52 protein-coding genes and 2 pseudogenes are annotated in these 50,929 nt (G+C 41.2%); 21 read left to right on the forward strand and 33 right to left on the reverse strand.

The features are described from left to right. Positions 1-230: 230 nt before the first annotated feature. From BA1_RS08475 to BA1_RS19645, 11 genes and pseudogenes are all read left to right on the forward strand, one after another. Complete coding sequence (locus BA1_RS08475) at positions 231-1,271, forward strand: LacI family DNA-binding transcriptional regulator (protein ID WP_008357791.1); 1,041 nt, start codon at positions 231-233, stop codon at positions 1,269-1,271. Between the two features lie 219 nt (positions 1,272-1,490). Next, the gene (locus BA1_RS08480; protein ID WP_008357794.1) at positions 1,491-2,747 is read left to right on the forward strand and encodes an ABC transporter substrate-binding protein; all 1,257 of its coding nucleotides are present in this window, start codon (positions 1,491-1,493) and stop codon (positions 2,745-2,747) included. Between the two features lie 30 nt (positions 2,748-2,777). Beyond that, on the forward strand, positions 2,778-3,710 hold the full coding sequence (locus BA1_RS08485; protein ID WP_008357795.1) for a carbohydrate ABC transporter permease: 933 nt from the start codon (positions 2,778-2,780) through the stop codon (positions 3,708-3,710). After that, on the forward strand, positions 3,710-4,540 hold the full coding sequence (locus BA1_RS08490; protein WP_008357798.1) for a carbohydrate ABC transporter permease: 831 nt from the start codon (positions 3,710-3,712) through the stop codon (positions 4,538-4,540). Before BA1_RS08485 ends, BA1_RS08490 begins: the two co-directional genes overlap by 1 nt. Positions 4,541-4,571: 31 nt before the next feature. Then, complete coding sequence (gene melA, locus BA1_RS08495) at positions 4,572-5,903, forward strand: alpha-glucosidase/alpha-galactosidase (protein ID WP_008357800.1); 1,332 nt, start codon at positions 4,572-4,574, stop codon at positions 5,901-5,903. Between the two features lie 387 nt (positions 5,904-6,290). Further along, positions 6,291-7,751, forward strand: a complete 1,461-nt coding sequence (locus BA1_RS08500; protein ID WP_008357802.1) for a CoA-acylating methylmalonate-semialdehyde dehydrogenase — start codon at positions 6,291-6,293, stop codon at positions 7,749-7,751. A 330-nt stretch (positions 7,752-8,081) separates the two neighbouring features. Then, positions 8,082-8,357, forward strand: a pseudogene (locus tag BA1_RS08505) (carbohydrate-binding protein); the annotation flags it as partial. A 41-nt stretch (positions 8,358-8,398) separates the two neighbouring features. Continuing rightward, a complete protein-coding gene (gene xynC, locus BA1_RS08510; protein ID WP_034738872.1) occupies positions 8,399-9,667 on the forward strand; it encodes a glucuronoarabinoxylan endo-1,4-beta-xylanase XynC in 1,269 nt (422 codons plus the stop codon). 591 nt (positions 9,668-10,258) lie between these two features. Then, complete coding sequence (locus BA1_RS18665) at positions 10,259-10,471, forward strand: hypothetical protein (protein ID WP_232532039.1); 213 nt, start codon at positions 10,259-10,261, stop codon at positions 10,469-10,471. Positions 10,472-10,666: 195 nt separating this feature from the next. After that, the gene (locus tag BA1_RS08515) at positions 10,667-11,002 is read left to right on the forward strand and encodes a hypothetical protein (protein WP_008357812.1); all 336 of its coding nucleotides are present in this window, start codon (positions 10,667-10,669) and stop codon (positions 11,000-11,002) included. A 42-nt stretch (positions 11,003-11,044) separates the two neighbouring features. Beyond that, positions 11,045-11,170: a hypothetical protein gene (locus BA1_RS19645; protein WP_008357813.1), complete on the forward strand. Its 126-nt coding sequence runs from the start codon at positions 11,045-11,047 to the stop codon at positions 11,168-11,170. A gap of 53 nt (positions 11,171-11,223) precedes the next feature. Here BA1_RS19645 and parC read toward each other — a convergent pair whose 3' ends face one another. The 3 genes from parC to BA1_RS08530 form a co-directional block, all read right to left on the reverse strand. Next, a complete protein-coding gene (parC, locus tag BA1_RS08520) occupies positions 11,224-13,665 on the reverse strand; it encodes a DNA topoisomerase IV subunit A (RefSeq protein WP_008357815.1) in 2,442 nt (813 codons plus the stop codon). Between the two features lie 2 nt (positions 13,666-13,667). Further along, positions 13,668-15,635 (reverse strand): DNA topoisomerase IV subunit B, encoded by a 1,968-nt coding sequence (parE, locus tag BA1_RS08525; protein WP_008357817.1) that lies wholly within the window; start codon positions 15,633-15,635, stop codon positions 13,668-13,670. A 414-nt stretch (positions 15,636-16,049) separates the two neighbouring features. Next, positions 16,050-16,463, reverse strand: a complete 414-nt coding sequence (locus BA1_RS08530) for a CoA-binding protein (RefSeq protein WP_008357819.1) — start codon at positions 16,461-16,463, stop codon at positions 16,050-16,052. A gap of 154 nt (positions 16,464-16,617) precedes the next feature. Between BA1_RS08530 and plsY the strand changes: the two genes are divergently transcribed. Continuing rightward, positions 16,618-17,199, forward strand: coding sequence for a glycerol-3-phosphate 1-O-acyltransferase PlsY (plsY, locus tag BA1_RS08535; RefSeq protein ID WP_008357820.1), 582 nt, complete (start codon positions 16,618-16,620; stop codon positions 17,197-17,199). Between the two features lie 111 nt (positions 17,200-17,310). Then, complete coding sequence (locus tag BA1_RS08540) at positions 17,311-17,586, forward strand: HesB/YadR/YfhF family protein (RefSeq protein WP_406566813.1); 276 nt, start codon at positions 17,311-17,313, stop codon at positions 17,584-17,586. Positions 17,587-17,625: 39 nt separating this feature from the next. Here BA1_RS08540 and BA1_RS08545 read toward each other — a convergent pair whose 3' ends face one another. The 7 genes from BA1_RS08545 to acnA form a co-directional block, all read right to left on the reverse strand. Further along, positions 17,626-17,937 carry a hypothetical protein gene (locus tag BA1_RS08545; RefSeq protein WP_008357825.1) on the reverse strand — a complete coding sequence of 104 codons (312 nt, stop codon included), beginning with the start codon at positions 17,935-17,937 and terminating at the stop codon, positions 17,626-17,628. A 3-nt stretch (positions 17,938-17,940) separates the two neighbouring features. After that, positions 17,941-18,363 (reverse strand): acyl-CoA thioesterase, encoded by a 423-nt coding sequence (locus tag BA1_RS08550; RefSeq protein ID WP_008357827.1) that lies wholly within the window; start codon positions 18,361-18,363, stop codon positions 17,941-17,943. 103 nt (positions 18,364-18,466) lie between these two features. Beyond that, positions 18,467-18,709: a small acid-soluble spore protein Tlp gene (gene tlp, locus BA1_RS08555; protein WP_008357829.1), complete on the reverse strand. Its 243-nt coding sequence runs from the start codon at positions 18,707-18,709 to the stop codon at positions 18,467-18,469. A 15-nt stretch (positions 18,710-18,724) separates the two neighbouring features. Continuing rightward, positions 18,725-18,868, reverse strand: a complete 144-nt coding sequence (locus BA1_RS08560; protein ID WP_008357830.1) for an acid-soluble spore protein N — start codon at positions 18,866-18,868, stop codon at positions 18,725-18,727. A gap of 51 nt (positions 18,869-18,919) precedes the next feature. Continuing rightward, a complete protein-coding gene (locus tag BA1_RS18670) occupies positions 18,920-19,045 on the reverse strand; it encodes an FbpB family small basic protein (protein ID WP_003211002.1) in 126 nt (41 codons plus the stop codon). A 72-nt stretch (positions 19,046-19,117) separates the two neighbouring features. Next, on the reverse strand, positions 19,118-19,621 hold the full coding sequence (locus tag BA1_RS08565) for a TlpA family protein disulfide reductase (protein ID WP_008357832.1): 504 nt from the start codon (positions 19,619-19,621) through the stop codon (positions 19,118-19,120). Positions 19,622-19,686: 65 nt separating this feature from the next. Next, positions 19,687-22,416 (reverse strand): aconitate hydratase AcnA, encoded by a 2,730-nt coding sequence (gene acnA / locus BA1_RS08570; RefSeq protein ID WP_008357834.1) that lies wholly within the window; start codon positions 22,414-22,416, stop codon positions 19,687-19,689. A 220-nt stretch (positions 22,417-22,636) separates the two neighbouring features. Here acnA and sspO point away from each other — a divergent pair, with 220 nt between their 5' ends. The 4 genes from sspO to BA1_RS08590 all read left to right on the forward strand — a co-directional run bounded on the left by sspO (position 22,637) and on the right by BA1_RS08590 (position 24,127). Further along, the gene (gene sspO / locus BA1_RS08575) at positions 22,637-22,783 is read left to right on the forward strand and encodes a small acid-soluble spore protein O (RefSeq protein ID WP_008357836.1); all 147 of its coding nucleotides are present in this window, start codon (positions 22,637-22,639) and stop codon (positions 22,781-22,783) included. Between the two features lie 17 nt (positions 22,784-22,800). Next, entirely contained in the window at positions 22,801-22,947 is a 147-nt protein-coding gene (locus BA1_RS08580; protein ID WP_003211331.1) for a small acid-soluble spore protein P, read from the forward strand. A 102-nt stretch (positions 22,948-23,049) separates the two neighbouring features. Further along, complete coding sequence (locus BA1_RS08585; protein ID WP_008357838.1) at positions 23,050-23,439, forward strand: Hsp20/alpha crystallin family protein; 390 nt, start codon at positions 23,050-23,052, stop codon at positions 23,437-23,439. Between the two features lie 259 nt (positions 23,440-23,698). Continuing rightward, positions 23,699-24,127 (forward strand): DUF2621 domain-containing protein, encoded by a 429-nt coding sequence (locus BA1_RS08590; RefSeq protein ID WP_008357840.1) that lies wholly within the window; start codon positions 23,699-23,701, stop codon positions 24,125-24,127. A gap of 336 nt (positions 24,128-24,463) precedes the next feature. Here BA1_RS08590 and BA1_RS08595 read toward each other — a convergent pair whose 3' ends face one another. Together BA1_RS08595 and BA1_RS08600 are read right to left on the reverse strand one after the other, a co-directional pair. Continuing rightward, positions 24,464-24,946 carry a CcdC family protein gene (locus tag BA1_RS08595; RefSeq protein WP_008357842.1) on the reverse strand — a complete coding sequence of 161 codons (483 nt, stop codon included), beginning with the start codon at positions 24,944-24,946 and terminating at the stop codon, positions 24,464-24,466. 94 nt (positions 24,947-25,040) lie between these two features. Beyond that, positions 25,041-25,748 carry a cytochrome c biogenesis CcdA family protein gene (locus BA1_RS08600; RefSeq protein WP_008357844.1) on the reverse strand — a complete coding sequence of 236 codons (708 nt, stop codon included), beginning with the start codon at positions 25,746-25,748 and terminating at the stop codon, positions 25,041-25,043. Between the two features lie 208 nt (positions 25,749-25,956). Between BA1_RS08600 and BA1_RS08605 the strand changes: the two genes are divergently transcribed. Beyond that, positions 25,957-26,130, forward strand: coding sequence for an aspartyl-phosphate phosphatase Spo0E family protein (locus tag BA1_RS08605; protein ID WP_369810454.1), 174 nt, complete (start codon positions 25,957-25,959; stop codon positions 26,128-26,130). Between the two features lie 263 nt (positions 26,131-26,393). Here the strand turns inward: BA1_RS08605 and BA1_RS08610 are convergent, their stop codons facing one another. The 6 genes from BA1_RS08610 to yneA all read right to left on the reverse strand — a co-directional run bounded on the left by BA1_RS08610 (position 26,394) and on the right by yneA (position 30,809). Continuing rightward, positions 26,394-26,612, reverse strand: coding sequence for a YneF family protein (locus BA1_RS08610; protein WP_003212379.1), 219 nt, complete (start codon positions 26,610-26,612; stop codon positions 26,394-26,396). An 84-nt stretch (positions 26,613-26,696) separates the two neighbouring features. Beyond that, a complete protein-coding gene (gene sirA, locus BA1_RS08615; protein ID WP_007499339.1) occupies positions 26,697-27,143 on the reverse strand; it encodes a sporulation inhibitor of replication protein SirA in 447 nt (148 codons plus the stop codon). A 198-nt stretch (positions 27,144-27,341) separates the two neighbouring features. Continuing rightward, the gene (tkt, locus tag BA1_RS08620; RefSeq protein WP_008357846.1) at positions 27,342-29,345 is read right to left on the reverse strand and encodes a transketolase; all 2,004 of its coding nucleotides are present in this window, start codon (positions 29,343-29,345) and stop codon (positions 27,342-27,344) included. A gap of 187 nt (positions 29,346-29,532) precedes the next feature. Continuing rightward, positions 29,533-29,763: a DUF896 domain-containing protein gene (locus tag BA1_RS08625; RefSeq protein WP_008357847.1), complete on the reverse strand. Its 231-nt coding sequence runs from the start codon at positions 29,761-29,763 to the stop codon at positions 29,533-29,535. 69 nt (positions 29,764-29,832) lie between these two features. After that, positions 29,833-30,480 (reverse strand): YneB family resolvase-like protein, encoded by a 648-nt coding sequence (locus BA1_RS08630; RefSeq protein ID WP_008357850.1) that lies wholly within the window; start codon positions 30,478-30,480, stop codon positions 29,833-29,835. 17 nt (positions 30,481-30,497) lie between these two features. Beyond that, a complete protein-coding gene (gene yneA, locus BA1_RS08635) occupies positions 30,498-30,809 on the reverse strand; it encodes a cell division suppressor protein YneA (protein WP_008357852.1) in 312 nt (103 codons plus the stop codon). A gap of 159 nt (positions 30,810-30,968) precedes the next feature. On the opposite strand from yneA, the gene lexA reads away from it, so the two are divergent. Further along, positions 30,969-31,589, forward strand: coding sequence for a transcriptional repressor LexA (gene lexA, locus BA1_RS08640; protein WP_003212311.1), 621 nt, complete (start codon positions 30,969-30,971; stop codon positions 31,587-31,589). Between the two features lie 46 nt (positions 31,590-31,635). On the opposite strand, the gene BA1_RS08645 is transcribed toward lexA, so the two are convergent. After that, positions 31,636-32,085, reverse strand: a complete 450-nt coding sequence (locus BA1_RS08645; protein WP_008357854.1) for a hypothetical protein — start codon at positions 32,083-32,085, stop codon at positions 31,636-31,638. A 296-nt stretch (positions 32,086-32,381) separates the two neighbouring features. On the opposite strand from BA1_RS08645, the gene BA1_RS08650 reads away from it, so the two are divergent. Then, the gene (locus BA1_RS08650) at positions 32,382-32,924 is read left to right on the forward strand and encodes an IseA DL-endopeptidase inhibitor family protein (RefSeq protein WP_008357856.1); all 543 of its coding nucleotides are present in this window, start codon (positions 32,382-32,384) and stop codon (positions 32,922-32,924) included. Between the two features lie 32 nt (positions 32,925-32,956). Here BA1_RS08650 and BA1_RS08655 read toward each other — a convergent pair whose 3' ends face one another. The 14 genes from BA1_RS08655 to BA1_RS08720 all read right to left on the reverse strand — a co-directional run bounded on the left by BA1_RS08655 (position 32,957) and on the right by BA1_RS08720 (position 50,163). Next, the gene (locus BA1_RS08655) at positions 32,957-33,805 is read right to left on the reverse strand and encodes an STAS domain-containing protein (protein WP_008357857.1); all 849 of its coding nucleotides are present in this window, start codon (positions 33,803-33,805) and stop codon (positions 32,957-32,959) included. A gap of 143 nt (positions 33,806-33,948) precedes the next feature. After that, positions 33,949-34,383 carry a NucA/NucB deoxyribonuclease domain-containing protein gene (locus BA1_RS08660; RefSeq protein WP_008357859.1) on the reverse strand — a complete coding sequence of 145 codons (435 nt, stop codon included), beginning with the start codon at positions 34,381-34,383 and terminating at the stop codon, positions 33,949-33,951. A gap of 186 nt (positions 34,384-34,569) precedes the next feature. Beyond that, on the reverse strand, positions 34,570-36,591 hold the full coding sequence (locus BA1_RS08665) for a glycosyltransferase family 39 protein (RefSeq protein ID WP_008357861.1): 2,022 nt from the start codon (positions 36,589-36,591) through the stop codon (positions 34,570-34,572). 253 nt (positions 36,592-36,844) lie between these two features. Continuing rightward, entirely contained in the window at positions 36,845-39,988 is a 3,144-nt protein-coding gene (locus BA1_RS08670) for a bifunctional cytochrome P450/NADPH--P450 reductase (RefSeq protein WP_008357863.1), read from the reverse strand. Positions 39,989-40,009: 21 nt separating this feature from the next. Next, entirely contained in the window at positions 40,010-40,588 is a 579-nt protein-coding gene (locus BA1_RS08675) for a TetR/AcrR family transcriptional regulator (protein ID WP_008357865.1), read from the reverse strand. Between the two features lie 230 nt (positions 40,589-40,818). Then, positions 40,819-41,529 (reverse strand): DUF421 domain-containing protein, encoded by a 711-nt coding sequence (locus BA1_RS08680; RefSeq protein ID WP_008357868.1) that lies wholly within the window; start codon positions 41,527-41,529, stop codon positions 40,819-40,821. A gap of 64 nt (positions 41,530-41,593) precedes the next feature. Continuing rightward, positions 41,594-43,810, reverse strand: coding sequence for an RNA ligase (locus BA1_RS08685; protein WP_008357870.1), 2,217 nt, complete (start codon positions 43,808-43,810; stop codon positions 41,594-41,596). Between the two features lie 314 nt (positions 43,811-44,124). Continuing rightward, a complete protein-coding gene (locus tag BA1_RS08690) occupies positions 44,125-45,033 on the reverse strand; it encodes a DMT family transporter (protein WP_008357871.1) in 909 nt (302 codons plus the stop codon). A 136-nt stretch (positions 45,034-45,169) separates the two neighbouring features. After that, positions 45,170-45,892 (reverse strand): LutC/YkgG family protein, encoded by a 723-nt coding sequence (locus tag BA1_RS08695; RefSeq protein WP_008357873.1) that lies wholly within the window; start codon positions 45,890-45,892, stop codon positions 45,170-45,172. Beyond that, complete coding sequence (locus BA1_RS08700; protein WP_008357875.1) at positions 45,889-47,313, reverse strand: LutB/LldF family L-lactate oxidation iron-sulfur protein; 1,425 nt, start codon at positions 47,311-47,313, stop codon at positions 45,889-45,891. The genes BA1_RS08695 and BA1_RS08700 overlap by 4 nt, the downstream gene beginning before the upstream one ends. A 21-nt stretch (positions 47,314-47,334) precedes the next feature. Next, on the reverse strand, positions 47,335-48,051 hold the full coding sequence (locus tag BA1_RS08705) for a (Fe-S)-binding protein (protein WP_008357879.1): 717 nt from the start codon (positions 48,049-48,051) through the stop codon (positions 47,335-47,337). 189 nt (positions 48,052-48,240) lie between these two features. Further along, complete coding sequence (locus BA1_RS08710; RefSeq protein WP_008357881.1) at positions 48,241-49,092, reverse strand: SDR family oxidoreductase; 852 nt, start codon at positions 49,090-49,092, stop codon at positions 48,241-48,243. 135 nt (positions 49,093-49,227) lie between these two features. Then, complete coding sequence (locus BA1_RS08715) at positions 49,228-49,641, reverse strand: Rrf2 family transcriptional regulator (protein ID WP_008357882.1); 414 nt, start codon at positions 49,639-49,641, stop codon at positions 49,228-49,230. Between the two features lie 48 nt (positions 49,642-49,689). After that, positions 49,690-50,163: a VOC family protein gene (locus tag BA1_RS08720; RefSeq protein ID WP_008357884.1), complete on the reverse strand. Its 474-nt coding sequence runs from the start codon at positions 50,161-50,163 to the stop codon at positions 49,690-49,692. A 160-nt stretch (positions 50,164-50,323) separates the two neighbouring features. Between BA1_RS08720 and BA1_RS18675 the strand changes: the two are divergent. Then, positions 50,324-50,765: pseudogene (locus BA1_RS18675) on the forward strand (DUF2188 domain-containing protein). Positions 50,766-50,929: the final 164 nt, after the last annotated feature.

Consider the following 50,929-nt stretch of genomic DNA (forward strand, 5'->3'; position numbering starts at 1 on the left):
ATGGAAACTTTAAGGAAAAAATTAAAGCTGTCGAGATTTTCTCGACAGCCTGAGGATGAAATCATCCTCTTTTTTACGCAATTTTACTAAACATACTGCACTCTCATCAAAACATACTCAAAAACTTTACAAAAAAACGCAAATTTTTAATTGAAAGCGCTTTATTTATGTGTTATTCTTCAAATATCTTTAGTAAACATTTAGTCAAATAAGCCATGAGGAGTTTACCTATGACCACACTCAAAGATATTGCTCATGATGCAAAAGTGTCTGTTTCTACTGTATCCCGTGTGTTAAATGGCGACCAAACGCTTGCCGTTTCACACGCAACAAGACAAAACATCCTCGACATAGCCAAGAAATTAAACTATACCCCAGTAAGAGCAAGAAAAGCCGATCCAGCAGAAGGAAAAAGCCCAACTGAATCCCCGGTCATCGGTGTCGTTGTCGCACAATCCATTGACGAAGAATTAAATGATCCTTTTTTTTCATCCATTCGAAAAGGAATTGAAAAAGAATATGCCAAACGAGGCCTGTCCACGCTTCATACATTTCGTCTGAGGAGCATGGACAAAGGGGAGATGCTAAAGGATATAGACGGTTTGATTGTCATTGGACGAATCAGCCCTGATACAGTTGAAAAAATGACAAATCGCATGGAACACATTGTCTTTATCAATCACTATGCAGATGAAGATTTGTATGATTGTGTATATGTGGACTTTGTCAGAGCGGCAGATCGTGCGATTCGCCACCTTCAAGATCTTGGATATACACATCTAGGCTATATCGGCGGGAAAGAGCGAGAGCATTATTTCGAAGGAAATGCGGTCATTGAGGACGAGAGACAAACCACTTTTATCAAAAGAATGCAAGAGGCGGGAAGTCTTCATATGAATGACATCCACATTGGTGAATATTCCATGCAAGAAGGCTATACGCTTATGCAGCAAGCCATCCAGAAAGGAAATCTTCCAGAAGCCTTTTTTATTGGAAGTGACTCGATGGCAATTGGTGCTATGCGCGCTTTACATGAAGCCGGTCTCCGTGTACCTCTAGATGTCTCAATTGTTGGGTTTAATGACATTGAAGCCGCTTCATTTTCAAGCCCGCCGCTCACAACGGTCAAAGTGTATACAGAAGAAATGGGGGAAGTGGGTCTAAAGCTTCTACTTGAGCGGATACACGGAAGAAAAATCCCTCTAAAAGTCGTCGTGCCCACCAAACTGATTGAAAGAGACAGCGCATGCCCAATCCATGAAAGGAGGTGAACCAAAATTTCAGTAAAATAAAAAAAGAGACAAAAAAGCAAAAAGGAATCTGCTAAGCATGATGGCCAGATCATGCTGAAAACAAAGCAGCTTACCGATATGCTTTCTCATCTCTTTGAAAAGAATAGAATTCCAGTATAATGGACTTCTTTTGTTTCCGCAACTGCATGAATTCTACTAACAATCGTCTGAATTTTCAGTGATCAAAAGGAGGAAGCCATGAATAAAAAAATCATGATGCTGTGTACAGCCTTTGTTTTGAGCATTATTTTGTCTGCTTGCGGCAATAACGGCGCGTCTGAAACAAACGGAAAGGTCACCTTGACTCTATTTTCCACGATGAGTAACAGCGGGGAAAGAAAGGCGTTTGAAGAAGTGATTCGTGATTTTGAAAAAGAACATACAAACATCCGAATCGATGCCAATTTCCCTGGCAACAGCTATGAAGATATGATACGCGTCAAAATGGGGGCAAACGATATGCCTGACCTTTTTGATACACATGGATGGGCCAAACTGCGATATAGCGAATATGTGGCAGATTTAAAGGATATGGACTGGGTGAAACAACTTGATCCTTCACTTGATCAGATCTTAAAGGACGAAGATGGCAAAGTCTATGCCTATCCGCTGAATCAAGCAAAGGACGGGCTCAGTTTTAATGCCAATCTATTAAAGAAATACGGCATTGAAGTCCCTAAAACACTGGATGAACTGAGAAGTGCTTTACAAACGGTTAAAGAGAAAAGCAAAGGAGAAGTTGTGCCGCTCTGGATACCAGGAGGAGATAATTCAAATATCGCCCAAGTCTTTGATGAGCTAGCCACTCCTTTATTAATCACCGATGAAAAACATCAATACGGAAAAGACCTTGAGAATGGATCTTTTGATTGGTCTCATTATACGCCGCTCGCACAGTTCATGAAGGAGCTGAAAGATCAAGACCTTTTAAATAAAGATGTTCTCACCGCAAAACTGTCTCAAGCGCCTGAGCTGATGGCGCAAAACAAAATTGCTTTCACCTTTGTAGGAGGATCTTTAGGACCTGAGGCGACAGAACTTAATCAATCGATCAAAGTAGGCACCATGCCCGTACCAGCTATTCATAAAGGAGACAAGCAAAGCTGGATTGGCGGAGAACGATTTACTGTCGCTGCTTGGAAAGACTCAAAACATTTAAAAGAAGCAAAAGAATTCATCGACTTTTTAGCAAAGCCGGAAAACGCGAAGAAAATCGCAGAAGGAACCTCGTCTGAAACAGCCTTAAAGAAAGTGAAAGCCGAAAACTATTACTCTACATTTTATGAGCAGTACAAGCATATCAAGATTGAGCCCTATTTTGACCGGAAATACTTACCAAGCGGAATGTGGGCAGTCATGGCAACAACCGGGCAAGAATTATTAGCAGGCTCCATCACACCAGAACAACTATCGAAGAAAATGGAAGAGGAATATAAGCGCCTGAAAAAACAATAGCAGGCTCATGCTGAAACAGGAGTGAGGCCAATGAGTGACATCACAAAAGAAAAACAGGCGGCGACATTCACCTCTTTTCCAAAACAGAAGATGAAAACAAGCCAGAATTCATCACTTTGGTGGATGTACATGCCAGCTGTTCTCGTTGTCAGTACCTTTATCATTTATCCCTTCTTAAATGGGATTCAGCTCTCTTTTACAAATTGGAACGGTTTCTCACAACATTATGAGTGGATTGGCCTTGATCAATACAAACGGCTGCTTCAAGATCCAACCACATGGCTCGTTGTCAAAAACACGCTTCTTTACGGGATCGGGAGCACCATTTTACAAAATGTCATTGGACTCGGATATGCGCTCTTATTAAATCAAAGTTTAAAAATGAGAGCCATCACAAGGACCGTCATCTATTTACCCGTCATGATCAGCCCGATTGCGATGGGCTATATCTGGTACTTTGTCTTTTCATACCAAGGCGGTGCATTAAACGACATTGTCACACTGTTTGGATTTGAGCCAATAAACGCACTGGGCAATCCGCAATTGAATACTTGGATCATTGTATTTGTGAATACGTATCAATTCGTCGGGATTGCCATGATCATTTATTTAGCAGGACTCCAAAGCATTCCAAAGGATTATTATGAAGCGGCACAACTAGACGGCGCATCAGGCCTCCAGCAATTCAGGCGCATCACATTACCGCTTTTAATGCCATCCATCACCATCAATGTGGTCCTGAATGTGATCGGTGGACTTAAGCTGTTTGATGTCATTGTCGCCCTCACTGGCGGCGGCCCTGGAGATTCCTCTCAATCGATGTCGAGCTTTATGTATGATCTGTATTTCAAACGGCAGGATGCAGGCTATGCAGCGACGCAAGGTGTCTTCATGGCAGTCATCATCCTTGTCATTAGTGTTGCAGCGCTCATTTATTTCAAACGAAAGGAGACCGAGGTGTGATGGATAACGCCTATAAACGGAAGAAAAGGTGGTACTCCTTACTCGCCCTTTTGATTACACTGCTTCACCTTATTCCATTTTATATCTTAGTGACGACATCACTAAAAGGCATAGGAGATTTCAGCTCAAAGTGGCTGTTCCCATCAACGCTCCATTTTGAAAATTTTCGCATGGCATGGACAGAAGCTCAGCTTGGTCAGTCCTTTTTGAATACAGTGATCATTACGTTCAGTTCTGCTGTGTTACTCATCATTCTTGGATCACTTGCAGCGTATCCGCTCGCAAGAAGGGTGACAAAGCTGAATCAAGCGGTTTATCTTTTATTCATTGCCATTATGGTCATTCCACCGCTCACAGCCCTTGTCCCGTTATATAAAATGGTTGTACAAATTGGGATGATGAATACCTATCAAATCGCTATTTTAAACAATGTCGCTGCTTTTTTGCCTTTAACGATTTTTCTATATGCCGGTTTTATCCGGTCGACCATTCCAAAAGAGCTGGAAGAAGCGGCGCGTATTGATGGCGCGGGGACACTCAGAGTCTTTTTTACCGTTGTTTTTCCGCTGCTAAAGCCGATTACCGCTTCTGTTTTAATCATTGCCTGTGTGTATATTTGGAACGACTATCAATTTGCCATCTTCTTTCTACAAGATAAAGAGATGCATACACTCACAGTCGCCTTATCTAATTTTTTCGGTCAAAACCAGAATCAGCTTCAGCTCGTTGGCGCAGCTGCGCTCATTGCGATGCTGCCAATGGTCACGATGTTTTTACTTTTACAAAAATACTTTATCGCAGGGCTGTCCCAAGGCTCTATCAAAGGGTAAACCAACCTTGATGTAAAAAGGAGTGTCATCTATGTCTAAAATTACATTTATCGGTGCAGGGAGTACCGTGTTTGCTAAAAATATATTAGGAGATTGTCTGTTCGTTCCCGCACTTGCCGGCTTTGAATTTGCGTTATATGATATCGACCACAACCGGCTGAAAGAATCAGAAACGATGCTGCGGCACTTAAAAGAGAACTACGGTGCACATGTGACCATTCAGTCGTATCACAACCGGAAAGAAGCTTTAAAAAATGCAAAATATGTCATCAATGCGATCCAGGTGGGAGGCTATCAGCCAAGCACTGTCATTGATTTTGAGATTCCAAAAAAATATGGATTAAGACAAACGATTGCTGATACGGTTGGCATTGGCGGTATCTTCCGTTCACTTCGAACCATTCCTGTGATGCTAGACTTTGCAAAGGATATGGAAGAGGTTTGTCCAAATGCCTTATTATTAAATTACACGAATCCAATGGCCACACTGACAGGCGCTATGCTGCGCTATACACAGGTTCAAACGGTTGGTCTTTGCCATAGTGTGCAGGTGTGTACGAAGGATTTGTTTGAATCTCTTCACATGGACCATGAAGGCATTGAAGAAAAAATCGCCGGCATTAACCACATGGCATGGTTATTAGAAGTGAAACGGGACGGTCAAGACTTATATCCAGAAATCAAAAGAAGAGCAAAAGAAAAGCAAAAAACGCGGCATGAGGATATGGTTCGTTTTGAGCTAATGGATAAATTCGGCTATTATGTCACAGAATCCTCAGAGCATAATGCCGAATACCACCCTTATTTCATTAAATCACGCTATCCAGAACTGATTGAACAGTTGAACATTCCGCTTGATGAATACCCGAGACGCTGTGAGGAACAAATCAACAATTGGAATACAATGAAGCATGATCTTGTGGGGAACACACAAATCACCCATACACGCTCTAAAGAATATGGCTCACGTATCATTGAAGCGATCGAAACAAACGTTCCATTTAAATTTGGCGGAAATGTACTGAACACAGGAGGACTCATTCGCAATCTGCCTGAGAAAGCCTGCGTGGAAGTGCCGTGTGTTGCCGACCGAAGCGGCATCATGCCGTGTTATGTTGGAGAGATACCTGAACAATTGGCTGGACTCAACCGGACCAATATCAGCTCACAGCTCATGACAATCGAAGCTGCGATCACTGGCAAAAAAGAGCATATTTATCAAGCAGCTTTACTAGACCCGCATACAAGTGCTGAATTATCCATTGATGACACCATCAAACTATGTGACGAATTAATTGAAGCACATGGAGAGATGCTGCCAAAGTATACAGAACCGAATCAATATGCCGCCGCTTCCAAATAACGGACATAAACAGCCTTTACCTGATGCACCCAGCATCAGGTTTTTTATGTGAACGGCAAGAAAAACAAACAAAAAGATCATTGACTGAAAACGTTTTTAATATTATGATTTTTCTAAAGTTAACCAACAGTTAACCAATAATATATCAAAAATTAGTTGCACCGTAATGCCATATAACACAGAGACAAAACGACCTAAAAGGGGGCGGTTCTGCGAAAAACAAGAGCTGACAACGATTGACCTTTATCATGTTTTATCAGAACGTAAAGCATCACAATGGTTTGATTTGACAAAGCGTGTATACAGATGAATGCCCGTTAGATGAGACAATGACGATAAACAAGCACACGATTGCATGACAATCTAAACAAAGAGGAGAGAGGGAACATGACCAAAACAGAGGGACAAACGTTGAAAAATTATATTGGCGGACAATGGGTGGAGGCCGAAACGAACCAAACGGAAGCTGTTTATAATCCAGCTACTGGCGAAGTCATTGCAGAAGTACCGCTTTCAACGAAAACAGATGTAGAACGTGCGGTACAAGCAGCACAAGAGGCGTTCACCACTTGGTCTAAAACAGCTGTTCCTAGACGTGCACGTATTTTATTTAAATACCAACAGTTACTCGTTGAGAAATGGGATGAATTAGCTGAACTCGTCACCCTGGAAAACGGAAAAAGTGTAACAGAAGCAAAAGGAGAAGTGCAGCGCGGGATTGAATGTGTGGAATTTGCCGCTGGTGCACCAACCTTAATGATGGGAAAACAACTGCCAGATATCGCGACTGGTTTAGAGTCTGGTATGTACCGCTATCCAATTGGCGTGATCGGCGGCATTACCCCTTTTAACTTTCCGATGATGGTCCCATGCTGGATGTTCCCGCTTGCCATTGCCTGCGGAAATACATTTGTCTTAAAACCGTCAGAGCGCACGCCCATTCTCGCAGCACGGTTAGCAGAACTATTTGAAGAAGCGGGACTTCCAAAAGGTGTGCTCAACATTGTCAATGGAGCTCACGATGTCGTAAACGGTCTGCTTGAACATCAAAAGGTCAAAGCCATTTCATTTGTCGGCTCTCAGCCAGTCGCAGAATATGTCTATAAAAAAGGAACAGAGCATGGCAAGCGTGTCCAAGCACTTGCCGGCGCAAAAAATCACTCCATTGTCTTGAAAGACGCTGATTTAGAAGCGGCAACAAAACAAATCATTGGCGCTGCTTTTGGATCAGCAGGTGAGCGCTGCATGGCAGCAGCCGTTGTCGCAGTGGAGGAAGAAGTGGCTGACGAATTGATTCAACAATTAGTGGATGAATCCAACCAGCTTGTCATAGGAAACGGAATACATGAAGATGTCTTTCTCGGACCAGTCATTCGAAAGGAGCATAAAGAACGGACGCTCCAATATATCCAGTCAGGCATTGAAGAAGGCGCCAGCCTCATTCGTGATGGCCGAAAAGACATTGAAACAAAGGGGAAAGGGTATTTTGTTGGACCAACCATCTTTGATCATGTCACCAATCAAATGAAAATTTGGCAGGACGAGATTTTCGCCCCAGTTTTATCCATTGTACGTGTCTCATCACTAGCAGAAGCGATTGAGCTGTCCAATCAATCCAAATTTGCTAACGGTGCTTGTCTATATACAGACAGCGCATCAAGCATAAGAGAATTTCGTGAAAACATTGAAGCGGGCATGCTAGGCATTAACATCGGAGTTCCTGCTCCAATGGCATTCTTCCCATTTTCCGGCTGGAAAGACTCTTTCTACGGGGACCTGCACGCCAATGGTACAGACGGAGTAGAGTTTTACACAAGAAAGAAAATGGTGACCGCACGATATATATAATCTACATTTATTGAATAACGAGGAAAAATGCAGCTCCATCATGGACAGCTGCATTTTTTGTTGTCTTCTAGTCAAAAAGTAAGGGTTCTCATCATGATTTTTTAAATGAAGTGCGCTAGAAATCATTCTTTGTATTCAGTCTTCATCACGAAGCATCAACATAATTTGAAATTGGGCCTAAAACCCAAAATCAGGAAGGGGCACACAGGAGGAAATGACACGATGAGGACGAGGATGAAGTGCAGCGTTTGTTTATTGACTTTTGCTTTAGTACTGAGTTGTTTACCGGTCTATGATGTGAGTGCGGCAAACACCCCCATTGCCAAACAAGTAGGGAATGTAGACTTTGGATTAAATGGGGCTAGAACCTTTAAAGCCAATGTCGCATCCGCAGTAGGCGGGAAAATAGAAATACGTCTTGGCAGTGCAAACGGCAGGCTAGCCGGAACGCTAAATGTTCCTTCCACAGGCGGAACGCAAAACTGGAGAGAAATAGAAACGGAAGTAAACGAAGCAACTGGCGTGCACAACGTATTTTTTGTCTTTACTGGAACAGGTGCTGGAAACCTATTTCAGTTTGATTCTTGGCAGTTTACTCAAAGGTAGCGAAGGGAGAGGTCTAAATGTTTGATAAAGAAGTGAGAAATTTGAGGTCACGTGTAAAAAAACCAATGCTTGCATTATTGGTCTGCTTCACCATGCTGTCTGTCATGTTCATAGGACCTGGAGTAGCTGAGGTTTCAGCAGCCAGTGACGCAAATATCAATATCAATGCGGAAAGACAACTAATTCGCGGCTTTGGCGGAATGAATCACCCTGCTTGGATTGGTGATTTGACAGCGCCGCAAAGGGAAACCGCATTTGGCAATGGTCAAAATCAGTTAGGGTTTTCTATTCTTAGAATTTATGTAGACGAAAACAGAAACAATTGGAGCAGAGAAGTCGCCACCGCCAAAAGAGCGATCGAGCATGGCGCTTTGGTGATTGCTTCACCTTGGAATCCTCCAAGCAGTATGGTAGAGACCTTCATCCGGAACGGATCACCTGCCAAACGGCTTAAATACGATCAATACGCAGCATACGCTCAGCATCTGAATGATTTTGTCACTTACATGAAAAATAACGGGGTCAATCTTTATGGCATTTCTGTACAAAATGAGCCCGACTATGCTCACGATTGGACATGGTGGACACCGCAGGAAATCCTGCGTTTCATGAGAGAAAACGCCGGTTCCATCAATGCCCGCGTCATTGCGCCAGAATCATTTCAGTACCTTAAAAATATATCCGATCCCATTTTAAACGATCCGCAGGCGCTTAGAAACATGGACATTCTTGGTGCACATCTATATGGAACTCAAATCAGCCAGCTTCCGTATCCTCTTTTCAAACAAAAAGGAGCAGGGAAAGAGCTGTGGATGACTGAAGTATACTACCCGAATAGTAACAGCAATTCTGCGGACCGCTGGCCAGAAGCATTAGGCGTTTCCGAGCATATTCACCATTCGATGGTAGAAGGAGATTTCCAGGCGTATGTGTGGTGGTACATCCGGAGATCATACGGTCCTATGAAAGAAGATGGAATGATTAGCAAGCGTGGATACAACATGGCGCATTTCTCCAAGTTTGTGCGTCCAGGGTACGTCAGAATTGATGCAACGAAAAGCCCTGAATCAAATGTTTTCGTCTCAGCCTATAAAGGAAACAATCAGGTCGTCATTGTGGCGATTAATAAAAACAATGCAGGGGTCAATCAACACTTCGTCGTGCAAAATGGATCTGTTTCTCAGGCGTCTAGATGGGTGACGAGCGCCAGTAGCAACCTTCAGCCAGGAACAGATATCACGATTTCAGGCAATCAATTTTGGGCACATCTACCGGCTCAAAGTGTGACAACATTTGTGATCACACGCTAAAAACCTCATCATCGCTAAAAGCCAATTTTCTTACCCCAGAAAAGAAAGTTGGCTTTTTTCTATATGGGAAACAGATAAAATTGCGATAAGGTTAGTAGCTAATAAAATTTGAACACGCCGCAATTGTCTCTAGAAAAAAGGCTAAGACTGTAGAAGCCTGTCATAAAGCTTGGAGTCTTATTAAACAGCATGGAGTCAGAAGATATAATAATAACTGGGGTACTAGAAAGAAGGTTTAACGTGGGTTATGAGGACAATGGCTTGGTAGGCTAGCTAGTCTACTGGAAAAATGAATTAATCGGCATTAATTTTCTAGTTTACATAATATATATTCTAGGAAGTTGACAAGTGAGCAATTTTCTTTTGTCTCAAAATTAAGTATACTTATCTTATTGAGATATAAGAAGAAAAATACAACGTTTATTCATCAGATTTTAATTCCTCTAGATGTTTTAAAATTTTCGCAGGATTTCACAGCATCAACATTTACAAAAAAATGCTCGCCAACCTCGATATTGTATTCGTAATCACATTGCAGTCTTTCCTTCAAAAACCACATCATCTCCGCAAGCGCCTAACAGTTCCTTTAAAATGGCCTTTCTCTGTGATGGCTCAGCTGTCAAACGCGTTAGCATCGTGACCTTATCTGGTTACACAGCCTCCCTATCCGGTCCACCTGTTTTAGGACTGCTCGCCAATGAAGTCGGACTGCTTCATGCTTTTCTCTTTGTTCTTCTCGCTATTTGTATAGCCGGAATCTTTACAAAAGCTGTAGCAAAACCAGCTCTATTCACTTCTCATTAAAAGGACCAGATCTTTGATCTTGGTTCTTTTTTTTACATTTAAAAAATAAAATTGAAACCTTTCACAAAGTGAAACAGTCTTATAGATGCCTTGACGTTTACTGCTTTTTTAAAGAGGGAAAGCAAAAAAATAAGACTTTTCAAATAACTGAAAACGTGGTAAGATCATGAAAATAAACAGGAAGGGGTGAGAAAAATGAAAAAAAATATGCTGTTAAAATTAGCAGTCTTATTCATAGCACTTGCCAGTTTTCATTTGTTCTCAATGCCTCATTCCGTTCAGGTATACCATCATGCAAAGGTGGTTGCCGATCAAGAATCACATGAAATGAAAATCGTTCAGACAACTGGCGATGAAAAGAAACAAAAACATGTGAGCGCAGTATTTGCCGCATTTACAGCACTGCTGATCATTGGCAGTATGACAGCTGGATATGCTCGCATCACTCATACTGATCGATTTGACCGGAAAAAGAAGCATTTACTTGCAGTGTTCTATCAATCTTCTTATTTCCGATTAGCTCGTGTTTAACCCAACCACTTAAATCAAACAAAAATTGGGAGGTTTTACACGATGTTATTTTTCTTAAGATTATTCATTCTAGGTCTATTCTCTGTCACTTCACTTTCTCTTTTCGTTTACCAAGGAATTGAAGTAGTGCACGCCATCACAAGCATGTTTGGCAATCACGAGAGCTAAAAGGTCTGATATTTTAAACCCCCCCTGCTTTTTGCAGGGGGGGTTCGTTTTGCTTATTTATTGTCATCTTGAGCAGGTGCAGCAGGTGATAGAAGAACTCGGGTCACTTGTCCCTGCTCCTCCTCATCTAAAATAAATGATCCATTGCTATAACGATCATTTGCTCTTAGTGTAGAGATATCAAGCCGGACCACTGTCCCCTTTTCCGTATCAATTTCAAGTGTATCGTGCAGTGACGCAGCGATGACAGCAACAATTCGGTGCGGGCTTTTCTTTAATTCTCTGAGCATGAGCACTCCGCGTTTCGCTCTTGATGTCTTATCGAATTCAGAGAGGTTCATTCGCTTCACAGCACCTCTTTGAGTCGTGAGAACAAGCACATTGTTTTTCGGATCAATCATTTGTCCAGAGACGACCTCGTCCCCATCCTTCAAATTGATGCCTTTCACACCAGCCGCTCTCGGGCCGACCACACTCACTTCTTCTTCATCAAACCATAATCCATAGCCATTTTTCGTCGCAATAAACAGTTCTTGCTCACCAGTTGTGACATGAACATCTACAAGTTCATCATCACCTTTTAAATTTAAGGCGACGAGCGGTTTAGAATAACGCTGCGCTTTATATTGGAGAAGCTCTGTTTTCTTCACCATACCGCCTTTTGTAAAGAACACGAGATACGACGATTCATCAAATTCTTTAATTGGGATCGCTTTTTGAATGGATTCATCGCGATCAATCGAAATAATATTCGTGATATGCTGCCCCATGTCTTTCCAGCGTATATCTGGCAGCTGATGAACTGGACAATACATGTAGCTTCCTTTATTCGTAAAGAGCAGAAGAACATCTGTTGTATTCATTTCAAACTGATGAATCAGTCGGTCAGTATCCTTCATACCGAAGTCCTTACCGTTCGATGCCGCATAGGAGCGCTGGCTTGTCCGTTTGATGTATCCATCCTTTGTGACCGTGACGTATACGTCCTCTGAAGCGATCATCACTTCAAGGTTAATCTTAATTTCTTCGATTTTTTCTTCAATCACAGATCGTCTTTCATCAGCATACGTCTTCTTCAACTTCTTCAAGTTGTTCGTAATGACTTTAAAGAGCTTCTTCTCATTCGCTAAAATGTCTTCAAGCTCTGCAATTCGCACGTCAAGCTCTCTTGCCTCGTCTCTTAGTTGGGTGATATCTGTATTTGTTAAACGATATAACTGGAGAGACACAATCGCTTCTGATTGTGCTTCTGTAAAATCATATTTTTCCATCAAGTTGTTTTTCGCATCACGCTTATCATTAGACGAGCGGATGGTTGCAATGACTTCATCTAAGATGGAAAGTGCTTTAATTAAACCATCTACAATATGATGACGTTCCTTCGCCTTTCGAAGCTCATATGCCGATCGGTTCGTCACCACTTCTTTTTGATGGGCAATATAAGCATCAAGTATGGTTGTGAGCGTCATTAAGGTTGGTCTGCGATTATGTATCGCTACCATATTAAAGTTATATGGGATTTGCAGATCAGAATTTTTATATAAGAAATTCAAGACACCATTTGCATCTGCTTCTTTTTTCAGCTCTACAACAATACGAAGGCCGGTACGGTCCGTCTCATCCCGAACCTCTGAAATCCCCTCTACTTTTCTTTCAATTCGGAACTCATCCATCTTTTTCACAAGGTTGGCCTTATTGACTTCATAAGGAATTTCTGTGATCACGATTTGCTGACGTCCACCGCGGATGGTTTCAATCTCCGCTTTCCCGCGAATCATAATCTTTCCTTTTCCTGTTTCATATGCCTTCTTAATGCCGTCCACACCTTGAATAATACCGCCTGTTGGGAAATCTGGCCCTTTGATGACCGTCATTAAATCCTCAACCGTACAATGCGGCTGTTCGATTCGTTTAATAACGCCATCAATCACTTCTCCAAGGTGATGCGGCGGAATATCAGTCGCATAACCAGCTGAAATCCCAGTTGATCCATTCACTAGAAGGTTTGGGAACATCGCTGGTAATACAACCGGCTCTTTGCTTGTGTCATCAAAGTTTGCAACAAATTCGACTGTTTCCTTATCTAAGTCCTTTAAAAGCTCTGAAGCAATCGCAGAAAGCCTTGCTTCTGTATAACGCATGGCAGCAGGCGGATCTCCGTCGATACTCCCGTTATTTCCATGCATCTCAATTAGCACATTTCGTACTTTCCATACCTGGCTCATTCTCACCATGGCTTCATAAACAGAAGAATCACCGTGCGGATGGTAGTTACCAATGACGTTACCGACTGTTTTGGCAGCTTTACGGAAGTTTTTATCCTGTGTGTTCCCTTCCGCATACATCGCATATAAAATTCTTCGTTGTACAGGCTTTAAACCATCACGTGCATCTGGAAGGGCACGATCTTGGATAATATATTTACTATAGCGGCCAAACCGGTCTCCAATCACTTCTTCTAACGGTAAATCATGAAATCGTTCTTGTTGTGGCATGTTTAAACCTCCTCAGCTAGCGACAAGTTTTCATTTTCAAGAATGTTGCTTTCCTCATCAAGTCCAAAGGCGACATTCTTTTCAATCCATTTACGGCGTGGTTCTACTTTGTCACCCATCAGTGTCGTAACGCGGCGTTCCACTCTTGCAGCGTCATCGATTTTTACTCTGACAAGTGTTCTCGACTCTGGATTCATTGTCGTTTCCCATAGCTGGTCGGCATTCATTTCACCTAAACCTTTATAGCGCTGAATCGTATACCCTTTTCCAACTTTCTTTAGTACGTCATCCATTTCTTCATCGGACCAAGCATATTCAATGACTTCTTTCTTGCCTGAACCTTTGCTGACTTTATATAAAGGCGGAAGGGCAATAAACACTTTTCCATGCTCAATCAGTGGCTTCATATAGCGATAGAAAAACGTAAGAAGCAGCACTTGAATATGCGCGCCATCGGTATCAGCATCTGTCATGATGACAATTTTGTCATAATTGATGTCTTCTACATTAAAATCGACACCGACTCCTCCACCAATTGCATGGATTATGGTGTTGATTTCTTCGTTTTTAAAAATATCAGCAAGCTTTGCTTTTTCTGTATTGATGACTTTTCCTCGAAGCGGGAGCACTGCTTGGAATTTTCGGTCTCGTCCTTGCTTGGCTGATCCACCCGCTGAGTCACCCTCTACTAGATACAGTTCATTTCTTGCCGGGTTTCTAGATTGAGCAGGTGTTAATTTTCCGCTCAGCGTCGCTTCAGATTTCTTTCGTTTCTTGCCGCTCCTCGCTTCTTCTCTTGCTTTTCTAGCAGCTTCTCTTGCCTGCTGCGCTTTAATGGCCTTTTTCACAAGAAGTGTCGCCGTTTCCCGGTTTTCTTCAAGGAAATATGCCAGTTTTTCAGAAATAACGGCATCAACAGCAGACCTAGCCTCACTCGTTCCAAGCTTTCCTTTTGTTTGTCCTTCAAATTGAAGCAGCTCTTCAGGAATTCTGACAGAAATAACAGCTGACAGGCCTTCACGAATATCAGTGCCTTCTAAGTTTTTGTCTTTTTCTTTTAAAAGGGTCACTTTGCGTGCATATTCATTAAAAGCTCTCGTCATGGCTGTTTTTGCACCAGACTCATGCGTACCGCCATCTTTGGTTCTGACGTTATTGACAAAGGAAAGGATATTCTCTGAATAGCCGTCGTTAAATTGAAAGGCAAAATCTACTTCAATGGATTGATGTTCACCTTCAAACGAGACAACTTCACTAAGTACATCCTTTTCCTCATTTAGATATGCAACAAATGCTTCGATACCTGTCTCATAATAAAAAGTTTCCTTTACATCATGCCGCTCATCGATCAGCTCTATTTTTAACCCTTTTAATAAAAAGGCTGATTCTCTTAAACGCTCTGATAAAGTATCAAAATTATAGGTAGTGGCACTGAACATTGTTGGATCTGGCTTAAAGTGAATCAGTGTTCCAGTCTTTTTCGTTTTCCCGATTTTTTCAAGTGATGTGACTGGCTTTCCGCCATGTTCAAAGCGCTGGTGATAAATAAAGCCATCGCGTTCAATCGTCACGGTGAGCCACTCTGAAAGCGCGTTTACAACAGACGCCCCAACCCCGTGAAGTCCACCACTTGTTTTATATCCGCCTTGACCAAATTTTCCGCCTGCGTGCAGGACCGTTAAAATGATCTCAGGTGTCGGTTTTCCAAGCTTATGCATACCAGTAGGCATTCCTCGCCCTTTATCCTGAACGGAAATGCTGTTATCTTTATGTATTTTGACAATGATATGATCTCCATAGCCAGCGAGTACTTCATCGACAGAGTTGTCTACAATCTCATAGACAAGGTGATGAAGACCGCGTGAATCCGTAGACCCAATATACATCCCTGGACGTTTACGGACCGCTTCAAGTCCCTCTAGCACCTGAATAGAATCATCGTTATAATCTACTTGCTGCTTTTTAACCAAATGCTTAATCCCCTTTCACTAACAAACATAACCGGCTAATCATCAAATGATCTCTCTAGATTTTAATGATGATCATGCTGCTCATTACTGTCCACTTTAATAAGCTGCATCATCACCATGCATGTTTAATTCAGCTATACATGCTCTGTTGCAAGGCTATGAGCATCTTCTACATTCTGCAATCAGAACTAGAAGTCCATTATAAACAAGACTGTTTCATAAGCCAAATACAATCATATGATGATTTCAGCAAAAAGAACAAATGTTCTATTTTTATCTTATCGCTCTTTTTCTCGATATGCAAGGTCACCGATATGTCCCTGTCGCCTTATTTTATCGCTTTCTTCTAGAATCGCAAATATATTTCTCCAACAAAAAAGCAAAAATCCTTGAAAAACAAGGATTTTTGACGATTTAATGAGTTTTTGTCATCGCATGAGCCACTTTGATACATAAATCCATGATAGCGACCTTGCCATTTTCCTCAATCAGCCTTTTCGTTTCTTCATGATATACGCCTTGCTGCGCCCAAAAAACAGGTGCGTCCATTTCAAGAAATTCTTTTGCCACCTCAGGCAAAAACTCTGAACGTCTAAAGACATTGACGATATCAACAGGTTCTTTTATGTCTTTTAAAGAGGCAACCGCTTTGACCCCAAGTGCTTCATCAATCGTTGGATTAACGGGAATCATGTCATACCCGGCATCCTGCATGGCTTTTGAGACCATATAGGACGTTCTGTGCGGCTGATCTGACAAACCAACAACAGCAATTCGTTTACTGTTTTTTAAAATACGTCCAATTTCTTGTTTAGTAGGATGATTCATCCAGACACTCCTTTTCTTCTATTTTATCGAATTTCTTTCTAAAAACAAAGTTGAATTCATCCGCCTTCTATTTTTTCAAAAAAAGATCGCCATGTTTTTCATGAGATCATGTTAAAATGTAAGACAAGAGGGAGAATATAAAGGAGTTATGCAGATGTTAATTGCTTTGATGTTTATTTTGGCTTATCTTCTCGGCAGTATTCCATCAGGTCTCATTGTCGGGAAAGCTGCAAAGGGAATCGATATCCGTGAGCATGGCAGCGGGAACCTAGGTGCGACGAATGCATTTCGTACACTTGGTGTTAAAGCAGGGTCTATTGTTATTACTGCTGATATTTTAAAGGGGACGCTTGCTTCGGCTTTACCATTTTTCATGCAACTGGACATTCATCCCTTACTAGCAGGAGTTGCTGCTGTTATTGGTCACAGCTTTCCTGCCTTTGCAAAATTTAAAGGGGGAAAAGCTGTCGCTACATCAGGCGGTGTGCTGTTATTTTATGCCCCGTTCTTATTTATCACGATGATCGCTGCTTTTTTCTTATTTTTATACATTAGTAAATATGTGTCTTTATCATCCATGCTGACAGGGATCTATACATTCATTTACAGCATATTCACCCAAGACCTATTCTTAATCATTGTTGTTGCCGTTCTTTCTAGCTTTGTGATCTACAGACACATTGCCAACCTCAAACGGATTCTCAACAAAACTGAACCGAAAATCAAATGGCTCTAGCCGTTTATTACGTTTAAATATGTGGTAAAAGTACAGAAAAGCTGTTTTTGCATCCTGCATTTTTTAAAAACAGCATAACTTCAAAAAGGGGCGATCACATTGAAATTAACGATGAAAGATGATGCACTCAATTGGTACAAGGAAGAATTAGATTTAGAAAAAGGTGATCATGTTCGCTTTTTTGTGAGATATGGCGGGTGCAGTAATGTACAAAAAGGCTTTTCTCTCGGCGTCGCAAAAGATGAACCTCAAAATGCCGGCGCAACCGCTGAAATTGAAGGCATTACTTTCTTTATTGAAGAAAGTGATATTTGGTATTTTGACAACCATGATCTGCATATTGATTATAACGAGTCCGTAAAAGAACCAGAGTTTCATTATGAATAAACAAAAAAGATACCTCATCCCTCGGGTATCTTTTTTGTTTTATCCATCGATATATAGTCCATACTCATGAATGTTTCCTAAAGACCGCTCCTTCTGCAAAATTCGCTTTTGCGAATCACCGATCAGATCAAAGTGAGGAAAACCTTTACGAACATGAATCCATTCTTTTTTTAACCCATGCCCTTCTCCCCAAGCGATTAATTGCTCCATATCCTGACAGGCTGCCTTTGTGACAGTATTTGCATGTGGAAAACGGTCATCCAGCCAATAGTGTGTCAAAAAGGCGACTTTTCCATGCCTAACAGCTGATTTCCATGCATTTAGATCTTTTCTTTTAATACCAAATGCCATGGATCAAACCTGCTTCTTTGACTGTTCATATACTTTGTGCCATGCAGGAAAGGCTTTTCTAAATTGAATCGGTCTAAAGGTGTCTTTGTCTACACAAATATGTGAGGTTGTCCCTGTGATAGCTGTTTGTCCATCAGGCTTTTGAATGTCATAGCCATACACTGTTTTCACTCCGTTATACGCTTCAATCCATGTATGAACTGTAGCGGTTTCACCATAAAGCAATGGTTTTTTATATTGAACCTGAAGATCTACAACAGGTGCAAGGACTCCGTCTGCTTCTAGCTGGGCATAGGAAAAGCCTAGTTCTTTCATTAACGCAGTTCTGCCAACTTCCATCCAAATCAAATAATTGGCATGATAGACAATGCCCATTTGATCTGTTTCTGCATAACGGACTTCTATTTCTTTTTTCGATACATACACGTTTTCATCGCTCTCCTATCAAAACCTAAGGTCTCTGTCATTTTACCACATTCCAAAAGGTTCTTCTAAAAAGAGGCAATAAAATAAACCAGGAATCCCTGGTTTATTCAGTATAGCCGCTCTGTCTTGCCGCTTCTTCGTCCTTTATCTCAGAACGCATTGCGTCAATACTGATTCGGCGATTTTCATTTTTCTGCTTGATCATTTGTTTTTCGTTCTCTGTTGAAAGGCCCATCGCTGCTTCTGATTCATCGATATTTTCAAGTGTGTTCTCGATCATATCTTGCAGCTTTTCAACATTATCAGAACGATCATCTGGATTGGATTGATATGACTTGCCATTCATCGTGCTAACCTCCTATTATTCGCCTTTTGTCTGTATCACATCAGGCTGTTCATTTGATTTATTATGCATCTTTTTGCCTTTATTCCGTTTGTACGCTACAGGTTTTGTACCTAAATGGTCTGGTGTAAACTGCGCTTGTTTATCATGCTCTCTACCCATCTTTCATCCCTCCCTCTTCTTTAGGATGAACGAAAACGAATAATTCATAACTTATTTCTGTCTAAATCGCTCTTCCAACTTTTCTTCAAGCTGGTTTAAAAATTCCTCATTGCTTAATAATTCTTTTTTATTTTCAAGGACGAGCTCTTCAAATGTACGGCGTTTTCTTCTTCTCATTCCTGTCACCTCCACTGTGTTTATACCATTTTCGCCAAAACATTTAGAAAATAAGCAAAAAGAGCTGAATCATTATAGATCCAGCTCTTTTTCGATTTCTTTTTTTGTAAGCATTTGATGCTTCACAGACATGATTCGTCCTTCTTCATCTAATATGTATGTCGTTGGATATGAAAGCACCTGATATCTCGCTTGAATGCCTTTTTGGTCCAATAAAACAGGGAAACTGACCTTTAGTTCATCAATAAATGATGCGACGTGCTCTACACTCTTTTCAGTGGTGGTCAAATTGACCGCAAGTACTTCGACTTGCTCATTCTCGCTTCTGATCGCATCTAGATCGGGCATTTCCGTTCGGCACGGTTTGCACCAGGTCGCCCAAAAATTAACGAGAACCTTTTTCCCTCGATAATCAGATAACGATGCCGTTTTGCCATCAAGGGTTTTGAGCTCAAAATCTGGGGCTTGATCTCCTTTTTCAAGGCCGATGGCAGGCTCTTTTGGTCCGAATAAATTCCATGCAAGTAAACCAATCAACACAAGTAAAACAGCGCTTGCCATTCCTTTTTTCCACATGATTGATCCTCCACTATTTTAAAAAAGAAGAGAAAGCTTTCAGACGCCTTCTCTTCTTCGTATGATTAGTTGTTTGCCAATTTTTCGCGGAGTACCATTTGAAGGATACCACCATGACGATAGTAGTCAATTTCGACTTCACTGTCAAAGCGAACAACCACTTCAAATGTCTTCTCGTTGCCATCTGCATCAATGGCTCTGACCGTAACAAGATCACGAGGACGAACTGATTCGTCAACATCCACTTCAAATGTTTCTGTTCCTGTGAGTCCATAAGTCTCTGCACTTTCTCCGTCTTTAAACTGCAAAGGAAGTACGCCCATGAAAACAAGGTTACTTCTGTGAATGCGCTCAAAGCTTTCAGCTAGAACAAATTTAATGCCAAGTAGGTTTGTTCCTTTTGCAGCCCAGTCACGTGAAGAACCCATCCCGTAGTCTTTACCTGCTAAGATCGCAAGACCCGTTCCATCTTCCTTATAACGCATACATGCATCATAAATCGATGTCACTTCACCAGTTGGCCAGTATGTTGTATATCCGCCTTCTGTTCCTGGTGCGATTTGGTTTTTAATACGGATGTTTGCAAAAGTACCTCTCATCATCACATGGTGGTTCCCGCGGCGTGATCCATATGAGTTAAAGTCTCTAGGCGAAACGCCTCTTTCTTGCAAGTATTTACCTGCAGGTGTGTCCTTACCAATTGCTCCAGCAGGAGAAATATGGTCCGTTGTGACAGAATCACCGAACTTCGCAACGACGCGCAGCCCTTTAAGCGGTTCAACTTTACCAGGTTCAACTGATAAGTTTTCAAAGAATGGCGGGTTGGCAATGTATGTTGAATCTTCATCCCATTTATACAATGCATCATCCGTCGTTTTAATTTCATTCCAGCGGTCATTGCTGTCAAAAACAGTTTCATACTCTGAACGGAATAGCTCAGGTGTGACAGTGCTTTTGACGACACTGTTGATTTCGTCCATTGATGGCCAAATGTCATCGAAATACACATTTTCACCATTTTTATCAACACCGATAGGGTCTTTTGTTAAGTCAATATCAACTGTTCCAGCAAGTGCATATGCCACAACTAATGGTGGAGATGCAAGGTAGTTCCCTTTTACAAGCGGATGGATACGACCTTCAAAGTTACGGTTACCTGATAAAACAGATGTGATCAGCAGATCATTTTCAGAGACAGCTTCTTCGATTTCTTTTGCAAGCGGTCCTGAGTTTCCGATACATGTTGTACAGCCATACCCGACAATGTTAAATCCAAGATCTTTTAGGTATGGAAGGAGTCCTGAGTTCACAAGGTATCCTGTTACAACCTTCGAACCTGGCGCTAATGACGTTTTCACGTAGTTTGGCACCTTCATCCCAAGTTCACTTGCTTTCTTCGCGACAAGACCTGCCCCGATCAAAACGTATGGGTTAGATGTATTCGTACAGCTCGTAATCGCTGCAATCGCAATCGCACCTGTCTTCATGACAGCTTTTTCACCGTTCTCCAGCTCAAATTCGATTTGTTTATCCAGCTCAGATTTATCTAAACCAAATCCTTGGTTTCCTGCTGGGCTTTCAATATGCTTATGGAATGTCTCTTTCATTTCAGAAAGTGGAATCAAATCTTGTGGACGTTTTGGACCAGATAAGTTTGACTCAATTTTAGAAAGATCAATTTCCACAATATCAGTAAAAATTGGTTCCTCAGCATCTGGCGTATAAAATAGACCATTTGCGCGAGAATATGCTTCAACGATGTTAATTTGCTCTTCATCACGGCCAGTTAAGCGAAGATATGCAAGAGCTTCCGCATCTACTGGGAAAAATCCGCATGTAGCACCGTATTCAGGCGCCATGTTCGCAATGGTTGCACGATCAGCTAATGGCAGCTGTGCAACACCTGGTCCGAAGAACTCAACGAATTTGTTCACAACGCCTTTTTCACGTAGTACTTGAGTGACTTTTAAGGCAAGGTCAGTTGCAGTTGTTCCGTTTGGAAGCTCTCCAACTAATTTTGCTCCAATGACTTCTGGCACAGGGAAGTATGAAGGCTGACCAAGCATACCAGCTTCCGCTTCGATACCGCCAACGCCCCATCCAAGTACACCAATACCGTTAATCATTGTTGTATGGGAGTCAGTACCAACTAGTGTATCTGGATAAGTGAGGATCTCGCCATCTTCTTCAATTGCATGAACAACACTTGCAAGATACTCTAAGTTCACTTGGTGAACAATCCCTGTGGCAGGCGGAACAGCTTGATAGTTGTTAAACGCTTTCTTTGCCCAGCTAAGGAAGTTATAACGCTCTGCGTTACGTTCAAATTCTAGATCCATGTTAATGTTTAATGCGTCTTCAGTTCCAGCTTTATCGACTTGTACAGAGTGGTCAATGACAAGGTCGACTGGAATTTCAGGATTGATTTTATCCGGATCTCCGCCCACATCTGCCATTGCTTTTCTTAAAGAAGCAAGGTCAACGACTGCTGGCACACCCGTGAAGTCTTGTAAAATAACACGAGATGGTTTAAATGGAACATCAATTTCTTTCACCTCGGCAGTTCCCCATTTTGCCAAGTTCTCAACGTGTTCCTTTTTGATCACTCTACCGTCTACTTGACGAAGCACTGATTCTAACAGTACCTTAATGGAATAAGGTAATTTAGAAACGTTTCCAATTCCTTGTTTCTCTAGTGCTTCTAACGAATAATAGTGATATGTTTTCCCATTTGTCGAAAACGTTTTTCTAGATTGAAAAGCGTCTTGTTTAGCGACTTGCTGCTGTTTCGACATGTCCAAAATCCCCCTTTTGATGATCAAGATCAATTTCAATTCTCAGAAAAATCGTCGTATTTCACCACAATTTTCTCACAATTTCATCTTAAAACAAATTCATACATAAGTAAATAACAATGCTTTTATTAAATTCAATAAGTTTATCTTATCGTCAGGAAATGATTACTCTTCATAAACCGAGTGACGCCGGCTCATACTACAAATGAGGTGATAAAACATGACAAAACGAAAAGCCAATCATGTAATAAACGGCATGAACGCAGCCAAAAGCCAAGGAAATGGTGCAGGCTATATAGAAAATGATCAGCTCGTTTTAACAGAAGAACAAAGACAAAATAATAAAAAACGTAAAAAGAACCAATAAAGAAAGGAGCAAGGATAATGACGAATAAAAACACGGGGAAAGACATCCGTCAAAACTCGCCTAAGGAGCATCAAGGCGGACAGCCAGAGCCATTATCAGGGAGTAAAAAAGTTAAGAACCGCAACCATACAAGACAAAAGCACAATTCACATCATGATATGTAACCATTCTCCTCTCATCCCGTGACCAAACGGGATGTTTTAGGTTTTTCACACATTTCAGAGTTCATCATATGATTTATTATGAGATGTGATGGAGGAGTGTATATGGAGAATGAAAAACAGTCGAATTCCTCTGATTTTATTGAAATAGATGATTGGCTTCGTGTATTAATGGATGATCCATTTGCCTGGTATGATGAACAGCTGCCAATAGATCTTTACGAAACAAGCCGTGATTATATCATTGAGATCGATCTCTCCACCCTGTCGATCACTGATTTAAAACTGACCTTCGCAGGATATGAGCTCACACTTGTTTATTTGATTGATAAACAAGAGCAGCCCATTGAAAAAAGTGTCATGCTCCCTTTTTATTTGAATGACAAGGACATTGACACCGATTACGAAAACCGAATCATATCAATCAAAATTAAAAAATATTCACACCGTCAACACGGGGCATTTTCCTTTCAAATGCCGCACTTCAATCATTAAGAGCCCGCCTGCATTCAGGTGGGCTCTCTCCCGTTCGTTTCAAGTCAATACCTTTTGCGAACCACCATGGCCAAATAGTAGAGTCGCTATACGATAATATATTCTTTTTCTATTAAAGGGTTTGGGTCATTCTAGTAAATGGGCGCTTATTCATAAAAAGAGGCATTTATAGCAAAAGCATACATACATTTTTGTTATTTTCTTCTATCATATCTTCATGTAAAATAAGATAGAGATAAGGGGTATAAGGAGTGAGAACATGTTAAGCGGCTGGTTTTTGTGGTTCATTTTATTTTGGGGTACGGTCATGATCGGATTACTAGCAATCGGTGGCTTTTTTATGTTTCGCAAATTTTTAAAACGATTGCCGAAGGAAGATGGGAAATCAGAGCTTGATTGGCAGGACGAATATATTCAAAAGAGCCTTCACCTATGGCGAGATGAAGACAAACAGCTATTAAATGAGCTGGTATTACCTGTTCCAGAGCTTTTTAGAGATGTTGCCAAAGAAAAAATCGCCGGTAAAATTGGCGAGCTGGCACTTAAAGAACAGGCTGCCAGCATTAACCTAGATTTAATCATTCGCGGCTATATTATGGCTACACCAAAGCGAGATCATAAATTTCTACTAAAGCGCCTTCAAGAAAAAAAGATCGACCATTCGCCCTACGAGTCCTTATTAAAATAACCTCCTTTTAAAAAAGGAGGTTTCAGCGTGTAGACAAACCCTCGCATTCTTTGTCAGTCCTGCGTGCCGGTGCTCACGAATGCCAAATTCGCTCCGCTCCGGTACTCGTCCTTCCTAGACTGCAAAGGTTTTCAGTGCACGCTGAAAGGAAGAAAAAGGGATAGACCAAAGATCACTTTAGCCCTTTCGCTAACGCCAAATTCGCTCCGCTCCGGTACTCGTCCTTCCTAGACTGCAAAGGTTTTCAGTTCACGCTGAAAGGAAGACAAAGGGCTAAAATAAAGATCATTTTAGCCCTTTGTCAACAATCTGTAACCTCCTTTTAAAAAAGGAGGTTTAATTCATTTGGACCTGCTGCGGATCTAATTGTTTAGACAGCTTTCTAAACGACAAATACATAGCAACCCGCCAAGGTACAATCATGCCAAAGGCTAGAATCCAAAACATTCCGCTTAGTGCGCCATAATCAATGGAAGAGCTTAAGATCGTCTTCATACCGATACGAAGGACAAGAAGTCCAATGAGAATAAACACAAATGCTTTTGAACGCTTCAAATAGATTTCATTGCCTCTAATTTCAAATTTCGATGTTTTGATTAAAAAGATGGAAAAAAACATCCCTACTGTAATCGCCTCTAAAAATTCAGCTCCAGTTACTCGAAACATAGGCACAAAAAACATCAGTGCGCCAGTGCTCATGAATATAGGAGGTAATATAATTTTTTTCGCGGTTGCAGGTTTTGCAGATGATTTAATGCGAATAAACATGACGGCTACCGCCATACATACCGCAACTATAGAAGAAATTATGATCATCATATCAAATCATTCCTTTATTCTTTAAGGTCAGCCTATGTATAATATACTCCAATTGACGAAAAAAAACCATTCGCCGCGACTGTAGAAAACGATTTCAAAATCCTTTAAATCCACCAAAAAGGGATGAGAATATAATGATGATCCATGTCAGAAGATCAAAGAACAGCATGACCCCTACTACGATCATAATAATCCCGCCAATTCTCATGATGAGCTGCTGACGCTTTCTGATCCAAGCCATTTTTGTGATGAAAAAGGAAAGAACAAAAAAAGGGATAGCAAAACCTAACACATACGCAATCATATAGGTCACAGCGGACTCCGGTTTGTTGCTGGCAAGTGTGATGACAGCCGATAAAATTGGGCCGGTACAAGGTGTCCATCCAGCAGCAAAACCCATTCCGATGAGAATCGATCCAAAAAAACCAGCCGGGCGATGTTTAAACTGCATCCTCTTTTCTCCCATCAGGAAAGAAGGCTGAAATACACCAAGAATCATAAAACCAAAGAAAATAATGAGGATGGCTCCAACTTGACGAATCGCTTCATGATATTCATAAAAAAACTTCCCAACAAACGATGTCCCAAAGCCAATGGCAATAAAAATGATAGAAAACCCTATTAAAAAGAATAATGTATGAAGCAGACTTCTTCTTCTCAACATCACCTTCTCAGATTTCACTTCATCTATACTTACGCCTGTAATATATGATAAAAAGGCTGGATAAAGCGGCAGACAGCACGGTGAGATAAAAGAAAGAAACCCTGCTCCAAAAGCTAAAAAGTAATTCAAATCTGACAAAAGAACACCCCCTTCTTACAATATACAATAAGAGATGACAAAATCATTTCATTTTTTTTACATCATCTGAATAAAGATGGTCTATTCTCTTAAAACCTTATATACTTTAATTTGACATCAAGATACCAAACCCTTTAAATTTGAAAATAAACCTTAAAATGGATATAATAGAACCGATTCTTTTTATCAAGATTTGCATGAAAGGAACATGACTTTGGTAAAAACATCATTATTAACTCAAATCGAAGAAAAAAGAGAAGAGCTGATGAAAGTGGTCCTGCATAATGGGATGACATCGACAGTAACGATCGAACATAGCCAGCAGCTAGATCATCTCCTCTTACAATATCAACGACACTTACATTCAAATTCAGCCAACTAATCATACCTCATGATATAAAAGATGCCGCACGTTTTAGAAAAGTTGATATGTGTGACAATAAACGAAAACCTCTGATTACAGGGGTTTTTTGTTTTTTGACTGACAGATGATGCCTAACGCCAAAATAAAAACCACCTTCCCTGCTTTATACATGCAAGTACAGTGGTTTTAATTGTCTGATGAAGGTAGCTTCAATAAAGAAAAGACATAGCTTGTCCATTCTTTATGACCATGTTCCATCTATGATCATAATATCGTACGTATTATTTCGCTTGGTTGTTCATGGCTTTCATCATTTGATTGATTTTCTTTTGGGACGGTTTCATGCCCATTTGCATCATCATCATTCGAAGCATTTGTTCATTAATTGGTGGATTCTTTTTCAAGTAGCTCATCATATACTTCCGAGCAATAAAGAATCCGAGTGCAACTCCTGCAAGCAGTGCAACAACGCCTACAAGGATGACAACCCATAAATCCATAATTCTTCCTCCTTCATGTTGTCTCGTATAAAGTGTACTAAACAAAAGGCTATTATACAACATTTCACGTTCAATTTTATTTTTTTAAACAAAATTCCTCACTTTTACCGGATTGAGCCACCCGTGCTTCTTTGAGCCAAAGTCCATAGCCAGAAAGCAAGGACTAATTTTTCTCAGTACTTCAAAAAACACCGCCTCCGCCTCATAACTGCCGGTAGCAGACATTTGAATATAACGGTCTTTAATGATGAATGCAGCCGTTCCTTTTCCATCTGGCAGCGATGCACTATAAATCGAGCCTATTTGTGTATAGTGAATGTTCGTTAAATTGTTCATTAAACGCTGATGCATATGAAAAGCAGGGATTCGTTTCGTTACGTAATCCACTTGCTTAACAAGCATGACTAACTCGTCATCACTGCGGTTTGTCCAGTGCAACGATTCAAACAAATGAAACAAAATAGATTCTCTGCCAAAATAATGATGAGCAAACTCATCCTCAATCCAATAAATATAATAATGGCGTTCCATGTCTATCCCTTCCTTTCACATTTCGTCAATCTCGCTTATTGCTTGTATTATACAAAAATGTGAAAGAAAGAATTGTCTATATATGAAGCAAGAACAAACTAGTTTTGTCAAAAAAACAAGAAAAAAGAAAAAAGTTTGCAGAGCGTATAGAAAAGCTCTGCAAACTGGGTGCAAAAAAGCATGATGCTTGGAGATTGATTACTTATTGAGCTTTGCTTTCACACGGCTAACCACGTTGCTGACAGTAAATCCGTATTTCTCAATAATGGTTTCACCTGGTGCTGAAGCGCCAAATTTATCAATTGCAATCACGTCGCCATCAAGGCCAGTGTAACGTTCCCAGCCAAGTGAAGCACCCATTTCTATTGCAATACGTGCTCTCACTGCTTTAGGAAGGACTGACTCTTTGTATTCATCTGACTGCTCATCAAAGCGATCCCATGCAGGAAGACTCACAACAGAAGCGCGGATGCCTTCTTTTTCAAGTGCCTTTTGCGCTTCAATTGCTAAACCTACTTCAGATCCTGAAGCAAGTAGAAGTGCCTCAGGCTGTGCATCAGCGGCTTCAACGACAACATATCCGCCCTTTTCTACTCCTTCATATGCCTTCTCTGGTGCTTGGTCAATCGTTGGAAGGTTTTGACGAGTAAGAACTAGTGCTGTCGGTTTATTTGTTGAAGATACAGCAATTTTCCATGCTGCTGCTGTTTCGTTTCCATCAGCTGGACGAATAACAGAAAGGTTAGGCATCGCACGTAATGATGCAAGCTGTTCAACCGGCTCATGCGTTGGTCCATCTTCTCCAACCGCAATGCTGTCATGCGTAAAGACGTAAGTGACAGGAAGTCCCATTAATGCAGCAAGACGAATGGCTGGTCTTAAGTAGTCTGAGAAAACAAAGAATGTTCCGCCGAATACACGGAGACCGCCGTGAAGTGCCATACCGTTTAGCGCAGCACCCATTGCGAATTCTCTGACACCAAACCAGATGTTTCTGCCAGCATAATTCTCTCTGCCAAAGTCATCTGTATTTTTAATTGTTGTTTTATTTGATCCTGCAAGGTCAGCAGATCCACCAATAAAGAATGGGACTTGCTTCGCAATGCCATTTAATACCTCGCCAGAAGAAGCACGAGAGGCAAGGCTTGAACCTGCTTCATAAACAGGAATCTCTTGATCCCAATTCTCAGGAAGCTTTCCTTCAATCGCAAGCTTCAGCTGAGCTGCTAGTTCCGGATATTCTTTTTCATATTGCTCAAACAGTTCATTCCACGCTGCTTCTTTTTTCTGGCCAGCGTCTTTCACTGCTGTTTTGAAATGATCGTACACTTCAGAAGGTACATGGAAATCTTCTTCAAACGTCCAAGAATAGGCTTCCTTCGTTAGCTTCGCTTCCTCACTGCCAAGCGGTGCACCATGCACTCCAGACGTTCCCGCACGGTTTGGAGATCCGAAACCGATTGTTGTCTTCACTTCAATCAGTGTAGGCTTGTCTGTACTTTGTTTGGCTTTTTCAATCGCGGCCGTCACTTCTTCGATGTTATTGCCGTCTTTGACGTAAAGAACTTCCCAGTTCATGGCTTCAAAACGATTCTTCACATTTTCAGAGAAAGAACGATCTAGGTCGCCATCTAATGAAATGTCGTTTGAATCATAAAGAACAATTAAACGGCCTAAGCCTAAATGACCAGCAAGTGAAGCGGCTTCAGAGGAAATCCCCTCCATTAAGTCTCCATCTCCGCAAATGCTGTATGTATAGTGATCCACAACATTAAAGTTGTCTTTGTTATACGTTTCTGCAAGATGTCTTTCTGCAAGTGCCATTCCAACAGCCATAGCAATCCCTTGTCCTAAAGGACCTGTTGTCGCATCTACGCCCTCTGTGTGTCCAAATTCAGGATGTCCAGGTGTCTTGCTGCCCCATTGACGGAATTGTTTTAAATCTTCAATACTTAGGTTGTATCCGCTTAAATGAAGCATGCTGTATAAAAGCATAGAACCATGTCCCGCAGATAACACAAAACGGTCTCTGTTAAACCAATTTGGATTTTGCGGACTTACGTTTAAGTGATTCGTCCATAAAGCGTATGCCATTGGTGCAGCGCCCATAGGCATTCCAGGGTGACCGGAATTCGCTTTTTCAATCGCGTCTATGGAGAGAGTACGTATTGTTGCAATAGATTTCAATTCAATCGTTTCCATATAAATCCCCTTCCGTATCTTGTGTACACCATTATCATAAATCTACTGTCCTTTTTTCACAACTATTTCACGCTGAAAAAGAAGGATTTTGTCACATTTAGTTTATCGATCACCTAAAAACTTATGCAAATATGAAAAAAGATGAGAATCTTTTTCCCATCTTTTCAAAAATCAAGAAATCATCACCTTAATGAAGATTACGATCTCTTTCTCTCTTTAATTTTTCTGGTGTAACATCGTTTCCTTCTGGATCAACGATTTTTACGGTTTTGAGTGTATTTTTCATAGAAGAACGAAAAGCTTTTAAATATTCCTCTCTTAAATGCTTTTGCTCTGTTTTTTCAGCGTCCGACAAACCGGCTTCTTTCGACTTTTTTGAAAGTGCATTTATTCTTGCAAGCTGTTCTTTAGAAATCATGACAAACTCCTTTAAAGCATTTTCCCTACATACTACTAAATATCATTCATTTTTACAACAATTCACGCTTCACGTCGTCATTCCTTTTTCGTATTCTTGATACCTTCTATGCACGGTTGCTTTTGATATGTCAAAACCAAGTGCCTGTAGTGTCACTGCAATTTCAGCGAATGTCATTTTGTTTTTTCTTAATCGAACAATTTCTGATATCGGTACTTCAATACGCTCGCGGCCAGGTGCCTGATCTTGGTGTTTCAAATTCAGTTCAGGCTGATATCCGCGCTCAATAGCCTTTTTCATCCCCCGCTTAATTTTCAGGTTATGAATTCTCCGCTGGTATTCTTCCACAACGCCTACAATTTCAATGACCATCTCATCTGCTTCTGAAAGCTCAAGCTCTCCTCTATGAAAAACGCTATACACCTTGACCTTCTCTTTAAAAAGACAATGAAGAAGTGCGATTTTCGCCTGCCCTCTTCCAAGGCGTGTCTCATCTTGAATGAGAACAGCATCTATTGCTTGTTCTTTCAGTGCAGCAAGCATGTCAAAAACACCATCACGATCAAGATCATATCCGCTTGCTTTTTCTTTAATGACTTTGACCACATTCATCTTATGTAAAGCAGCTAAAGCCAGCAGTTCTTCTTCTTGTCTTTTCAGCGAGGTTTCCTGTTCTTCTTTAACAGTGCTCACTCTCGCATAAATCAATGCGTTCATGTCTTCAATCGGCCTTTCTACTGTACTGTTGCAAGTTGATATACAACCGGGTGCTCTTTTTTGACTGGAATCACAAGAATGTCCCCAGGCTGGATGTCAGTTGAAGCAAGATCATTGTGTTCAGTTACCCAGTCAATAAAAGCATTTTTATCGATTGATTTGCTGTCACTCACTTGATCAGCTAATCCCCAAAGAGTATCACCTGATTGAACCTCTATTTTAACATATTGATTTGAATCATTATGGCTTGTGACCGCAATAAGTGAGAGAAATATACCAACGATGAACGAGAATAGCCCAATAAAAATAATCGATTCCTTTAACCTCATAATGTCATCTCTCCTAACAGAATATGTGTTCGCTCTTTCTATCACTCATTATAGATACGAACAAACGTTTCTGTCAAACGTTTTTTTCGAACCTATGTTTGTACTGTTAGGAAAAACATGCTATAATTTCTTTAAAATTGACGTTTTGAGGTGCAAAAGATGACGAAGCTATCAAAAAGACAACTCGATATCCTGACATTCATCAAAGAAGAAGTAAAAAGCAAGGGCTATCCCCCATCCGTTCGTGAAATTGGTGAAGCTGTTGGTCTAGCATCTAGCTCAACCGTCCATGGACATTTAGCTAGACTAGAAACAAAAGGTCTAATTAGAAGAGACCCAACGAAGCCTAGAGCGATAGAAGTACTAGATGAAGAAGAAATGAATATTCCAAAGAGCGCTGTAATGAACGTCCCAGTCATCGGAAAAGTCACAGCAGGCCTGCCTATTACGGCTGTTGAGAATGTAGAAGAATACTTCCCTCTTCCAGAAACTTTTGCAGCACCAGATGAACAAGTATTTATGCTTGAAATTATGGGAGAAAGTATGATTGATGCAGGTATTTTGGACAAGGACTATGTCATTGTGCGTCAGCAAAGTACCGCCAACAATGGCGATATTGTCGTGGCTATGACAGAGGAAGATGAAGCAACAGTGAAACGTTTTTATAAAGAAGATACGCACTTTAGATTACAGCCCGAGAACCCTTCAATGGAACCAATTATTTTACAGAATGTGAGTATACTAGGTAAAGTGATTGGCGTATTTAGAAACATTCATTAAAAAAAGCCGGTATTTCATCAACTGCTGATGAGAACCGGCTTTCTTTTTATGAGCAAGAGTAAGCAAGAATACTTGAGCTTGGGAAGGAACCAAATGTAAAGTTTGGCCAGATAAAGCCTGTTGTACGGCCAAAAGGTTGCGAGGAAATGACATACATTAAAAATACTTGGCCGTTTCTAAGGAATACAATGGTCCATCTTCTATTACATCCCGCCGCAAATTGAACAGTTTGCGGGCCCCCGCCTACACTTTGTCCTGCAATAAGCGGCTGCATACTTTGGGGCTGAGAGACTGCTTGCTGATACTGCGAGATGATATGCTGCGGCGGAGCTGGCGGAATGGATTGCCCGCCTGAACCTTGCCCTGGCCCAGTCCCTCCTCCTCCGATTGGTAAGCCGGGAAATCCTCCAACTTGAGGAATAGGAAACGACGGCAAGCTTTGTACCTGCCGATCATATGAGTTCCCATTCCACACACCTTCATATGGATTATACATACTAAACACCACTTTCTTAGACATTCATCACGACAGTATATGTCATACATAAAAAAAGAGTGTCGAGGATTCAAATCGAAATCTTTCCAAAAGACGTTTTGTTCTTCTTTAGAACGGTTATATAATAATGAGCCATAAAAAATAAGAAAATGAAAACTTTATGTCTCCCTCAAACGTTATATAAGTAGAAAGAAAAGAAATAAAAAAACATTTTTGTTTCACTCTTGTAATATCGATGTAATTATTGTAACATTTGTAACATAAGAAGTTTTCATTGAGAAAAGGAGGCAATCGCCTTGAAAAAATTATTTGTTTTATTAACCGCTATTATGCTGATGATCTCTTTACAAACAACAACACTAGCCGCTTCCAAAAAAACTGCCACTCTGACAAATAAAGAAGCGTTACATATTGCCCTTGATGCAAGAGAACACTTTTGGAGTGCTATGTCAGGCTACAATATTAATGAACATTCAGATTACAAATTAAAATCATTTACTTATAAAGACATGACTTACAACTACCTGTCTAAAACATTAGATACAAAGAAAAAATTAAACGACTATCTATCTCAAGTTTTCACAAAAGAAGCCATCACTTATGGTTTAAAAGACTATCAGTTCATTGTTCATAATGGAAAAATGGCTGTTCCAGTCGGTGACGGAGACAACATGCTCGATTGGGATAAGGCAACACCAAAACTTGTGTCTAAGAAAAATACAATCCGCACATACGAATTCACAGTCCCAACCCTTGATGGTCGCACAGTAAAACGCACTGTCACTTATGAAAAAGTAGAAAATAATTGGAAAGTAACAAAAATTGATGCTGTGATCTAAAGAAAACCAGGCCCTTTTAACAGGCCTGGTTTTTATATTGGTGAAAATTCGGTCATCTGGTTTAAGGCGTGAGCAAGTGATGATGCCGTTTGAAATTCATTAAAAGGAAGTCCGAGCTGCACAGCTGTTTGAGCAATTTCTGGTCTGATGCCCGAAATAGTCGTTTCAACCCCGATTAACCGCAGTGACGTGACAAGATCAAAAATTTGATGTGCGACCATTGTATCAATAATGACGACACCAGATAAATCAATGCACAAATGCTGAACACCTTTTTGCGAACATTGTTTTAATGTGTTTTCTAATATGATCTTTGCTCTCGCTGTGTCAATGTCACCTACTAAAGGCAAAAGGGCAATATGGCTTTTTAACACAATCACAGGAGAACTCAGCTCATAAATCATTTCTCTTTGTGCAACGAGCTTTTTGGTTGTATTTTTCACATATTGCTGGATGAACACATGAATGGACATGTTAAACGCCTCGGATATTAAATCATACCAATAAAAGATTCGGTCAATATCAATATCACCTTGATACTGTTTAATAAATTTTTTTAAATAATGAAGGACCACTCTTTGATTGGACATATATTCTCTGACGACATAATCTAATGGCGTATTTAAATGCTTCGGGTCACTTGCTAAGTCTTCAGACCATTTTTTAAACTTCGTATGTAAATACGACTTGTCTTCAATAAGAGCGCGTATAAAATGCTGATAATAATCTTGATTTTGTCGTTTTAGCTCTGCTATGATGCTGGAATCCGTTGAACGATAAATCGATTCTGGATCATCATCCTCAATGGATTCATACCATGTCTCAGTCAGTTCTTCTGCATGTTCCATGAAAAAATCGTATAATGTACGGTTCTTTTCCATAAGCATTGTTCCCTTCACATTTTCTTCTTGTCAGTCTTTGTATCTTAGAATGATTGTACCACTGAATCTTTTGTCCTTGCTAACTCGAATACGCTCTGATTGTAAACAAAAAAGGCCCCTCGCCGAGAGCCTCTTGCCGAAGTTTATTTCACGATAAATAAAATTCTTTTCCCGTCAGGATATCCGCTAATTTGATGTCCGACCCATGAGCCAGCTCCTCTATTATCTGATGGACTGACATATTGAACGCTTGCACCTTTTCCACCTTCAAGACAAACCGCCATCGGCCATTCATCCCGGTCAAAGCCAGGTTTAGTAGGAATTCCTTTTAACGATTCTTGCCTGCGGGCATCTGCCCCGTTTCGGTCAATCGTACACACATCTGAATGCCCTTTCCGAATCGCTTCTTGAATGTGACCGCCTGTTTCAGGATATCGTTCCATTGGAAATTGAATGACATGATCATATCGATCTGCACCCTTTGCCGCCTGATTCTCACCAGTCCCACCTAATAACGCACCTATCCCTATCACAAAACATAGGACGACAGCAGCAATCCAGCCTCTTCTCATCATCAAAAGCTCGTGACCTCCTCATACTTCTTCTAAAGAAATGATCGTGACTTGAAGGAAATGAGTCATTTTAAATGTATGAGTGGCTGAGTGTTGACATGTGAAAAAGATGAACTGAAGCTGCCTGCCGATCAATTGAACCATAAGAAAAGGCGAATGATTGAGAAATCATTCGCCTTCGCCTTGCATCATTTAGGATATTCCATCTACTCTATATAATGTTTCATTTTGTGAAGACATGCCTTTCATGCCAGAGGGCATCCCCTCTGTAGTGGATGAGGATTGGTCCTTATACTCTTCTGATGAGATGGCTGTACCATGTGATTTGATCCAGCTGACCAAATCGCTGTTACCTGATGACTGATTGTCTTGTAATAAAAAGTATTTCACTTTCCCTTGTTGAATAAGTGTTTTTAATTTCTTTACAGTCAAAATGGGATCCGTCCCATTAAATCCGCCTAGAGCCATCACATTTTCATCTTCGTCAATGATATATGGCGCTGCGGTAACGGTCGTCAGCGTCGCAAATAAATACGTTTCACCTGTTTGATGAGCCTTTAAATAAGTGAGTAGATCCTGATCAACGCTAGATGTAAACATATTCCCTCCATTTGAACTAGCCAGCTGAACACCGGCCTCAGGAAGAACACTGTTCCCTCCATATATAATAGGCGTCGCAGACCAAAAACCAGGAATTAGCAATAAGGTTGTCATTGCGATGATCATCAACCGTTTTTTGATCAATTGTTTTTCTTTATACATGAGCAATAAGATGGCGATACTCACACCTGCAATCGCAATTGTATACATCCAGACACTGCTTATTTGTGTCGTATAATTGCTCAAAATATATCCTTGGAAAATACCTGTAACGGCGATGGCCGCTGGAAGCAGATAAGCGGATATTCCTTTTTGTGACGTAAATAACTCACCCATCTTCTTGGCTCCTATACCGCATAGTGCAGCAATTGGCGGGGCAAGCATAATGAGATAATAGTGATGGAAAAAACTAGCAACACTAAAGAATCCAGCAGCAGGAATCAACCATGCTGTCCAAAATAACGTTTGTTTCCATTCATTTACTTTCCATTCATTTACTTGAGATTTCCGGTCCCTCCACCAGCTGATGATCATTCCTAACAGTCCAAATAAGGCGAACGGCAGCATCCAGCTGATTTGTCCTGACAATGCAGATTGAAATAAACGGAATACACCTGGATTCCCAGTTCCATACATATTCATACTTTGGCCACTAACAGTATTGCCCGGCGGAGTTCCACCAGCTCCCCCCTGATGAGGTGGCATCATTTGATTCTGTGATGGTGGTTGCTGATTCCTATTTGATTGATCGTCTGACGTTCCACCTACCCCTGAACCGTCTGGCATCATAGCACCTGCTTGCTGATTCATCTCACCAAAGGATTTGCCAGTTGTCTGTCCAAGTAAACGCTCCGTGCCGTTATAACCAAAGGCAAGCTCTAACACAGAATTCGTTTGACTGCTTCCCACATATGGACGTTGACTTTCAGACGTCATGTCAACAGTAACTGCCCAAGATAAAGACACGCAAGCAAGTACTACCAGTGAGCACAGGAGAGATAATATTTTCTTTTTTAGCGGTACGCGAGCAGCGATAACATAATAGAAAATAAATGCTGGAAGAACCATATATGCTTGGAGCATCTTCATATTAAACCCTATGCCTATTAAAACGAAGGCCATGATTAGCCAGCGAAGCTTCCCGCTTTTGACAGCACGCATTAAGAAATAAGCACCAGCGAGTAATGTGAAAACGAGCATACTGTCTATATTGTTGGTTCTGCTAACTGCTGCCGCAATTGGCGTGAGAGCCATGACTGCCGCTGACACCCTTGCAGCCCCTTGACCAAAGACCGGTTTTATCATGATATAAAGAAGAAGAACCGAACCAATGCCAGCAAGCGCCTGCGGCAAAATCACACTCCATGTATGAAAGCCAAAAATAAGTGCGCTAATGGTTTGAATCCATAAAACGACGGGTGGTTTATCAATTGATACGAATCCAGATGCATCAAATGAAGCGTAAAAAAAGTGATGGAAGCTTTTGGACATACTTTTGACAGCGGCTAAGTAATATTGATTGGCACTATCATTCTGCCAAATTTGATAAGTGTAGAGAAACGCTGCAATAAGTAAAATGATGATCAATATGCTATCTATTTTTCTAATTTTCACTCATATCTCTTCTTTCTTTTTCATTTATTTCATTTAGCATAGCTTCTAAATATGAAAAAGTGATGAATAAAAAAAGAAACTTTTTTTATTACGCTTTTGCATAGTTGATAAATTCTAAAAAAGCAGCTGTCGCTTTTGAATAACCCGCATGATGAACTCCGACAATGAGGTGTTTTGTATCTTCCAACTATCCATTCTAGCAATCGATCTATCAAAACAGAAAAAACCGCCAATTTGGCGGCTTCACTGTTTGTCAGCTCCATACATCTTTTACATACCTATTGTCTTTCTCAAGAGAAGTCAGCCATTGCTCAGCTGTGTCTTTCTCACACTGTTTCACCGTCATGTACAGGTCAATCAGCGCAGCTTCTACGTCTGGTGCCATGACTTTTCCATCCCCGCAAATATACAGATAGGCACCTTGGTCAAGCCATTCAATAAGCTTGACGCCATCCTTTTTGATTAAGTGCTGAACGTACACTTTATGCTCCTCGTAACGAGAATAAGCACGGTGGATGGTGACAAGTCCTTTTTGTGCTGCAAGCTGCATTTCGTCATAATACAGATCATCTTCATGAGGATGACGGCAGCCAAAATAAAGATGAGCTTCACCTAGCTGCTTCCCTTCATTATGCCACTCTCCCCTTGCCTGGATAAACCCTCTAAAAGGAGCGATTCCTGTTCCTGGCCCGATCATGATCATCGGTATTTCAGGGGAAGGCGGCAATTCGAATCCTCCTTGAGCTTGATGCAGGAAGCAGGCCACTTCTTCTCCTTCTTGGAGGCCGCATAAATAGTTTGATGCGACGCCTGCGTATTCTCCGCGCCCGCTCCATGCTTTGCCTTTTACAACAGCTACAGTGATACTGAGCCTCTTTTCATCTACCTTTGGCGAGCTGGAAATTGAGTAATAACGCGGCTTTAGGCCTGGTAAAAGGGCTAGGAAATGATGAAAGGGCAGTTCGCATGCTTCATATTGTTCTATTAAATCCAGCATGGTCACACGCTTCTTTAATATAGCTTCTTGATAGATTTCTCCTGCCATCTGTTCAAGCTCAATACGGTGAGGCGGGCAAACCGTATATTTTGCAAGCTCTCTTAGCTGGGTACGTGTCGCAGGCTCTTGAAGCTCTACATGTGAAGCCAGTAATTCTCTGATTTGAATTGCCTGATTTAACGGCAAGTGACTTGCTTCTTTTGCAGAAGAGAGCATGATGTGCTGCTGAGGATCTAGTTTAAAACGATTGGTCACACGCTGAACGAGTGCGGCACTATTTTTCGGCACGATCCCGATATGATCTCCTTCTTTATATGGTTTGCCTTCAGGTAATTGAAGTTCAATATGCCTTGTTTGGCGAGCGCTTTGTTCAGATTGCAATTCACGATTTTTCAATACAACAGCTGAAAAAGCACCATATGTTTTTGCCACAGGACGTTCGACCAGCTCATTCGTATAGACAACTGATAGGTCTGGACTTTCCTGACTTTTCTCTTGCAAGGTTAAATCGAATTCTTTTGCAAGGTCTTCAAAGACCGTCTTCTGGAAGATTTCTTTATCTTCATCCATATCACCGCCTGCATCGCCTTCGCCTATATCAGTCAGACGCTTTGCTCCTTTTCTTTCAAGTGCTTCATCAATCAGACGAGGGATGCGCTGATACGTACTTGCCCAATTTCGATCCCCGCACCCAAAGACTGCAAATGTCACGTTTGATAGATCCTGCTCCTCATCCTGCGTCACCCAATCCACAAATTGTTTCGCATCGTCAGGCGGATGGCCGTTGTATGAAGCCGTTACTATTAAGACAGCGCCTGACTCTGGTAACTTTCCGGTATAATCATCAAGTGGTGCAGTTGTCACGTCAAACCCTTTTGCTTGTCCGTCTTCAGCAAATTCGTTTGCCATCTGCTTTGCTGTGCCAAGATTTGATCCATACAAGATGAGTAGCGGCGTCCCATGACTTGCTACCTTTGATGCAGCAGATGCGGTGCTTTTTTTCGGTTCTTCTTTCGGAGGCGCCATAAAGAATTGCTGCTTTCTTGGCCGCACTTTTATTTTAAAATCTTTCGGCTTAATGGTTAGGGATTCTTTTAAATCCAGTTCATACGACGTATGATCAATCAATTCAAGGTTGTGCAGGACCATCGCTAGAACCATCGTCGCTTCATGAAGTGCGAATTGCATCCCAATACATGCTCGCTGCCCATTTCCGAACGGTTTATAGGCATGCTGCGGAATCGTTTCAGGATGCATAAAGCGTTCGGGCTTGAATTCTTCTGCATCCTCTCCCCAAACCGCTTGATCCCGATGTAATTTAGGAAGCAGCACGCTGACACTTTGATTTTTTGCAATCGGATATTTTCCTCCAATCACTGTGTCTTCTTTCGCATAAAGGGAGAAAGAAGGTGCAGTTGGCCAGAGGCGCAGTGCTTCATTTAAGACCATACGCGTATAGCTAAGCTTTTGCATCTGCTTAAATGACGGCAGCCCGTCTTGCAGCACGTCGTCCGCTTCTTGTACGGCTTTTTTTAATTTGTCTGGATTCTTGAGTAAGAAATAAATCGCAAATGACAAAAGTCCGCTTGTTGTTTCATGACCTGCTATTAAAAAGGTAATGATTTGATAACGGATATTTTCATCTGATAGACGCTCACCTGTTTCAGGATCCTTTGCGTTCAGCATGAGGGACAGCAAATCATCGCCTGTTTGATCTTGTGTTTTCCGTTCTCTAATTATGTCATCTACTAACTGCTTCATAAAATCGACATTTTGCTCAAATTCTTTTCTTCTTTTGATCATTAATTTATCTGCGATCGGCAATCGGCTCGATTGATCCATCGCTTCGTTTAAACCTTTCAGCATGCTTTCGATAAATGGATGCTGGTTTTCCTTATAAAAGCTGTTAAATCGAAAATCAAAGCCGCATAGCCCGATCGTATCTAAAGTGAGCTTTGTCATGTCTTCTGCTACTTCAATTTCTTCATCTCGGCCGGTTCTTTGCCATTTTTGTACAAGCTGCGAGGCAATATCAAGCATCATCTCGTGATACCCTTTCATTGCTTGCTGGCTAAAAGCTGGCATTAATATTTGATGAGCTTTTCGCCAGTTCGGTTCTTCAGTCCAGCTTGTAAAAAGGCCATCCCCTGCAAAGGCTCTGGCTTTATCGAGACTGATCCCAATATATTTATCAAATCGACTCTCATCACACACTTCGCTGACAAGCTCATGGCTTGAAACAAAAATACTTGTTTGACCAGTAAATTCAAACTGAAAAATCGGCCCTAAATCATCTGCCAAGCGCCAAAAGGTTTGAGAAAGCTCTCCCTTTTTTAAAAGGGGAATATTTTTTAAAGGTCCGTATGTTTTCGGTTTTGGAATGATTGATGTTTGATGCATATGCCCACTTCCTTTATTTCTTTAAGTTGCAACGCTAATGGCGCGCCATAAGCATTCCTCAATTTCCTCTAAAAATTCAATGGTTGGTTCTTTTTCCTCTGCAAGAATCTGTTTATGAAGCTGGACAAAAGCGCCAAATACAATGGATAAAATGGTTCGCCCCGATAGATTCGGATGTATCCCATCCTTCTTGCCTTCTTCAAAGATGAGGAATAGCTCATTTAACAAATGCTGCATTTTCTCTTTACTCGTCTCATCTAAGTAATGTGACCGTTTATCAATTTCTAAGAAATAAAGGCCACTTGGATTCTCCTTTGTAAAGCGCACCAAGCAATAAAAAACATGCTTAAAATAGGCCCTGATACTTGATTTTGGATCTGGACTGTTTGTGTTCATTTTGTCGATAAATGCAGTGAGGCTTCGCTGGTACAAAATGTTCACGAGTGCTTCTTTACTATCGAAATAACGATAAATGGTTCCCGCTCCAACGTTGGCTCTTTTTGAAATCATCGGCATCGTGGTGCCATCAAAGCCTCGTTCAATAAATAAGTCAAGTGAAGCCTTCATAATCTGCTCCTGTTTATCAGTCACTGCGGGCATTTCATCCTCTCCTTTTGGATTTCGTTAGGAATGAATGTTCATTCCGTTTGATGTATATTATATTGATATTCTAATTCCTTCTATTTATACTTAAACATACTTATTTTTCTTCGTCACTACATTTTCAGAAAATAATAATAATTAAGAAATCGTACCTAGTCAGATGGCATCCAAAGGACTTATAAAGATGAGCAGGTTTGTGACTTACAGGTGTCCTCAGTACTACATGCTCATTCTTGGTCAATTGGAGAATGAATGTCATCGTCATATGTATCAATATATAAGCTGCCATCACTTGAACGGACGGCATATACCACGTCTTTTAAAGACAGCTGCCTTTTTTGAAGTTCTTCATGTACCCACTGCTCCGTTAATTGGTTTTCATGGATGTTTTTCAAAATGAGCTTTCCGTCCATAATGACTTCAATTGGCATGTAACGCTCTGCTTTCATCCACAAGTTCAGATCTTTTCGCGTGACATGATCAAATGAAGGGTATTTTTTGACTGACATATGTCCATCTGTCTCGATCATCGCAAATTCAACTTCACTAATATCAAACACATTCTTTTCTCTGAGCTGCTGGTTTAAATAATCAAGTGTATATCTCATTCCCTTCATATTCTCTTCAAGAATTTTGCCATTTTGAATCACAAGCGTTGGTTTACCGGCCATAAATCCTCTCATCTTCCGGCTTCTTAAAGCCTGCAAAGAAATGACATAAATAATGATAACAAGAGACACAAAAGAAATGGTTGTGTGATGAAGCGGAAGCGTGGTATTAAACGCCAGGTTCGCCGCAATTGAACCTAAGCTGATAGCTGCAATAAAATCAAAAATATTCATTTGCGCAATGGTTTGCTTTCCAAGAAGACGAGCTCCTCCAAATAAAATAGCAAAAGCAAACATGGTTCGAAGAATCACTTCAATATGATCTGGCATTTAAGCTTCCACCTTTCCATTTCATGAAAAAAAGCCTTTTCTTTAGAAAAGACTCTTTTTTAGACTATGCATTTATTCCGTCATTATTCAAATGGGCTGCATCAGTTTGCTCAAATTGTGAACGCAGCTCAATAATTGAGCAGTTTCTCACATTCACTGGATCTTGCTTCAGCAGCCACGTATAAAACCTTGCTTGCTCTGCCGTTTGTAAAGCCTGCATATATTTATGCGTGGAGCGTTTCTCGGCAACACGCTGTTTAACGGCGCGCATCTGCTTCCAGAAATGATAATAAGGAAGCTTTAGTTTCGTCATAAAGCCGCGGTCATCCTCAATGACATAGCCCTCTTCTTTGATTGAGTTGTCATGTGATACAGATTGATACCATTTATAAAAAGACGTCCAATCATGAAACACTGCCACTTCCTGTTTGCAGCGCATGCCAAGCTGTTCACTTAGTCTTTTCACTTCAGCAAATGGCGCTTTTTCATAGCTCAGCTGACGCTTTACAATATCCAGTAAAATAAGTTGGTCATGATCATATGAGATAATATGTGGGTCTTTCTCTGGCAAAATGACTTCAAATACAAGAGATACATGATGGTCACGAACGTATGATTTGATATAGTCGACCTGCACATCATCAAAGGTTTTATAAAATAATTCTTCGACCCAGACAGCATGCTGATTTTTCTTCACATGTGATGTATACGATTTGGACGTAAACACCAGCTCATCTTCTAATTCGTTGAATCCAACCGTTCCTAAGTATCCATTTGCTTTATCATAGACCGTAACAGGAAATTGAAGGTGATTGACCAAATGCTGCATTTTTGTTTCAGGACGCTCATCAATATTAAAAAATTTATTGTAACTTCTAGACACAATCTGCTTTGAAGTCATATTCACAAACAAACCTCGTGCCTTGACATTTACGCCATCCCATTGCCGTTCACTAAAAGCCTTCTTCGTGAAATTAAAGGATGAAATATCGTGTGGCAGCTTTAATTCCTGTACATATTCATGCTGGTCTAAGTGCGCTAAAAATTCCTCAAGCGTCATATCTGGTTGAACAGAGACCGCTTGCTTTTTTTCAGATGCTCTGTAAACAGGATTATCAATTTCATGTGTCTCAATCCCGTCAGCTGTGATTTTTAACACACGCAGCTGTCCGCCAAATTCAACCTGACCTTCGAGGTTATAAGACCTTTCTGCCGCTTGTATAGGCAGTCTGTATAAATTGCGATGCCCGTGAATTTGAATGATGTCTAATCCAGCTGTGTTTTGAACGAATAAGTGGTCAATGTCATCTGAATATTCACCAACTCCGTGAACGAGCTGCTGGGTTGAGACATGAAGAAGCTCTTCTGGCAAATGAGCGAGTCCGCCATGGGTGACAAGATATGTCTGTCCGTGGTACGTAAAATAAGTAAGCTGATGAAATGTTCTGACAAACTTTCTTACTTCCTTTAGATCAAAATCTGCTACCTCAATTTCAGGCGCAGTATGCCGATTAAACATGTTGCTTCTTACTTTTTCTCCATGTGCAAACCGGTAAAGGTGCTGATCATGATTTCCTTCAATTACAATGACATTTCGGCATTCTCTATGCGCAAGCATCCATGCTAAAACTTCCTTGTTTTCTATGCCTCTATCAAGCAAATCACCTGCGAAAATATAAAGCTCGTTTTCTTTAATGTCTCCTTGCAGATAAGTATTCAAGGCTGTATAACACCCATGAATATCACCGAAGACATGAACCGCCTCATATTGATCAAAAGCTCTAGGCTGATAGGTCATCACGAGCGGATATTCCTCAGGCTGTAAAACGGTCACCCATGACGGGACCTTCTCCGTTTTTAACCGTTCATTCATTTGATACAACACCGTCTCTTTCACCACTTTGTGCGGTTCTCGTGAGCGATTTTGTAGCAGGGCTGTTTCAAGAGGAACTTGGGTAAAATCGACGACATACACTCTGTAACGATACGAAGTGGCTAATGACTTATATTGAGAAATCGACTTACTTGTGACATGTGTTGCGTCAATCACAGTAAAGTCTCCGCGTTCCATTCGGGCTGTGAGCAATTCAAATAATAAAGACCAGACTTTATGATCATGTTTGCTTGTAATTTCCGGTTTCCCATTGACTGATAACTGCGGCGGCTGGGTTAACAGACGGATCTGATCAGCTGATAATGTATATGGCTCTAAGCCTTGCTCTTTGATCCATGTTGATTTACCTGCACCTGGTAGGCCTCGTAAAAGGACTAAAGTTCTCATATTGGTTCTCCTTTAATGAGTGATATTTCACCTATTATAGAGAAATTATGGATAAATATCAATCTTTTAATGATTATGGTAATATATAGATAGAAAAAGGAGATTTTATACACGTCTCATGAAGAGAGTCTTGTATTCAACACGGGGGATATCCTATTTCAGATGTTCTCTCTTTTATTCATCGCATTTATCGTGACCATCCTAGTCATCGCATTTCGAATGATAAGAAGAAAACAATTAGAATTGAAGAAAGTCGAGACGAGATGAAACAAAGTCATTGAAAAAAATAATTGAAAAGAGTAAAAATCCGGGGCTTAACCGGATTTTTTTGTTTTCATTATGATTCCTTGACGCTGCTGCATCAAAAAGAAAAAGACACCTAACAGGACAAGAAGACCACCGAACATTTGTAGCAACGTAACTTTCTCTCCGAGCAGGAAAACAGCCAGTATCGTCGCTCCGACAGGTTCACCGAGAATACTCATGGAGATGGTCGTCGCATTCACATAGGTTAACAGCCAGTTATTAATGACATGGGACATGGTAGGAATAATGGCGAGCAGGATAAAAATTCCCCATTCTTTCTCTGCATAGCCTGTGAATGGCGTATGCTGAAGCAGGTTAAATAAAATTAAAAAAAGACCGGCAAAACCAAACACACAAAAACTATAAATCCAATGAGATATTTTTCTCACAGCCTGTTGACCTATTAATAAATAACAAACAACTGCAATCACACTTAGAAAGGATAATATATCTCCTGTGATGGCCTTCTGGCTATGCCCGATATCTCCCCATCCAATCATCAGTGCACCAACAATTGCCGCACACATTGTAAATATGGCGGACTTCGTTGTTCGTTCACGGAAAATGAGAAATCCGCCTAATAATGACACCATCGGCTGAAGAGCGATGATGATCGTAGAGCTTGCCACTGTCGTCAGCTTCAGTGAGCCAAACCACAAGACAAAATGGAGCCCTAAAAAGAAGCCTGACATACATAAGAAAAACCAGTCTCTGCGCTTTATCGAGAGAAACTCTTTTTTTCTTGGAAGGATAAACGGCAGCATGAGAGCCGCCGCAAACAGCATTCGATACATACTTAAAATCGCAGCAGGAGCACTTGACCATTTTACAATGATTGCAGAAAACGAAATGGCAATAATGGATATCACAAGCGGTACCGCAATTGACTTATTTGGAGCAGTTGTTTTCATTTCCATCAGTAAGCTTCCTTTGCATCAGCAGTAGATGACCTTTCACCTTTTATGTCGTCATCTTACTATGTCCATTCGCCTAGAAGCAAGATGATTTTTTAAAACTTGTGAAAGAGTAAAAAGGCTTTCATCACAAAAGCCCTCATTCATCATCTATTAATAGATAAACAGCTCGAACCGGACCATGAACACCGACCACTAAATTCATTTCAATATCGGCAGAATTACTCGGACCTGATATAAAATGAATGGCTCCTTTCGCCCGCACCCCCTCCTCAACTGAGCGATGAAGAGCCGAAACGGCGTGAATCATTCTTGGAACAATCGTGCTTTTTTCGATACAAACGATATACATCATTGGTAAAAAATGAAGCGCTCTCCCTTGACCATGATGGGATGAAAGGACAACTGTGCCTGATTCTGCAAGTGTGTAATCACTGAACACAACTGCATATTTCGCTTGTTCTGCCAGCCTTAGATTTTCATCTCTTGTTGCATCTTCCCCCCAGCTCGTGACGGTGATTCCTTCTTTTTGCAAGCCTTCCAACATAGCATCAAATCCGTATTGCGAAAAACGACGATCGCTCGACGTCATCACAGAACCTTCTCCATAGTCTGTCATCAATAATCGGAATAGAGAGGGTGCTTCATCTGGCGTTGTTTCTAGCACTCTTGTGTGAATTTGCTGACATTGCTTCTTCAATTGCTCCACCAATTCTTCTTTAGACAGAAATTCGCTTGTTTCCCAGTTGACTTGATGTTTCCATACTGGACGCTGAATAGATGTAGGCGCAGAGGAGCCTTTGCCTAATTGCTGCTTGATATGAGCTAAAAACGTATCTCGATGAAAAATGGTTCCTTTCATTGCCGCTCCTCCTTTTGTTTCTTTTTAAACCAATCTCGAAATCTTTCTTTACTTGGAGCCGGGAGATCACGAATATCTGTCCAATTCTTTAAAGGACCCACTCCTTTTGAAATCTGTCCGTTTGAAGCCATACGATTCATCAAAACAGGGGCCGCTTTTGTTCCGAATTGATACATGGCGGGAGTCGATGCCCCCATTCCGAACATTTTCATGGCCATCATTTCCGCTTTAGGCGCTCTCCCCTCTTTTTCAACGATGACTTGTCGATGTTTGATTAATAATTCATGAAGGGGAATTTTCACTGGACAAGCATCCGTACAGGCTGCGCAAAGACTTGATGCAAAAGGGAGCTCCTCGTAGTCATCATAGCCGCCAAGAAGCGGCGAGAGAACAGCACCGATCGGACCCGGATAAATTGAGCCGTATGAATGTCCGCCTACATGCCGGTAAACGGGGCATACATTGATACAAGCCGCGCAGCGAATACATTGCAGTACTGGCTGAAATTCCGTCCCTAATATATGTGACCGTCCGTTATCCACAATGACCAAATGAAATTCTTCTGGCCCATCGACTTCTCCTTCTTCTCTTGGTCCTACGACAGAGATATAGCTTGTTAACTTTTGACCGACTGCGCTTCTGCACAAAAGACCAACAAGGACATCTAGTTCCTCCATCGTTGGCACAAGCCGCTCCATCCCCATGACTGCGATATGTGTCTTTGGAATGGACGTGACAAGATCCGCATTCCCTTCATTCGTTACAAGACAAATCGAACCGGTGTCAGCCACAGCAAAGTTACAGCCCGTTACACCAATATCTGCTTCAAGAAATTTTTCTCTTAGCAAAGCTCTCACAAATTTCGTCATTTCTTCAGGGGTCTCTGACATGTCGTATCCGAGCTTTTCATGAAATACTTCCCGTATTTGTTCTTTCGTCATATGTAGAGCCGGTGCCACGATATGTGAAGGAGGTTCATGATCATCTACCTGCAAAATATATTCTCCTAGATCACTTTCAACGACCTCACAGCCAAGCTCTTCAAGCGCTTGATTCATTTCAATTTCTTCTGTGACCATTGATTTTGATTTCACGATCTTTTTGGCCGCTTTTTGTTGTGCCACATCTTGAATATACGCTGCTGCCTCTTCCTTTGTTTTTGCAAAAAAGACATGACCACCACGTTCACTCACGCTCTCGCTTAATTGATATAAGTATTCATCAAGGTGTGCAAGTGTATGCTGTCTGATGTCCTCACCAAGCTCACGCCACTTTTCCCAGTTTCCAAGCTCTTCACTTGCAGTCATCCGTCTTTTATACAGGCGCTCCTGTGCTGAAGAAACAGCGCCTCTCATCACAGTGTCTTCTAATCCTTCTTTGATCCGCTCTTTAAAAGCCTTCTCTCCAATTTTCATACTCATGTGCCGTTCCCCCTCTTTGTGTCAGCGGCTATTTAGAACTTCTGCGATATGCATCACTTTGATTGGCTTATGAAGACGATTCAGCCTTCCGCCGATATTCAGCAGGCATCCACAGTCAGCACCAATGATATATTCAGCGCCCGTTTCCTCAATGTTTTGTACTTTTTCGTCGACCATCTGCTCAGAAATGGGTGCCATTTTAACAGAGAAGGTCCCGCCAAACCCGCAGCAATTTTCTGCGTGAGGCAATGGTTCCATCTCTAGATCTTTGACATTTGACAACAGTGTAAAAGGCGCTTCCTTCATTCTAAGCAGTCTCGTCATATGACAGGAGGTGTGATAGGTAGCTTTTCCTTTCAGACTCGCACCTACATCTGTTACGTGTAATAGATCAACAATAAATTCCGTTAATTCATACGTTTTCGCAGCAAGCGCCTCAGCCTGCGCTGACCACACTGCATCTTCTTTCAAAAGATGAGGATATTCTAAAAACATCGCCTTACAAGAACCTGATGGTGTCACGACATATTCAGCTGATTCAAAAGCTTTGATCATGTTTTTTGCTGCTTTTATGGTTTCTTGTTTATAGCCGCTGTTAAAAGCTGGCTGTCCGCAGCACACCTGACTCTCCGGAAATTCCACTTCCACACCGAGCCGCTCTAACACCTCAACTGTCGCCTTTCCTACATGAGGCTGGAGGGTGTCAATTAAACAGGTAACGAATAAACTGACTCTCATTGGCGAACTTCCCTTCTTCTGCTGCACTTGATTTCAAATCTGGTCATCTACTAACTAAATCATTAACCTTCATTTCATTTTAATCCCAATTTTCTGAAATTTCAATGCAGTGATTTGTCTAAAGTTTGGACATCATCCCCTGATTGCTGCAGCAAAAAACGCCCTTTTGACCGGGCGTTTTTTTGATGTTTATTTTGAAATCAATTCACTGATTGCTTCTTCAATAGGTGTTAAAGAGCGGCCTAATAATGTTTCGAAATCATTGCTTTCGACCGCTAAGGCACCATCACGAATTCCACTTTGAATGGCTTTGAAAAATGGCACAGCTTCTTTCGGTACACCATTTGAAGCTAAAAATTCTCCAAATGTGTCTACATCTATTTTTTCTACTTTGATGTCTTTACCGCTCACCTTACTGACCATTTGTGCAAGTTCAGTGTGCGTCCGAAGCGGTCCTGACAATTCATATATGTCTTTGTCATGTGCCGGCAGTGTTAGCGCATTGGCTGCCGCTTCTGCATAATCATTTCTCGTAGCCCAGCCGACTTTTCCTTCGCCAATAGGACTTAAAAATGGCGCACCGCTGACTGACGCCAGAATCGTGTCTTTTTCATTTTCTAAATACCAATTGTTCCTTAAAAATACATGAGGAATGCCAGAGGCCAAAATGGCTTCTTCTGTTTTTGCATGATCACTTGCAAGGACAAGCTGACTCTCTCTTGCATTCGCCACACTTGTATAAGCAATAAATGACACATTTGCTGCTTTTGCCGCTTCGATGGCCGCTGTATGCTGCTTGACGCGATCTCCATCAGCCGTTGAAATGATCAATAGACGGTCAACTCCTTCAAATGCCGATTGCAGTGTGTCCGGCTGAGTGAAGTCACCTTTACGTACATCCACCCCTGCTTCCTTTAAATGCACTGCTTTTTCTGGATTTCGAACACTGACCGCAATTTGTTCAGCTGGTACTTTCGCCAGTAAATGTTTGACGACGAGCGATCCAAGTTGTCCTGTTGCACCTGTCACTAATAATGTCATTAATTTAACCTCCTCATTTTTCGTTAGGCGGTGATGTTTCATGCATGAAGCAGCTGGTTTCTTGTATCAGAGCATCCGTTATAACCAAAATGGTTATAACAAAGGGATAAAAAAAGCTCTGTGTATGAGCTTTTTCTAATCCGCCTCGATTAATAATTGCTTAATTGTCACTTGTTTAAGATGATGCTCAAGTGCGGACTGTGCTTCTTTAAGTTCTTGCCGCAGTCTCGTATCCATGGCTTGACCAATTGGACATGCAATGACTGGCTGATGAAAGTTAAATAGCTGTTCATCTGCGCTTACATCCATAGCCCGGTACACATCAAGCAATGTGATAGCCTCTGCCGGTCTTTTTAAATAAGCACCGCCTACTCCGCGGCGAATCTCAATCAGACCTGCTCGCTTCAGCATAGCCATTATCTTTCGCACAATCACAGGATTTGAATTGACACTTTCTGCAATAAAATCTCCTGTGCACTCCTTTGGAACACCCGCAATAAATGACAAAATATGAACAGCAATCGTATACCTGCTGCTAATTTGTTTCACAATCCTTCACCACCGTTGTAATCAATATAGTTACAATGAAGGGATTTGTCAATCAATAAACGGATTTTTCTTTCTTACCCAATCTTTATATGTCATCATGTCGTTATTTTCTACTGCATCAATTTCAAGCGGTGCTATGCATTCAAGCAGATTTCCATCTGGATCAAGAAAGTAAATAGCAGCATGAAATTGTGGCGGATTATCGAGAACTAGAGGCTGCTGCTCTTCCGAAAAGCCAAACATCGGATGAATGCTGATCCCTTTTTCTATCAGCCAAGCTTTGATCTGTTCAATGCTGGATGTTTCAATTTGAAAAGCTACATGTCGAGTCGCTGGATGATATGGGATAGTGGACATATCGGCCTTCCATATGCCAAGCCAGGTCTTTCCTTTCTCAATCCATAAAAATGCCACTCTTTCATTTTCATAAGCAAGCGTTAATTCCAATTTTTCAAAAAAAGAAATGGATGCCTTGATATCACTGACAGGTAAATGTGCTTCATACAAGCCTTTCATCATCATTTCTATCACTCCTTTACTCCCTTCTATTTTGCGGGAATTGAAAACATTCTGCCTCAGCAAAACGATGTATTTTATCCCAGCCATTTGGTTGAAATGACTTGTATGTTTGGTTCAATCGTGATGCGGGAAATTGCTCAATTAAAAGGAAGGAGCGTCCGCTATGCCTTGGACAATGAACGATGATCCTGATTCATTTCAATCGCTGGAAACAGTCGTAAGAAAGAAGGCGCTGGAGATTGCCAATAAAATGATGCAGGAGGGCTATGAAGAAGATAGAGCCATTCCAATTGCGATCAATCAAGCAAAAGAGTGGAAAAAGAATGCCGCGAAGAAAGAAATGGAAGATTTTGCTCTCATGGTTCTGTGATGCCTTCAAAGAAAAGCACCTCTGCAAGACCAGAGCTCATGGACCATGCGCAGCATGTCGTGAAACATGATGAAGGCTGGGCGGTTCAAACTGAAAAAGCGAAGCGTGCAAGTGAGGTGAAAGACACGAAACAAGAAGCAATTGACCGAGCGAAAGACATCTCAACGAAAAAGGCACATCTGTTGTCATCCACCGTAAAGACGGGACGATTCAGGATGTGATTCGGCCAAAATAAGACCGCCCTTTGGCGGTCTTAGCGTGTAGACAAACCCTCGCATTCTTTGTCAGTCCTGCGTGCCTGTGCTCACGAATATCAAATTCGCTCCGCGCCGGTACTCGTCTTTCCTAGACTTCAAAGGTTTTCTATAACGATGGAGTGATGAATATGGGCTTTATTTG

Source organism: Bacillus xiamenensis (assembly GCF_000300535.1).
Lineage (GTDB): Bacteria > Bacillota > Bacilli > Bacillales > Bacillaceae > Bacillus > Bacillus xiamenensis.

What these genes read in the sequence shown, in the direction of transcription:
- BA1_RS08475 (WP_008357791.1), top strand. Translation starts at nt 231, where the DNA reads ATGACCACACTCAAAGATATTGCTCATGATGCAAAAGTGTCTGTTTCT.
- BA1_RS08480 (WP_008357794.1), top strand. Translation starts at nt 1,491, where the DNA reads ATGAATAAAAAAATCATGATGCTGTGTACAGCCTTTGTTTTGAGCATT.
- BA1_RS08485 (WP_008357795.1), top strand. Translation starts at nt 2,778, where the DNA reads ATGAGTGACATCACAAAAGAAAAACAGGCGGCGACATTCACCTCTTTT.
- BA1_RS08490 (WP_008357798.1), top strand. Translation starts at nt 3,710, where the DNA reads ATGGATAACGCCTATAAACGGAAGAAAAGGTGGTACTCCTTACTCGCC.
- melA (WP_008357800.1), top strand. Translation starts at nt 4,572, where the DNA reads ATGTCTAAAATTACATTTATCGGTGCAGGGAGTACCGTGTTTGCTAAA.
- BA1_RS08500 (WP_008357802.1), top strand. Translation starts at nt 6,291, where the DNA reads ATGACCAAAACAGAGGGACAAACGTTGAAAAATTATATTGGCGGACAA.
- BA1_RS18665 (WP_232532039.1), top strand. Translation starts at nt 10,259, where the DNA reads ATGGCCTTTCTCTGTGATGGCTCAGCTGTCAAACGCGTTAGCATCGTG.
- BA1_RS08515 (WP_008357812.1), top strand. Translation starts at nt 10,667, where the DNA reads ATGAAAAAAAATATGCTGTTAAAATTAGCAGTCTTATTCATAGCACTT.
- BA1_RS19645 (WP_008357813.1), top strand. Translation starts at nt 11,045, where the DNA reads ATGTTATTTTTCTTAAGATTATTCATTCTAGGTCTATTCTCTGTCACT.
- parC (WP_008357815.1), bottom strand. Translation starts at nt 13,665, where the DNA reads ATGCCACAACAAGAACGATTTCATGATTTACCGTTAGAAGAAGTGATT.
- BA1_RS08530 (WP_008357819.1), bottom strand. Translation starts at nt 16,463, where the DNA reads ATGAATCATCCTACTAAACAAGAAATTGGACGTATTTTAAAAAACAGT.
- plsY (WP_008357820.1), top strand. Translation starts at nt 16,618, where the DNA reads ATGTTAATTGCTTTGATGTTTATTTTGGCTTATCTTCTCGGCAGTATT.
- BA1_RS08540 (WP_406566813.1), top strand. Translation starts at nt 17,311, where the DNA reads ATGAAAGATGATGCACTCAATTGGTACAAGGAAGAATTAGATTTAGAA.
- BA1_RS08545 (WP_008357825.1), bottom strand. Translation starts at nt 17,937, where the DNA reads ATGGCATTTGGTATTAAAAGAAAAGATCTAAATGCATGGAAATCAGCT.
- tlp (WP_008357829.1), bottom strand. Translation starts at nt 18,709, where the DNA reads ATGAATGGCAAGTCATATCAATCCAATCCAGATGATCGTTCTGATAAT.
- BA1_RS08560 (WP_008357830.1), bottom strand. Translation starts at nt 18,868, where the DNA reads ATGGGTAGAGAGCATGATAAACAAGCGCAGTTTACACCAGACCATTTA.
- BA1_RS18670 (WP_003211002.1), bottom strand. Translation starts at nt 19,045, where the DNA reads ATGAGAAGAAGAAAACGCCGTACATTTGAAGAGCTCGTCCTTGAAAAT.
- BA1_RS08565 (WP_008357832.1), bottom strand. Translation starts at nt 19,621, where the DNA reads ATGTGGAAAAAAGGAATGGCAAGCGCTGTTTTACTTGTGTTGATTGGT.
- acnA (WP_008357834.1), bottom strand. Translation starts at nt 22,416, where the DNA reads ATGTCGAAACAGCAGCAAGTCGCTAAACAAGACGCTTTTCAATCTAGA.
- sspO (WP_008357836.1), top strand. Translation starts at nt 22,637, where the DNA reads ATGACAAAACGAAAAGCCAATCATGTAATAAACGGCATGAACGCAGCC.
- BA1_RS08580 (WP_003211331.1), top strand. Translation starts at nt 22,801, where the DNA reads ATGACGAATAAAAACACGGGGAAAGACATCCGTCAAAACTCGCCTAAG.
- BA1_RS08585 (WP_008357838.1), top strand. Translation starts at nt 23,050, where the DNA reads ATGGAGAATGAAAAACAGTCGAATTCCTCTGATTTTATTGAAATAGAT.
- BA1_RS08590 (WP_008357840.1), top strand. Translation starts at nt 23,699, where the DNA reads ATGTTAAGCGGCTGGTTTTTGTGGTTCATTTTATTTTGGGGTACGGTC.
- BA1_RS08595 (WP_008357842.1), bottom strand. Translation starts at nt 24,946, where the DNA reads ATGATGATCATAATTTCTTCTATAGTTGCGGTATGTATGGCGGTAGCC.
- BA1_RS08605 (WP_369810454.1), top strand. Translation starts at nt 25,957, where the DNA reads ATGACTTTGGTAAAAACATCATTATTAACTCAAATCGAAGAAAAAAGA.
- BA1_RS08610 (WP_003212379.1), bottom strand. Translation starts at nt 26,612, where the DNA reads ATGGATTTATGGGTTGTCATCCTTGTAGGCGTTGTTGCACTGCTTGCA.
- sirA (WP_007499339.1), bottom strand. Translation starts at nt 27,143, where the DNA reads ATGGAACGCCATTATTATATTTATTGGATTGAGGATGAGTTTGCTCAT.
- tkt (WP_008357846.1), bottom strand. Translation starts at nt 29,345, where the DNA reads ATGGAAACGATTGAATTGAAATCTATTGCAACAATACGTACTCTCTCC.
- BA1_RS08625 (WP_008357847.1), bottom strand. Translation starts at nt 29,763, where the DNA reads ATGATTTCTAAAGAACAGCTTGCAAGAATAAATGCACTTTCAAAAAAG.
- BA1_RS08630 (WP_008357850.1), bottom strand. Translation starts at nt 30,480, where the DNA reads ATGAACGCATTGATTTATGCGAGAGTGAGCACTGTTAAAGAAGAACAG.
- yneA (WP_008357852.1), bottom strand. Translation starts at nt 30,809, where the DNA reads ATGAGGTTAAAGGAATCGATTATTTTTATTGGGCTATTCTCGTTCATC.
- lexA (WP_003212311.1), top strand. Translation starts at nt 30,969, where the DNA reads ATGACGAAGCTATCAAAAAGACAACTCGATATCCTGACATTCATCAAA.
- BA1_RS08645 (WP_008357854.1), bottom strand. Translation starts at nt 32,085, where the DNA reads ATGTATAATCCATATGAAGGTGTGTGGAATGGGAACTCATATGATCGG.
- BA1_RS08655 (WP_008357857.1), bottom strand. Translation starts at nt 33,805, where the DNA reads ATGGAAAAGAACCGTACATTATACGATTTTTTCATGGAACATGCAGAA.
- BA1_RS08670 (WP_008357863.1), bottom strand. Translation starts at nt 39,988, where the DNA reads ATGCATCAAACATCAATCATTCCAAAACCGAAAACATACGGACCTTTA.
- BA1_RS08675 (WP_008357865.1), bottom strand. Translation starts at nt 40,588, where the DNA reads ATGCCCGCAGTGACTGATAAACAGGAGCAGATTATGAAGGCTTCACTT.
- BA1_RS08680 (WP_008357868.1), bottom strand. Translation starts at nt 41,529, where the DNA reads ATGCCAGATCATATTGAAGTGATTCTTCGAACCATGTTTGCTTTTGCT.
- BA1_RS08685 (WP_008357870.1), bottom strand. Translation starts at nt 43,810, where the DNA reads ATGAGAACTTTAGTCCTTTTACGAGGCCTACCAGGTGCAGGTAAATCA.
- BA1_RS08690 (WP_008357871.1), bottom strand. Translation starts at nt 45,033, where the DNA reads ATGGAAATGAAAACAACTGCTCCAAATAAGTCAATTGCGGTACCGCTT.
- BA1_RS08695 (WP_008357873.1), bottom strand. Translation starts at nt 45,892, where the DNA reads ATGAAAGGAACCATTTTTCATCGAGATACGTTTTTAGCTCATATCAAG.
- BA1_RS08700 (WP_008357875.1), bottom strand. Translation starts at nt 47,313, where the DNA reads ATGAGTATGAAAATTGGAGAGAAGGCTTTTAAAGAGCGGATCAAAGAA.
- BA1_RS08705 (WP_008357879.1), bottom strand. Translation starts at nt 48,051, where the DNA reads ATGAGAGTCAGTTTATTCGTTACCTGTTTAATTGACACCCTCCAGCCT.
- BA1_RS08710 (WP_008357881.1), bottom strand. Translation starts at nt 49,092, where the DNA reads ATGACATTATTAGTGACAGGTGCAACAGGACAACTTGGATCGCTCGTC.
- BA1_RS08720 (WP_008357884.1), bottom strand. Translation starts at nt 50,163, where the DNA reads ATGATGATGAAAGGCTTGTATGAAGCACATTTACCTGTCAGTGATATC.